Source organism: Nakamurella lactea DSM 19367, assembly GCF_000426645.1.
Lineage (GTDB): Bacteria > Actinomycetota > Actinomycetes > Mycobacteriales > Nakamurellaceae > Nakamurella > Nakamurella lactea.
This window is the reverse complement of sequence record NZ_AUFT01000008.1, coordinates 402,112-454,695: the sequence shown is the minus strand read 5'-3', so window position 1 is coordinate 454,695 and position 52,584 is coordinate 402,112. Positions and strand designations below refer to the sequence as shown.

41 protein-coding genes and 1 pseudogene are annotated in these 52,584 nt (G+C 70.2%); 16 read left to right on the top strand and 26 right to left on the bottom strand.

The genetic code is table 11. The features are described 5' to 3' along the window. Positions 1–314 (top strand): annotated as a pseudogene (locus K340_RS29535) (IS110 family transposase); the annotation flags it as partial. Between the two features lie 11 nt (positions 315–325). On the opposite strand, the gene K340_RS0111945 reads toward K340_RS29535, so the two are convergent. Beyond that, complete coding sequence (locus K340_RS0111945; protein WP_029136876.1) at positions 326–601, bottom strand: DUF6457 domain-containing protein; 276 nt, start codon at positions 599–601, stop codon at positions 326–328. A gap of 322 nt (positions 602–923) precedes the next feature. Between K340_RS0111945 and K340_RS37010 the strand changes: the two genes are divergently transcribed. Together K340_RS37010 and K340_RS37005 are read left to right on the top strand one after the other, a co-directional pair. Beyond that, positions 924–1,472 (top strand): hypothetical protein, encoded by a 549-nt coding sequence (locus K340_RS37010; RefSeq protein WP_029136875.1) that lies wholly within the window; start codon positions 924–926, stop codon positions 1,470–1,472. Next, complete coding sequence (locus tag K340_RS37005; RefSeq protein WP_245599535.1) at positions 1,412–1,672, top strand: endonuclease domain-containing protein; 261 nt, start codon at positions 1,412–1,414, stop codon at positions 1,670–1,672. The genes K340_RS37010 and K340_RS37005 overlap by 61 nt, the downstream gene beginning before the upstream one ends. Positions 1,673–1,748: 76 nt before the next feature. On the opposite strand, the gene K340_RS0111930 is transcribed toward K340_RS37005, so the two are convergent. The 11 genes from K340_RS0111930 to K340_RS36640 all read right to left on the bottom strand — a co-directional run bounded on the left by K340_RS0111930 (position 1,749) and on the right by K340_RS36640 (position 16,161). Beyond that, complete coding sequence (locus K340_RS0111930; RefSeq protein ID WP_029136873.1) at positions 1,749–2,618, bottom strand: SRPBCC family protein; 870 nt, start codon at positions 2,616–2,618, stop codon at positions 1,749–1,751. Continuing rightward, positions 2,618–3,478 carry an FAD binding domain-containing protein gene (locus K340_RS0111925; RefSeq protein ID WP_029136872.1) on the bottom strand — a complete coding sequence of 287 codons (861 nt, stop codon included), beginning with the start codon at positions 3,476–3,478 and terminating at the stop codon, positions 2,618–2,620. Before K340_RS0111925 ends, K340_RS0111930 begins: the two co-directional genes overlap by 1 nt. After that, positions 3,475–6,006, bottom strand: coding sequence for a xanthine dehydrogenase family protein molybdopterin-binding subunit (locus K340_RS29525; protein ID WP_084614294.1), 2,532 nt, complete (start codon positions 6,004–6,006; stop codon positions 3,475–3,477). Before K340_RS29525 ends, K340_RS0111925 begins: the two co-directional genes overlap by 4 nt. Continuing rightward, positions 6,003–6,488: a (2Fe-2S)-binding protein gene (locus K340_RS0111915; protein ID WP_029136871.1), complete on the bottom strand. Its 486-nt coding sequence runs from the start codon at positions 6,486–6,488 to the stop codon at positions 6,003–6,005. The genes K340_RS29525 and K340_RS0111915 overlap by 4 nt, the downstream gene beginning before the upstream one ends. A gap of 165 nt (positions 6,489–6,653) precedes the next feature. After that, on the bottom strand, positions 6,654–7,730 hold the full coding sequence (locus K340_RS34230) for a DUF6802 family protein (protein WP_029136870.1): 1,077 nt from the start codon (positions 7,728–7,730) through the stop codon (positions 6,654–6,656). A gap of 99 nt (positions 7,731–7,829) precedes the next feature. Continuing rightward, positions 7,830–8,093, bottom strand: coding sequence for a hypothetical protein (locus tag K340_RS0111905; protein ID WP_029136869.1), 264 nt, complete (start codon positions 8,091–8,093; stop codon positions 7,830–7,832). Further along, a complete protein-coding gene (locus tag K340_RS34225) occupies positions 8,093–9,682 on the bottom strand; it encodes a DUF6802 family protein (RefSeq protein WP_051265951.1) in 1,590 nt (529 codons plus the stop codon). Before K340_RS34225 ends, K340_RS0111905 begins: the two co-directional genes overlap by 1 nt. A gap of 140 nt (positions 9,683–9,822) precedes the next feature. Next, positions 9,823–12,135 carry a dynamin family protein gene (locus tag K340_RS29510; RefSeq protein WP_051265947.1) on the bottom strand — a complete coding sequence of 771 codons (2,313 nt, stop codon included), beginning with the start codon at positions 12,133–12,135 and terminating at the stop codon, positions 9,823–9,825. A 52-nt stretch (positions 12,136–12,187) separates the two neighbouring features. Further along, positions 12,188–12,529, bottom strand: a complete 342-nt coding sequence (grpE, locus tag K340_RS0111890) for a nucleotide exchange factor GrpE (protein WP_029136868.1) — start codon at positions 12,527–12,529, stop codon at positions 12,188–12,190. After that, a complete protein-coding gene (locus tag K340_RS29505) occupies positions 12,526–14,106 on the bottom strand; it encodes a dynamin family protein (RefSeq protein ID WP_051265944.1) in 1,581 nt (526 codons plus the stop codon). Before K340_RS29505 ends, grpE begins: the two co-directional genes overlap by 4 nt. Positions 14,107–14,115: 9 nt before the next feature. Beyond that, entirely contained in the window at positions 14,116–16,161 is a 2,046-nt protein-coding gene (locus K340_RS36640) for an Hsp70 family protein (protein WP_051265941.1), read from the bottom strand. Between the two features lie 329 nt (positions 16,162–16,490). Between K340_RS36640 and K340_RS29495 the strand changes: the two genes are divergently transcribed. Both K340_RS29495 and K340_RS0111870 read left to right on the top strand, forming a co-directional pair. Continuing rightward, positions 16,491–17,615 carry an ABC transporter ATP-binding protein gene (locus K340_RS29495; RefSeq protein ID WP_084614293.1) on the top strand — a complete coding sequence of 375 codons (1,125 nt, stop codon included), beginning with the start codon at positions 16,491–16,493 and terminating at the stop codon, positions 17,613–17,615. Between the two features lie 5 nt (positions 17,616–17,620). Continuing rightward, the gene (locus tag K340_RS0111870) at positions 17,621–18,379 is read left to right on the top strand and encodes an ABC transporter permease (RefSeq protein ID WP_037364348.1); all 759 of its coding nucleotides are present in this window, start codon (positions 17,621–17,623) and stop codon (positions 18,377–18,379) included. A 67-nt stretch (positions 18,380–18,446) separates the two neighbouring features. On the opposite strand, the gene K340_RS0111865 is transcribed toward K340_RS0111870, so the two are convergent. Next, positions 18,447–19,286, bottom strand: a complete 840-nt coding sequence (locus tag K340_RS0111865; RefSeq protein ID WP_211229392.1) for a class F sortase — start codon at positions 19,284–19,286, stop codon at positions 18,447–18,449. Continuing rightward, a complete protein-coding gene (locus K340_RS29490) occupies positions 19,286–20,062 on the bottom strand; it encodes a CHRD domain-containing protein (protein WP_037364067.1) in 777 nt (258 codons plus the stop codon). The genes K340_RS0111865 and K340_RS29490 overlap by 1 nt, the downstream gene beginning before the upstream one ends. A gap of 274 nt (positions 20,063–20,336) precedes the next feature. Here K340_RS29490 and K340_RS0111855 point away from each other — a divergent pair, with 274 nt between their 5' ends. The 7 genes from K340_RS0111855 to K340_RS29470 all read left to right on the top strand — a co-directional run bounded on the left by K340_RS0111855 (position 20,337) and on the right by K340_RS29470 (position 32,056). Continuing rightward, positions 20,337–20,924, top strand: coding sequence for a TetR/AcrR family transcriptional regulator (locus tag K340_RS0111855; protein WP_029136865.1), 588 nt, complete (start codon positions 20,337–20,339; stop codon positions 20,922–20,924). Continuing rightward, complete coding sequence (locus K340_RS29485; protein ID WP_051265935.1) at positions 20,921–21,883, top strand: NAD-dependent epimerase/dehydratase family protein; 963 nt, start codon at positions 20,921–20,923, stop codon at positions 21,881–21,883. The genes K340_RS0111855 and K340_RS29485 overlap by 4 nt, the downstream gene beginning before the upstream one ends. Positions 21,884–22,048: 165 nt before the next feature. Beyond that, positions 22,049–25,984 (top strand): family 78 glycoside hydrolase catalytic domain, encoded by a 3,936-nt coding sequence (locus K340_RS29480; protein WP_051265932.1) that lies wholly within the window; start codon positions 22,049–22,051, stop codon positions 25,982–25,984. A 201-nt stretch (positions 25,985–26,185) separates the two neighbouring features. Beyond that, the gene (locus K340_RS29475; RefSeq protein ID WP_051265929.1) at positions 26,186–27,583 is read left to right on the top strand and encodes an FAD-binding oxidoreductase; all 1,398 of its coding nucleotides are present in this window, start codon (positions 26,186–26,188) and stop codon (positions 27,581–27,583) included. Between the two features lie 126 nt (positions 27,584–27,709). Further along, on the top strand, positions 27,710–28,453 hold the full coding sequence (gene trmB, locus K340_RS0111835) for a tRNA (guanosine(46)-N7)-methyltransferase TrmB (protein ID WP_084614289.1): 744 nt from the start codon (positions 27,710–27,712) through the stop codon (positions 28,451–28,453). An 87-nt stretch (positions 28,454–28,540) separates the two neighbouring features. Then, entirely contained in the window at positions 28,541–30,682 is a 2,142-nt protein-coding gene (locus tag K340_RS0111830; RefSeq protein ID WP_029136863.1) for a S9 family peptidase, read from the top strand. 279 nt (positions 30,683–30,961) lie between these two features. Then, positions 30,962–32,056, top strand: a complete 1,095-nt coding sequence (locus tag K340_RS29470; protein ID WP_037364063.1) for a sensor domain-containing diguanylate cyclase — start codon at positions 30,962–30,964, stop codon at positions 32,054–32,056. Positions 32,057–32,086: 30 nt separating this feature from the next. Here the strand turns inward: K340_RS29470 and bar are convergent, their stop codons facing one another. From bar to K340_RS0111810, 3 genes are all read right to left on the bottom strand, one after another. Further along, entirely contained in the window at positions 32,087–33,229 is a 1,143-nt protein-coding gene (gene bar / locus K340_RS0111820) for a barbiturase (RefSeq protein ID WP_029136862.1), read from the bottom strand. 84 nt (positions 33,230–33,313) lie between these two features. Continuing rightward, positions 33,314–34,327 carry a carbamate kinase gene (locus K340_RS0111815; protein WP_084614287.1) on the bottom strand — a complete coding sequence of 338 codons (1,014 nt, stop codon included), beginning with the start codon at positions 34,325–34,327 and terminating at the stop codon, positions 33,314–33,316. A gap of 150 nt (positions 34,328–34,477) precedes the next feature. Further along, positions 34,478–36,109 carry an acyl-CoA dehydrogenase family protein gene (locus tag K340_RS0111810; protein ID WP_029136860.1) on the bottom strand — a complete coding sequence of 544 codons (1,632 nt, stop codon included), beginning with the start codon at positions 36,107–36,109 and terminating at the stop codon, positions 34,478–34,480. Positions 36,110–36,472: 363 nt separating this feature from the next. On the opposite strand from K340_RS0111810, the gene K340_RS29465 reads away from it, so the two are divergent. Then, the gene (locus K340_RS29465) at positions 36,473–37,888 is read left to right on the top strand and encodes a glycosyltransferase 87 family protein (protein WP_051265926.1); all 1,416 of its coding nucleotides are present in this window, start codon (positions 36,473–36,475) and stop codon (positions 37,886–37,888) included. Positions 37,889–37,942: 54 nt separating this feature from the next. Continuing rightward, positions 37,943–38,125, top strand: coding sequence for a hypothetical protein (locus K340_RS36415; protein ID WP_029136859.1), 183 nt, complete (start codon positions 37,943–37,945; stop codon positions 38,123–38,125). A 139-nt stretch (positions 38,126–38,264) separates the two neighbouring features. On the opposite strand, the gene K340_RS0111795 is transcribed toward K340_RS36415, so the two are convergent. From K340_RS0111795 to K340_RS0111750, 9 genes are all read right to left on the bottom strand, one after another. Further along, positions 38,265–39,827 (bottom strand): carboxyl transferase domain-containing protein, encoded by a 1,563-nt coding sequence (locus K340_RS0111795; protein WP_051265922.1) that lies wholly within the window; start codon positions 39,825–39,827, stop codon positions 38,265–38,267. Further along, complete coding sequence (locus K340_RS29460; RefSeq protein WP_037364059.1) at positions 39,808–41,097, bottom strand: CaiB/BaiF CoA transferase family protein; 1,290 nt, start codon at positions 41,095–41,097, stop codon at positions 39,808–39,810. The genes K340_RS0111795 and K340_RS29460 overlap by 20 nt, the downstream gene beginning before the upstream one ends. A gap of 216 nt (positions 41,098–41,313) precedes the next feature. Continuing rightward, complete coding sequence (locus K340_RS0111785) at positions 41,314–42,141, bottom strand: NmrA family NAD(P)-binding protein (protein WP_029136857.1); 828 nt, start codon at positions 42,139–42,141, stop codon at positions 41,314–41,316. 20 nt (positions 42,142–42,161) lie between these two features. Then, positions 42,162–43,040 carry an ABC transporter permease gene (locus K340_RS0111780; protein WP_029136856.1) on the bottom strand — a complete coding sequence of 293 codons (879 nt, stop codon included), beginning with the start codon at positions 43,038–43,040 and terminating at the stop codon, positions 42,162–42,164. Further along, positions 43,037–44,164 carry an ABC transporter permease gene (locus K340_RS29455; RefSeq protein WP_211229391.1) on the bottom strand — a complete coding sequence of 376 codons (1,128 nt, stop codon included), beginning with the start codon at positions 44,162–44,164 and terminating at the stop codon, positions 43,037–43,039. Before K340_RS29455 ends, K340_RS0111780 begins: the two co-directional genes overlap by 4 nt. Continuing rightward, on the bottom strand, positions 44,161–45,744 hold the full coding sequence (locus tag K340_RS29450) for an ABC transporter ATP-binding protein (RefSeq protein ID WP_051265919.1): 1,584 nt from the start codon (positions 45,742–45,744) through the stop codon (positions 44,161–44,163). Before K340_RS29450 ends, K340_RS29455 begins: the two co-directional genes overlap by 4 nt. 40 nt (positions 45,745–45,784) lie before the next feature. Then, entirely contained in the window at positions 45,785–46,915 is a 1,131-nt protein-coding gene (locus K340_RS29445; RefSeq protein WP_037364056.1) for a BMP family protein, read from the bottom strand. Between the two features lie 241 nt (positions 46,916–47,156). Then, positions 47,157–49,049 carry a hydantoinase B/oxoprolinase family protein gene (locus tag K340_RS0111755; RefSeq protein ID WP_029136855.1) on the bottom strand — a complete coding sequence of 631 codons (1,893 nt, stop codon included), beginning with the start codon at positions 49,047–49,049 and terminating at the stop codon, positions 47,157–47,159. Then, positions 49,046–51,250 carry a hydantoinase/oxoprolinase family protein gene (locus K340_RS0111750; RefSeq protein ID WP_084614286.1) on the bottom strand — a complete coding sequence of 735 codons (2,205 nt, stop codon included), beginning with the start codon at positions 51,248–51,250 and terminating at the stop codon, positions 49,046–49,048. The genes K340_RS0111755 and K340_RS0111750 overlap by 4 nt, the downstream gene beginning before the upstream one ends. 194 nt (positions 51,251–51,444) lie before the next feature. On the opposite strand from K340_RS0111750, the gene K340_RS0111745 reads away from it, so the two are divergent. Next, on the top strand, positions 51,445–52,179 hold the full coding sequence (locus tag K340_RS0111745) for an alanyl-tRNA editing protein (RefSeq protein ID WP_029136853.1): 735 nt from the start codon (positions 51,445–51,447) through the stop codon (positions 52,177–52,179). 134 nt (positions 52,180–52,313) lie between these two features. Further along, positions 52,314–52,538 carry a hypothetical protein gene (locus K340_RS0111740; RefSeq protein ID WP_029136852.1) on the top strand — a complete coding sequence of 75 codons (225 nt, stop codon included), beginning with the start codon at positions 52,314–52,316 and terminating at the stop codon, positions 52,536–52,538. Positions 52,539–52,584 lie beyond the last annotated feature (46 nt).

Here is a 52,584-nt window from a genome sequence, read left to right as displayed (position 1 = left end):
TCGCACCCTCCACCCGCCAATCCGGCAAGATCCGCGCCGTCGGCTTCCGCTGGGCCTGCGACAAACAACTCCGCGACGCCGTCACCGACTTCGCCGGCGACTCCCGCCACGCCAACCCCTGGGCCGCCGACCTCTACAACCGAGCCCGAGACCGAGGCCACGACCACCCCCACGCCGTCCGCATCCTGGCCCGCGCCTGGCTGTTCGTCATCTGGCACTGCTGGCAAGACAACCTCGCCTACAGCCCCGAAAAACACCACACCCTGCAACGCCTCCTGACCAACCAAAACACGACCAACAACACGGCGGCTTGACACAGGGCATCTCATGACGCTCCCTTACCTTCGGCGCCGGCTTCGTCCGTAGCGTCCCAACCGCCGGCCAACTCCGCGACCGCGGTGACGCTCGCTGCGCGGTCGGCGCCGGCGCCAACGGCCAACCCGAGCAGGTAGGTGCTCAGCGGTCCGGCGATCCGGGTGACGCCGTGCGCAACGTCACGGGTCAGGTCGAGCAGGTCGTTGCGCAGCTCGGGCGGCAGGCTTCCCGCCGGCAACTGCAGGACCCGCTCGGTCTGCTCGATGAATTCGTCCAGGGTGCTCATCTGTTCACGGTAACCGCAGGGGGTGACCCGATCCGGCCCCAACTTTCGAACAGCCGCAGGTCGACCTGCGGGTCTCCGGAAGTTGGGGCCGGATCGGGTCACGCTCGCGATTGTCCACCCGCTGCTGCTTGTCCACATTCTCCGCACCGGGACCGCCGGCCCCGCGTGATTCCGGCGATCGTCGCGGGATGGATCGACTGGACGAACTGCTGGCCGCCCATGGCGGAGTACTGCTCCTGCGCGAACATCCCAGCCTGCGCTCAACCCTGGTCCGGGCGTGCGCCGGTCACGGCGGTTGGCGACCGTATTCCCCGGAGTCCACGTGGAGTCCGCGCACGCCGGCAACCCCGACGTCCTGGCCCTGGCAGCACTGCGCCGGTTCCCGGACGGCGTCCTGCATCTGCACACCGCTGCCAAGATGACGTTCTGGCCACAGCTCGTCGCACCGTCCGTCCAACTGGCCGGTGTCCGCCCCTGGCACCAAACTCCCGGCTTCGAGTTCACCGGGCGACCCGTCCCACCGGATTGGGTGCTCCGGCAGGGACCAGTGCGACTGAGCGATCCCGAATACACAGCCATGGAACTGGCACCGGCGACCGAGGGCGAATCCATCGACCGGATCCTGCGGAAGCGGATGGGCACGATCCGGGGCCTGTGGGCAGCCCACGCAGCCATGGCCGGCAGCAACGGACAGCAGCGCCGGGCTCGGTTCCTGCTCGACTCCCGGGACAAAGCCTGGTCGGCGGCCGAGCGGCTCGCGCACCGGATCCTGCGGGCGGCCGGAATCACCGATGGTATGGCAACTACAAGATCCGCCGGCGGGGACGGACGCTCTACCTCGACATCGCATTCCTGGATCTCAAGCTGGTGATCGAGATCGACGGTCGCGCGTTCCACACGTCGCCGGGGGCGTTCGAGGACGACCGCGAGCGGCAGAACCTGATGATCCTGGAGCGGTGGATCGTCATCAGGTTCACCTGGAAGATGTTGTCCAAGGATCCCGACTACGTAGTTCGGACAACACTCGAGGCGATCGAGCTGGCGGCCGAGACGATCTCCTGGCGCCGGTGATCCGATCGGGCCTCAACTTTTGAATACCTGCAGGTCGACCTGCGGGTTTCCGAAAGTTGAGGCCCGATCGGACCAGTCAGTCCGCCGAACCGCCGAACAGCCTGCGCAGCACCAGGATCAGGCCGAGCACGGCGAGAACGCCGACCACCGGCTTGGCGTACCGCTTGATCAGCACCGGACCCACCGTGGACATCAGGTCGATCTCGGCGGCCGGCGGGCCGGACACCGGCCCGGACGTTGCTCCGCTGGACGGAGCAGCGCCGGACCCGGCCGTCGCCGCAGCCGGGCCGGCACCGCCGTCGGTCTCGGCCGGTTCCGTTCGCTCGGCCGACGGCGCCTTCGCCGTCGGCAATTCGGAGGGCGCCAGCGTGTCGGTGGCCGCCGGCGGCAACGGCGAGTCGTCCAGCGGGAACGCAGCTCCCGACCCAGCAACTCCCGATCCAGCAGCTCCCGATCCAGCAGCTCCCGACCCAGCAGCCGCCGATTCAGCAGCCGCGGCCGGTGCGGGAGTCAGCTTGTCCTTGATGCAATCGACGAATTGGCCGAGCAACTGGTCGGAGACATCCTGGATCACCCCGCGACCGAACTGGGCCGGTTTGCCCGTGATCGACAGGTCGGTGTCAACATCCACCGCGGTACCGGAGCCGTCGGCGACCAGCTTCGCGGTGATGGTGGCCGAGGCGGTTCCGTTGCCGCGTTTATCCTTGCCCTTGGCCACGATCACCACCCGCCGGGCGGCCTCGTCCCGCTCGGTGTAGCTGCCGGTCCCGTTGTACTGCAACGAGATCGGTCCGAGCTTCACCTTGACGGTTCCGGTGAAGTCGTCGCCGTCCACCGAGGTGATGGTCGCCCCCGGCAGGCAACCGCCGATCCGCTGCAGGTCGTTGAAGGCCGCCCAGGTGTCCTCGATCGTGGCCGGCACGGTGAAGTGGTGCTGCAGATCCATCAGGAGACTCCGGCCGCCGCCAGTACGGCCCGCCGGGCCAGCACCACCGCCAACTGCCGCCGATAGTCGGCGTCGCCGTTCAGGTCCGCCGGCGGCGAGGTGCCCTCGGCCACGCCGGCGACGGCCGCTCCGACGGCCTCCGCCGTCGCCGCGCAACCGGCCAGCGCCTGTTCCACCGAACTCGCCCGGATCGGCGTCGATCCCATGTTCGTCAGCGCCACCACGGCCTCCGCGATGGCCCCGCCGTCCATCCGCACGCTCGCCGCCACCGACACCACCGACCACTGCTGGACGACCCGGGTGAACTTCTCGTAGCGCGCGCCCCAGCCGGTGTGCCGGGGAAAGCGGATCTCGGTGAGGATCTCGTCCTCGCCGACCGCCGTGGTGAACAGACCCTGGAAGAACTCCGCGGCCGGCACGGTCCTACGTCCGGCCGCTCCGGAAATCACCAGTTCGGCATCCAGCGCCAACACCGGCGCCAGCAGGTCGCCGGCCGGATCGGCATGCACCAGCGCGCCGCCCAGCGTCCCGCGGTGCCGGACCTGCGGATCGGCGACCGTCTTCGCGGCCTCCTGCAACAGCAGCAGGTGTTCGGCCACCAGTGGATCGTTCGCCACCTCGTGATGCGTGGTCATCGCGCCGACGACAATCCGGTCGCCGTCCTCGCGGATGCCCGTCAGCCCCGGGATCTTTGCCAGGTCGACCACCAGATCCGGTGCAGCCAACCGCATTTTGAGCACCGGCAGCAGCGACTGACCGCCGGCCAGCACCTTGATCTCGGTGTCGCCGCCGCCACTCAACAGCTGCAGTGCCTCTTCCACCGACGCCGGCGCCTGGTAGTCGAAAGCCGCGGGGATCATGCCCGGTCTCCTTCGGTCTTGTCGCTAGCGCTGTCTCTGCCGTCGGCGACACCACCGGCGCCCATCCGTGCAGACTCGGTTCCGCCGGGATCATTGCCGCCCAGTCCGGTGCCGGCGGCCGCCGCCGAGCCGGACGCCGGCGTCGCACCCTGCAACGCCCGCCAGACCGCCCACGGCGACAGCGGCATCGGCAGGTCGGCAACCCCGAGATGCCGGACCGCGTCGATCGCGCCGTTGACGATCGCCGGGGTGGAGGCGATGGTGCCCGCCTCGCCGACCCCCTTGACCCCCAACGTGTTCGTGGTCGACGGAGTAGTGGTCATCGCGGTGTCGAAGTGCGGCAGGTCGGCGGCGCTGGGTACCAGGTAGTCGACGAACGACCCGGACACCAGGGTGCCCTGCTCGTCGAACACGGCATCCTCGAACATCGCCTGGGCGATGCCCTGCGCCAGCCCACCGTGCACCTGCCCCTCGGCGATCAGCGGGTTCACCACGTTGCCGATGTCGTCGACGCAGACGTACTTGCGCAGCTTCACCATTCCGGTCTCGGTGTCCACTTCCATCGCCGCCAAATGCGTGCCGTGCGGGAACGAGAAGGTGACCGGGTCGAAGGTGGCCTCCGAGTCCAGCGACGGTTCCATCCCGTCCGGCAGGTTGTGCGCCGCGAACGCCGCGAACGCCAGCTCCGGCATGCTGATCGAGGTATCGGTGCCCTTCACGGTGAACTTCCCGCCGGCAAATTCCAGGTCGTCGGCCGAGGCCTCGAGCAGGTGCGCGGCAAGAGGTTTCGCCTTCTCGATCACCTTCTGCGCGGCATTGATGACGGCCTGCCCGCCGACCACCAGCGACCGGGATCCGTAGGTGTCCATGCCCTTCGGGGCGATCTGGGTGTCGCCGTGCAGCACCTCGATGTCCTCGAAGGGCACGCCGAGCTGATCGGCGACGATCTGGCTCCAGGCGGTCTCGTGACCCTGCCCGTGTGGGGTGGATCCGGTCACCACCTCGACCTTGCCGGTCGGCAGCATCCGGATCGACGCGGCCTCCCAGCCGCCGGCGGCGTAGGCCAGCGCGCCGAGGATCCGCGACGGCGCCAGCCCGCACATCTCGGTGAAGGTGGAGATACCGATGCCCAGCTGTACCGGATCGCCGGACTCCCGGCGCCGCTGCTGCTCGGCCCGCAGTTCGTCATACCCGAAGAGTTCCTTGGCCTTTGCCGTCGCCGCTTCGTAGTTACCGGAGTCGTACTGCAGCCCGGAGACGGTGGTGAACGGGAACTCCTCGTGTTTGATCCAGTTGAGCTGACGCAGTTCCAGCGGCTCCATGGCCAGCTCGGCCGCCAGCTCGTCCAGCATCCGCTCGACCCCGAAGGTGGCCTCCGGCCGGCCGGCACCCCGGTAGGCGTCGGTCCAGGTCTTGTTGGTGAACACCGTTGTCAGGTCGAACTGGTAGGCCGGGATCTTGTAGATGGCGTTGAACATGAAGGCGCCCAAGGCCGGCACGCCGCCGCCGAGCACCGCAAGGTAGGCGCCCATATCGGCCAGCAGCTGCACCTTGAAGCCGGTGATCTTGCCGTCGCGGGTGGCCGACATCGTCAGCTTCTGGATCTGGTCGCGGCCGTGGTGGGCGGCGACCATCGACTCGGATCGGGTCTCGGTGTACTTCACCGGCTTGCCAAGCCGGGTGGCGGCAAGCAGGGTGATCACCTCCTCCGGGTTCACCTGCAGCTTGCCGCCGAATCCGCCGCCGACATCCGGCGCGATGATCCGCAGCTTCGACTCCGAGATGCCCAGCGTCAGCGCCAGCAGTACCCGCAGCACGTGCGGGATCTGGGTGGCCGCGTACAGCACGATCTGGTCGCCGGTCGGGTCACAGACCCAGCTCCGCGGCTCCATGAACGCCGGGATCAGCCGATTCTGCCGCAGCGTCCGCTCGACCACGACGCCGCCGTCGGCGCGGGTCTGTTCGATGGCGGCATCCACGTCGCCGCCGGTGCCGGCCTGTGCCGAGTCGAAGACGAAATGCGCGGAGACGTTGGTGCCAAGATCCGGGTGGATGACGGTGGCATCGGTGGCCGCCTCCGCCAGGTCGAGCACCGGCGCCAGCTCGTCGTAGTCGACGTCGACCAGTTCGGCGGCATCGCGGGCGGCCTGCGGGGTGCGGGCGACGACCGCGGCCACCACCTCGCCGGCGAAATTGACGGTGTCCACCGCAATGGACGGATGTGCTGGTGCCTTCTGCTCGGGGACGATCGGCCAGGCGTTGGGCAGCGAGCCCTGGGTGTCGGCCAGGTCGGCGCCGGTGAGCACCGCGATCACCCCGTCGGCCGCCTTCGCCGCACCGACGTCGATGCCGGTGATCCTGGCGTGCGCGAACGGCGAGCGGACCATCGCCAAGTGCAGCATGCCGGTCAGTGAGATCGAGTCGGTGTACCGCGAACGGCCGGTGATCAGCCGCTGGTCCTCCTTGCGGGTGCGAGCCTTGCCGACCTCCTTCTCCGGAGTCGACGGGCGGGCCTCGGTGGTGGTCATTCCGCCGCCCCCGTTCCCGCCGCGACCGACCCGGCAGCCTGCTGGACCGCCTTCACGATATTCTGATACCCGGTGCAGCGGCACAGGTTTCCTTCGAGCCCGTTGCGGATCTCGTCCTCGGTCGGGTTCGGATTCTCCTGCAGCAGGGCGATGCTCTGCATGATCATTCCCGGGGTGCAATAGCCGCACTGCAGGGCGTGCGATTCGTGGAAGGCCCGCTGCACCGGGTGCAGCTCACCGCCATCGGCCAGCCCCTCGACGGTCAGCACCTCGTGCCCGTCCGCCTGCACGGCCAGCACCGTGCACGACTTCACGCTCACCCCATCCAGGTGCACCGTGCAGGCACCACAATTGGTGGTGTCGCACCCGACCAGCGTCCCGGTCTTGCCGATCGCCTGCCGAAGGTGCTGGACCAGGAGGGTCCTTGGTTCGACGTCGTCGGTGTATTTCGTCCCGTCGACCGTGATGCTGACCTGTGTCATCGACAATCCGCCTTCCAGCGTCGTTGCTGTGGCCCGGGCTCCCGGTGCGCGGGGGCAGGGGCGGGATAGCCACAAGCTACGCGAGAGCGGACAAGCCCGCTACGCCTCCAGACGGGACAACCCCGCTACGCCTGGCGTAGCGGGGTTGTCCCGGTTCAGTTCCGCTCAGACGGTGACGGTGGTGCTGGGCACGAACTCGCCGTCCGGGCCCAGGGTCCCGGTCGCGGCCTGTTCCCAGCCACCGTTGCCGTCCGGCACCCCGATGGTCACGGTGCCGTCCGGGTCGATCTGGGTGACCTGGTCCGTCAGCCCGTCGCCGTCGGTGTCGGAGTAGCCGACCACGGTGCCGTTCTCCAGGGTGGTGACCACGGTGTCCGGCCGGCCGTCGTTGTCGAAATCGGCGGTCGGCGCGCCCAATTGGTACGACTGGCCGTTGGCATCGGTGTAGCTGATGTCGACCGGGGCCGCGTCCGCTGCCGGCGCATCGTCAGCGAAGTTGTCCGATCCGCCGTCGGCGCCGGCAGTGGCCGACCCCGACGATCCCGCTGAGTTGTCTTCGACGAACTCGCCGTTGTCGTCCAGGTGCCCGCGGGCCGCCACGTCCCAGCCACCGTTGCCGTCCGAGACCAGAATGGTGACCTCCCGATCGGCGGTGATCCGGGTGATCTGGTCGGCGGCGCCGTCCCCGTCACGGTCGGTGTAGCCGATCGTCGAGCCGTCGTCCCCCTTCACCACCGCGGTGTCCGGCGTGCCGTTGTTGTCCATGTCGACGGTGGCCGGGCCGACCTCGACGGTGTTGCCGTGGTCGTCGACAACGGTGATGGTGCCGTCGGCCGCGTCGGTGCCGGTGTCGGCGCCGTCGGTGTCGGAGCCGGTATCGGAGCCGTCGGTGTCGGAGCCGTCATCCGTGCCGGTCGAGGCGCTGGTGTCGGTGCCGGTGTCCGGCTCCGTGTCGGTGCCGCTACCGGAATCGGCGCCGGGATCGTCGGAGCCGTCACCGACGCCGCCGCCGGACGACTGCGACTCGACCTCGTTGCCGTGCGAGTCGTAGGTGGTGACCTCGTCCGCCCGGCCGTCACCGTCGTGGTCGGTGACCACCACGGTGTACTCGTCCTGGCCGACGATCACCGAGTCGGCGACCCCGTCGCCGTCCGAGTCGTAGGTGGCGCTGCCGAGGTCCTGGTGACCTGCGGTGATGCTCTCGCCGGGCTCAACGGTCTCGGATCCGTCGCTGTACTCCATGGTGTGCTCCTTGATCGGCCCGGGTGACGGGAGATGTCTGCTGGTGGTGTGACGCTCGGCCGGTGCGGTTCGGTTCCCGTTCCGCCGGATCGCGCGCGGTCAGTGCCCTGGTGCCTCGTTCGGCCGAGCTTGCGGGTCCGCTGGTTGCCGGCTGGACACTCCGAGCAAGGCGGACAGGTTGGCCGGCACGATCGGCCCCGGCCGGACCGGGTCCGTTCGCCGCACCGTCGTCGATCCGGCCCGGGTCTGACGCTCCCGCGCGTCCCTGACCGCTGCGGCCACCACGGCCGGCACCTCGCGCCGCAGCGCCGGGTGCGCCGCGCGGGTGATCAGCGGCGCTGCCTGCGGATATTGCTCCGACATCAACGATCACGTCCCCAGGGTGTGACTTCCTGCTCCGGTGGGTGTCCGTGCGCCGACGGCGTCGCCGCCGGTGCCGCGGGTTGCTCGGTTCCAGCCTGCACCCATTCGCCGCCGCCGTCGATGGTGTACTCGGCTCCCCTGCTGCCGTCGGCGTTCACCGTCCAGGCCCGATCGGCGATGCCGTCACCATCGGTGTCCTGGTAGTACTGCGTGCTGCCGCCGACGCCGGGCACCGCGACGGTGTCCGGGACCCCGTCGTGATCGGAGTCGATGGTGGCCGGCCCGGCCGGGAAGTTGCGCCCGTCGACGGACACCGTCACCTGTTCCTCTGTTGCCTGATCAGGCTCCGTTGCGTGATCCGGTTCCGTGGTGCGGTCCGGTTCGCCGGCACCGTCGCCGTCGATGGCCAACGACCCGTCGTCGGTCACGTGCCCGTGGGCGGTCACCGTCCAGCCGCCGTCGTCGTGGACGGCCAGCCAGCTCACCGCACCGGTGGCCGGGTCGACGTCGATCAGTTGGTCGGCGGTGCCGTCGGCGTCGGTGTCGCTGACGATCAGCAGGTGCCCGTCATCGGTGCGGACCGCCACCGACTCGGCGACCCCGTCGCCGTCCAGATCCTGGTCGGGCGCGCCGATCTCGACGCGCTGCCCGTCGGGCGTGGTCAGCTCGATGCCGGCCGTCGACTGCTGCGCGGGGTGGGCGATCGGCTCCTGGCCGCCGGCCGGTTCCTGCTGGCCGACCGGTTCGCCGTGCCCGGCCGGCTCGTTGTGCCCGGCCGGCTGGTCCGGGACGAAGTCGCCGTCCGCCGCGATGTGACCGGTGGTGGCCACCGTCCAACCGTCGCCGTTGTCGACCATGATGGTGGCGCTCCGGTCGGCGATGGTGATCTGCAGCAGCTGGTCGGCCCGGCCGTCGCCATCGGTGTCGGAGTACTGGTACATCACTCCGTCCCGTTCGACCACCGCGGTCTCCGGCCGGCCATCGCCGTTCATGTCGTACTGCGGCTCGCCGGCGTCGACGTCGCCGTGTTCGCCGGACGCCGCGAGGTGACCTGCCGGGACGGTCCCCGATTCTTCGGGGTCGTGCTGGTCGGCGCCGGGCTGGTCAGCGCCGGGCTGGTCGGTCGCTGGCTGGTCGGTCCCGGGCTGGTTCGGGTGCTGATCGCCATCGGCCACCGCCACCCAGTTGCCGTGGTCGTCGAGCTCGCTGACCGTCACCGTGCCGTCGGTGCGGGCCACCACCAGCCGGTCGGCAACGCCGTCGCCATCGGCGTCGGTGGCGCTGATCACCGAGCCGTCGGCGTTGCGGACCACGATCGTGTCGGCGACCCCGTCGCCGTCGGAGTCGTAAGTGGCCGGACCGGTGAACTCGGTACCGTCGGCCCCCGGCACGGTGACCTCGGGTGCCGATCCGTCGTCGGCGGCCGGCGACTCCGCTCCGGGGGCCGCATCGTGCGGCCACAGCTCCAGTCCGGCGAAGGTGTCGGCGCCGGCATCGTCGTGTAGCGGGGGTTCGAGTTCCTCAGCGGGCCCGGCGACGTCGTCCACCGACGACGGGTCGGCCGTGTACGGGTCGTGATGCTCGAACATGCATTCCCCCTGTCGGTGGCCGGGGTGGTCGGGTGGCCTCGGTGAGCCGCTGGCCGTCGGTCAGCAACCGGTTCGACGCCGCGGTCCGGAGCTCGGTTCCGCTGGTGACGACGACCGGCCGCCACCGGCAGCGGGCGGCGTCACCGCGGATCCCCACGGCCGAACGGCACCGGCGGCACCTGCCGCGAGGGACGCGGCCGGGTGCGTTCCAGCTCGTCGGCCCCGTCGTCAGCGTTCCCGTTCTCCGACGGTACCGACTCGACCGGCGCGCTGTCCCGTCCGAACAGTGCTCCGAGCGCGGTTCCGGGCGGGATCACCGGAGGGCGAGCCGGCGGCCGCGGCACGCCGACCGCCGGCGGCCCCACATCGAACGGGGCTGACGGGGCCGACGGGGCTGACGGGGCTGACGGGGCCGTTTCGATCGACTGGGGTGCAGTGACCTCCGACGACACGTCACCCCCGACCGACGACGGAACCCGTTGTGGCGCTCCGCCAGCCGGTTGCGGCGGCTGGCCCGGCGGCGGACCCGGCGGTGGCGCCGGCAACCCGGGCGGCAGGGCGATGGTCCGCGCGACCCCGGCCTTCGTCATCCCGGGCAGGATCACCGAACCGGCCGCGCGGGTTCCGCGGATCCGATCGAGCAGCGCCTCGCCGGAGGTGATGAGCGCCGATCCGGAGGTCCGCCGCTGGTCGAGCGTGCGCAGCCGGCCGGCCCGCTCGGTGGCGTCCAGTTTCAGCGCACCGTCGACCTGTTTGATCTCGTTCTCGACGGCCGTCACCTGCTTGGTCAGGGCGTCGTCCAGCGCCAGCGTCAGCTGCTCGTCGGCCTCGATGAACTGCTCGGCGATGTTCTGGTCGATCTGCGCCTTCGCCTCGCCGAGTACCTCCATCAGCCACGACTTGAGGTGCTGCTTGTCCTGCATCCGGCGCCGGGAGCGGACCATGAAGAAGGCAGCGGCCCCGCCCAACGCGATCGAGGCCGGCAGCAGCACCACCCCCATCGCCGCCGGCAGTACCGCCGCGGACGCCATCCGGACCAGGCTGCCAAGGGTCAGCCCGATGCCGCCACCGGCCAGCGACATGATCGTGTCGTCTGCGCTCTTGGCCCGTTCCGGGCCGCGGGTCACCAGCGGCGCGTACGGCCGGGTGGCCAGCGAGGACGCCAGCTGCGCCAACTCTTCGGCGGTGAACAGCTCCACCAGAACGGCATTCACGATGCGCCCCATGGCTTCCAGCAGCCGGCCGTGGGCGCGGGCGGTCATCGCCTGGGCGTAGGCATCGATGTGGAACGGTAGCTGTTTGAGCGCATCGGCGTCGGCCGCATCGATGGCGCCGCGGAACATCTGCGAGGCCTCGCGCACCTCGCGCGCGGTCTCGTGTACCAGGTCGACCCTGGCCCGTTGGATCTCGGCGCGGAGCATCACCTGCCACGACCGGCCGCCGCCGCTGCGCCGCTGGTTCAGCAACTCCTCGCGGCGAACCTTGAGCGCCTCGGACTGCTCGGCGCCGCTGGTCAACGCCCGGCGCTGCTGGTCGAGGCCGACCACCTCGCCGGTCAGCACCGTCACCGCCATCCGGATCAGGTTGGCGTCTGCCAACAGTGATGCCCTGGCCGCGACGTCCTCGGCCAGGATCCGGCGCAGCGGGGCGATGCTGGACTGGGTGCGGATCACCTCGGCGATCCGCGGATCGGCCTGCCCGTCGGCGGCCGCGGCCAGGGTGCTGGATACCGGATGGAACGGCGCATTGGTGAACCGCGGCACGTGCCGGGCCAGCAGCTGCTGGTCGGCGGCCACGATCTCCCGCCAGCCGCGGAACACATCGGTCTTGGTGACGGCGAAGTGCACCGCATCGACCCGGTCGGCCACCTTCTCCAGGAATTCGAGCTCGCCGCGGGTGAAGGGGGCCGATGCGTCCACCACGAACAGCAACGCGGTCGCGGCCGCTGCCGCCTCTGCGGCCAGATCGGCGTGCCCGGCGACCAGGCCGCCGACGCCGGGGGTGTCCACCAGGGTGACGGTCTGCAGCAGCGGCGCCGGGACCGTCACCTCGATCCAGCGCGGCGGCGGCAGGTCGTGGTCGGGTTCGGAATCCATCGTCGCCCAGGCCGACAGCTCACGGGCCGGGAAGGTGATGTCGGCCATCCCGCCGCCGAAGTGCGCGACCGCGGTCGGTGACGTGCCGTGGGAGAACTGAAGGTAGGTGCAGGTGGCCAGGCCGGCATCAACCGGCGACAACCCTGGAGTCCCGAGCAGCGCGTTGACCAGCGACGACTTGCCCCTGTTGGTCTCGCCGACCACCACCACCCGCGGCACTGCGCGGGTGGTCTTACGGGCGGCCAGCCGGGCCGCGGTGTCGGCGTCGGTGCTGCGCACCCAGCCGACCGCTTGCTCGCGCCACTGCCGGATGGCCTGGGGCAGCGCAACCTGGGCGCGCGCCACCGGTGTGGTCATCCGTCATCCCCTCGCGACTGGACAGTATTTCTCGACGGTACCGGGACCCGCGTCACTTGCGGCGGTAGACGACCACTACCGGTTCCCGGATCAGCACGCCGCGATCGGCGAACCCGGCGACCTCGGTCTCGGCCACGGTGTCGATCTTCGAAACGTCATCGGTGGGCTCGGTGCCGCCGACCTCGTGGGCATTGGGGTCGAACGGCTCGCCGTCGGGCCGCAACACCTGCACGCCGACCTCGGCCAGCCCGGCGGCCAGTCGCTCCCAGACCCCGGGGCTGCGGGCCCGGTCCCAGGCGTAGATCAGCAGCTCGATCAGCTGCCGGCGTTCGTCCGCGGCGGCCGAGTTGGCCGGGTTGGCCGGGTTGGGCTCATTCTGTCGCCGCCACTTCATCGCGAGGCCAAGCCGGGCGGGCCGGGTGGGACCTGTCCCTTCAGTTCCTGCCAGAGCAGGAAGTAGGCGCGGTGCACCACGTGTGCCACCCGGCTCTGCCCCGGGGTGGCGCCGAACGAGGCGAACGAGCGCCACCAGCCGGCCCGTTCCAGCGCCGCCGCCTGCAGCTCTGCGGCGGCGCGGCCGGGCAGCCCGAGCTGCTCGTCCGGCCGGGTGGATCCGCCGAGCCGCAGGATCTCCGCGGTCAGCTCCGGATCCATCGCCACCGCTCCGCCGGACACCAGGGTCAGCGCCTCCAGCAGCCGCAGCTGGTGCGCCTCCGGCCGCTGCAGCAACATCTCGATGCCGTCGTGGATCCGTTGCCGCTCATGCGGATCGCCGGTGGCGGCCGCCAACGCCCCCAACGAGGCCAGCGCCGCCGACGCCTTGATCCCGTCCGCCCGCAGCCGGAACACCTCACCCAGCCGGCGGCGGAACTCACCGAGCCCGGAGCTGGCCAGCAGCCGGCGGCGCAGTTCGCCGGCCGACACCGCGGGTTCGGCGCGCAGGATCTGCACCGCCGCGTTGATGCCGTACAGGTCCAGCAGTTGCAAAAGCCTGACCCTGGCGGGTGAATCGACCGGCGCCTCCAGCGAGGTGAACAGATCGGCGGCCATCATCATGGCGCCGAAGAGCGCCGGGTCAACGCCGGCCAGCGCCCGTAGCGCCTCGGCGTCGGCGGCGGTGAACGCGCCGGTCTCCGCGGTCTCGGCCAGCAACCCGTTCATCGGCAGCACGTCGGCCACCCGTGGCCGCAGCACCGCGGCCTGCGAGGCGGCGAGCAGCTCTGCGGCATGCCAGATGTCGCCGCCGGAGCCGTCGACGCTGTCCGGCTGCACGGTGTCGGCCTTGTTCAGCACTGCGAGTGCATTCACCGGTCCGGCATCCCGGGAAGCCGTTGCGGCGGTGAACGCGGCGAGCACCTTGGTGTCGTCGGCCCGGATCGACTGGGTGAACACGTAGACGACCGCCTCGGCGCCGGCCACCGCGAACTCCGAAACCTGGTCCAGGTCACCGGGTCCGGTGTCCGGATCCGCTTCCGGGTCGGGGGTGTCCTCGCTCCGGGCGGCCCCCAGCAACGCCTCGGTGCGGGACACCGACGCTGAGTCCATCGACCCGAGGCCGGGGGTATCGATCACCGTGACGTCGGACAGCAGCGCGCTGGTCAGGTAGGCCTCCAGGTGCGAGACCTGCTCCAACGGGATACCGAGGTCTGCCGGGATGCCGCCGTCGGCGGCGAAGGGGATGGTGTTGCGCCCGCCGTCCCGCATCACCACCTCGATCCGGTCGACGGTGCCGTACTGGAACCTGGTCACCAACCGGGTGCACTCGCCGACGTCGGTCGGTGCCACCCGGCGCCCGATCAACGCGTTGACCAGCGTCGACTTCCCGGCCTTGATCCGCCCGGCGACCGCCAACTGCAATGGGGTGTCCAACCGCCGCAACACCTCTCGCAGGCCGCCAGCGGTGCGCGGCGACACCTGGGGGAGCAGCGCGGTGCACAGTCCGCCGACCGACAGCGACAATGGCCCTTGCATGTCAGCGCGCTACCGGGGTTGGAAGTTGATGGTGAAGTAGTCGAGCAGGTCACTGGCCGAGGACGACTTCACGCCGGCCATCACCCCGACATACGGCTTGCCGTCAACGGACCAGCTGACCGTCGGCACGCCGTCCCCGTCCGAGGCGCTCCCCAGTTCCGCCAGGTGATCCGAGACCACCACCCGCAGGGTGCCCTGCCCGGTCTTGACGTCACCGCCCTTGTCCTGCACCGAGTAGTCCTGGTCCGCCACCCGGTCCTTGGTGATCTGCGCCTGCATCGCAGTGGCGGCCGCCGCGTCGTCCTTGGTGAACACGTACAGCAGGGTCCGGCCGTAGAGACCGCTGTCGTCCGACTCGGGGATGTCGCAGCGCAGCACCCTGGTGCCCCGATAGCTCTCCGGCACCTGCCGGTTGATGGAGTCGGTGTTGTCGCCGCAGTTGATCAACTTGTTCGCGGCCGGCCCGAGGAAGTCCAGCTCGCCTTGGGTGAGCGCCTGCTGCGGGCCGACTCCGGTCGCGTTCGGGTCACCGGTCGGCGACGGGCCGCTCGACACCGGGTTGCTCGGGTCGGTCGATCCGGTGGTGACGGTGCCGGAACTGGTCACCCCGGTGGTCGGCGGATCGGTGGGCTGGTCGGCATTTCCGGTGGAGAACGGCTTGACGATCACCAGCACCAGGGTGGCGGCGACCAGCAGCCCGACCACGCTCGCCGCGATCCATACCCAGCTCCTGGAGCGACCGGCCGGTCCGCTCGAACTGCCGGCACCCGGCCCGGCTCCCGTCAGCGGCACGGAGTGCGGCCCGGTGCCCGGCGGGGGCCCGGCCACCGGACGCTGCCCGCCACCGGACGGGACGCCCGTCATCGGCCCCGAACGCGGGCCGACCGGTGGCCCGCCGGCGGCCGGCTGCCCGGCACTAACCGGGTTCTGCCCACCGGGGGTGTCGCCGAACGCCACCGTCCGGTTCCCCTCCCGGTGCACCGGAACCAGCAGCGCGCCGAGGGCGACCGCGGTCTCCGGCTGGTCGAGGGCGACAGGGGTGACGCCGAGTTGCTCGGTGATCAGCTTGGCCACCAACGGGATCCGGCTCGAACCGCCGACCAGGAAGATGCCGGTGAGCCGATCAGGCCCGACGCCGGCGTTGCGCAGGGTGGTCTGCAACACCTCGATGGAGCGGACCAGATTCGGCCGGATCAGGCCCTCGAACTCGGGCCGGGTCAGGTGCACATCGCTGAACGGGTCCGGCAGCGCCACCTCGGTCTGCGGGTAACGGGACAGCGTCTCCTTGGAGGCCCTGACGTCCTCGGCCAGAGCGCGGGCGGCCCGCCGGGACGCCGAGTCGGCCGGCCGCAGGACCTGCTGCCAGCGGGCCGGGTCGGTGGAGCTGGCGGTCCGGCCGACGTGGTCCAGCACCGCCTGGTCGAAATCGAGGCCGCCGAGATCGCCCAGGCCGGCCTCGGCCAGCACGTGGAAGTCGCTGCGGGTGCGGCCGACCACCGCGATGTCGAAGGTGCCGCCGCCCAGGTCGTAGATGGCCACGGTGCCGCCCGGCGGCAGGGTGCGACCGGGCAGCTGGGTGTACTGCGCGGCCGCGGCCACCGGCTCCGGGATGAGCACCAGGTTGGTACCCAGCCCGGCGGCCCGGGCGGCGGACAGCAGGGTGTTCTGCCGGGTGGCACCCCACTGGGCGGGGTGGGTCAGCCGTACCTCGTCGGCGGCGGCGCCGCCCAGCTGACGCCGCACCTCGGTGGCCACCGAACGCAGGACGGCGGCGATCAGCTCGACCACGCCGACCACCCGGTCGCCGAGCAGCACCTCGCCGTCGTCGATCCGGCGCTTCGGGTTCGGCTCGTAGCGGGTCGGGTCCAGCCTGGCCTGCCGCTGCGCCTCCCGGCCGACCGTGACACTGCCGTCGGCCGCCAGATAGACGGCGGAGGGCAGCAGCGGCGATGCGTCGAAGGTCACGGTCCGGGCCGCCTGGCCGTCGACAGCCAGCGCCACCACGGTGTTCGACGTGCCGAAGTCGATGGACAGCAGTCGCATCCTGTCGGACATTCCCCTCTGTCTTCGATGTGTCTGTGCACCCGCGCGGGTCATCGGTGCCGGCCCTGGGTCGGCCCGGCGCGGGCGCGATTCGCGGCCCCGAAGATGCATCGTGCCATGTCGAGCCGATCGCAGGGGTTGGGTTCGGTGTTTCCGCCCGGGGTCGCCGGGGTGGCCGGCCGGGTGACATTTCAGGGTTGACACCGTTCCGACCGACCGGGCATTACCGGAAAGTTCGGTCCGGACCGCACAGGTAAGGCAGCATTGGACGCGCGCGGCAGGTGCTGCGCCGGAAGGGGACACGTGAACGCGACAACGGAAGCGCGCAGGGGCGGGGTCCGATGATCGAGGCGTCGGGGCTCACCAAGACCTACGGCCGCACGGTGGCCGTCAACCAGCTGTCCTTCCTGGTACGGCCGGGCCAGGTGACCGGATTTCTCGGGCCCAACGGTTCCGGCAAGTCGACCACCATGCGGATGGTGCTCGGGCTGGACAGCCCTGACCGTGGCCAGGCGTTGATCGACGGGCAGCGGTACCTCGATCTCAAGCACCCGCTGCGCAAGGTGGGGTCGCTCCTGGACGCGAACTGGGTGCACCCGAACCGGACGGCGCGGGCCCACCTGCGCTGGATGGCCAGGGCCAACGGTCTCGGCGTCAAGCGGGTGGACGAGGTGCTGGACACCGTCGGGCTGACCAGCGTCGCCGGGAAGGCGGCCGGCAAGTTCTCCCTCGGGATGAAGCAGCGGCTCGGCATCGCCGGCGCGCTGCTCGGCGATCCGGAGGTGCTGCTGTTCGACGAACCGGTGAACGGCCTCGATCCGGAGGGCATCCATTGGATCCGGACCTTCATGAAGGGACTGGCGGAGCAGGGCCGGACGGTCTTCGTCTCGTCGCACCTGTTGAGCGAGATGGCGCTGACCGCCGATCATCTGGTGGTGATCGGCCGCGGCCAACTGATCTCCGACGCCTCCACCGCCGACTTCATCTCGCACTCCACCGAATCCAGCGTCAGGGTGCGTAGCCCGCAACTGCCGGCGCTGCGCGCGGCGCTGGACGAGTTGATCCGCGCCCAGGGCGCGGGCGGCGGAGCACCCGGGGGCGGAGTTCCCGGCGGCGCGGTTCCCGGCGGCGCGGTTCCCGGCGGTGCGGTTCCCGGCGGCGCGGTTCGGGTCAACGAGGTGGCCGATGGGCTGACGGTGATCGGCCTGCCGATCGAACAGATCGGCGAACTGGCTGCGGCCAAGGGCATCCCACTGCACGAGCTGAGCCCGCAGACCGGTTCACTGGAGGAGGCGTTCATCCAGCTCACCAATTCCTCGGTGGAGTACGTCGCGCACGATGCGCCCGGCGGACGGGGCCCGTCAGCCCCGCAGTACACGCCAGGGCCGGGCGGACAGCAACAGTTCGGCAACCCACTCGGGTCGCAACCTCCCTTCGGTCCCCCTTCGACCCCGCAAGGGCGGTGACGACGATGGTGGCAGCACTCGCGGTCGAACGGATCAAGCTGTTCTCGACGAAGTCGCCGTACTGGTGCCTTGGCGTCATCCTGCTCGCGGTCTGGGGCCTGGGTCTGGCCGTAGCACTGGTGGACAATGGCCGGGAGGCAACGGTTTTCGTTTCACAGACCGGCAGTCCGATGGGCATGATGACCTTCATGGTGATGGCCGCGTTGACCATCACCACCGAGTACCGGTTCGGCACCATCCGCAACAGCTTCCTGGCGGTGCCGCAGCGAGCGCTGGTGCTGGCCGCGAAGACGGTGCTGATGGCCTTCATCGGCGCGGTGACCGGCGCGGTCGCCAGCCTCGGAGGGTTCTTCCTGGTGAAGGCGCTGGCCACGGATCCGGACGTGCCGCTGCAGCTGAGCTCCGCCGCGGACTACCGCATGGTGCTCGGCTACTCGGCGCTGTACGCGATCGGCGCGGTGCTGGCCATCGGCGTCGGCACCCTGGTCCGGCAGTCGGCCGGCGCTATCACCGCATTGTTGCTGTGGCCGTTGCTGGTGGAGACCTTGTTGATGTTGATCTCCGGTCTGCGCGACATGACCCCGTACCTGCCGTTCAACGCCGGGTTCAACTTCGTGGCGGCCGGCGGACACGGCGGGATGTTCGGCCGGACCGCGTTCATCGCCGAAGGGCCGAGCGCCCAGCAGGGTCTGGTGATCTTCCTGGTGACCGCGCTGGTGATCTGGCTGCTGGCGCTGCTCTCGCTGTACCAGCGCGACGCCTGACACAGCACCCGGAATGCACCAGGAATGGCGCTGAGCACCCGTTCTGGTGCATTCCGCGGAGAGCCGGTCAGCTCAGTCGGGCGAAGGCGACGGTGTTGGCCAGGTAGTGCCCGCTGCCGCTGTCGAAGGATCCGCCGCAGGTGATCAGCCGGAGTTCCGGCCCTGCCGTGTTGCCGTACACGTCCAGGGTGGGGAAGGCGTCCTTGGGATACGACCGGACGGCGTAGACCCGAAAGCTGAGCACCGATCCGTCGGACCGGGTGACCCGGATCGGGTCGCCGATGGCGATCTCGCCCAGCCGGTAGAAGACCGACGGGCCGTTCGCGGAGCTGTCCACATGGCCTTCGATCACCGCCGGCCCGGGCGAGCCCGGGGCCGGCGACCCGGTGAACCAGGCGGCCTTGTCGTAGTCCGGTCCCGGCGTCGGCACGGCCAGCGAGCCGTCTGCCGCCAGCCCGAGCCCGAGGAGATCGGATGAGACACCGATCGACGGGATGCGGATGCTTTCGGGCGGAACGACTTCCGGCGGCGCGGCCGGCGATGAGGTCGACGCCGACGGTGACGAAACCGGTGACGTTGGCGGCGCCGACGGGGCCGGCGCCACCGAGACAGGTGGTGACGCCGGGGCCGACGAGGGCGCCGCGGGAAGTGTCCGCATCGACGAAGCCGCAGGGTCGATTGCCGAAGCGCCGGTGACCGAGCGGCCGGCGGATGGCGGATCCGGCAAGGCGTCGAGTTGCCCGGCCGCCGCCGGAGCCGGAGCCGGGGGGGCTTCCTGTTGCCGGAACAGCCCGACCGCGACCGCGATGGTCCCGGCGACCAGGAGCAACAGCGCCGCGGCCGGCATGACGGTGCGCAGGCCGCGGCGCCGGGCACGGGAGTTCCCGTGGCCGGCGCCGGGCGTCATCAGCTCGCCCGACCCGCGAGCTTGCGACGGCCGATCAACGCGCCGCCGAACAGTGCCGCACCGAACAACACCGCGGCGCCGCCGCCGATCAGCAGACCGGGATCCTCGACACCGGCGGTGGATCCGCCACCGGTCTGCACGCCACCGGCGGGCATGCCGGACATCTGCGACGCGGTGAGCACGCCGCACAGGGCCGGGTCGGTCGCCTCGGTCGGCAGGCTCGGGTCGAGCTCCGACTTCTTGCTGCCGCCGTAGGCGCCGTCGTGGTCGTAGTCGACGCCGTGGATCACCACCACCGATTTGCCGGCGGCGATGGCCGCGGCCACCTCGTCGGAGACCTGGATGGATCCGCGCTCGTACTGCAGGTCGCCACCCGGCGCGGTGTCGTACCGGTCGATGGCCAGCACCGACTTCGCCGAGGTGTCACCGGTTTTCGTCAGCGAGACGACGACCGGGCCGTAGGCCGGGCCGCCCTCGGTGGTGGTCAGGTGCCCGTCCTTGTCGGTGTCGTCACCCAGGTTCGGGCATTCGTGGCGCGCCTCGGCCCCGAAGTGGATGTGTGCGGCATGCGGGTTGTCCGGCAACAACCCGGTGGCCGCCATGGTGACGGTGAGGGTGTTGCCGGTGATCTGTACCATCGCCTTGCCACTGCCCTGAACGCCGTTGCCGGCAACGGGTTTCAGATCCGCTTGGACCGTGCTATCGGCGGCGGCCGCGGGCAACGCCCATCCCAGCATCGCCAACACGCCGATGGCCGATCCGATCGTCAATCGCATTCTTGTTCTGCCCATGGGAGTTCCACCATTTCTGTTCGGGCCGGGCGACGACGGCGCCGGATGCGCCGCCGAGACGGGCGCTTGGGCGCGCTCTGGCTTGCTCGACACAACGGATTCGGACCCGCCGCCGGTTCGGACGGGTCCGCGGCCGATTTCCGCCGACAACACCCGACGGATCCCACCGCCGGGCCAGGAATTGTCTTGCCGCGGCGACCGCGCCGGGCTACCGTCGTAAGTAAGTACTTACTGATGGAGCAACGCCCGAGGGAGGACCGTGAGCAGCGGAACACGCGACCGCATCGTCACCGAGGCCATGCGCCTGTTCGGCGAGAACGGGTTTGCCGGCACCTCGATCGCGCAGATCGAGGCGGCGGCCGGCCTGACTCCGGGCTCGGGCGGCCTGTACCGGCACTTCCCGTCCAAGGAGGCGCTGCTGTCCACCGGCATCCGGGAGCGGATCGAATCCCGCAACGAACTGCTGCCCAGCATGAGTCCGAGCTCCGACGCCCCGACGGAGGCGGTCCTGCTCAAGGTCGCTCAACTCGGACTGCAGCGCCTGGACGACGAACGCGACGTGAACCGGATCCTGGTCAGGGACCTGGCTTCGGCGCCCGAACTCCTGGGGTTCATCCGGGACGCGGAGATCCGGACGAACCATCAGGCATTGGTCACGCTGCTGCGCGCGCTCGGCGGACCACAGCTCGATGCGGAGGCGCTGGCCGCCATTCTCATCGACGCAATCTCGCACTACTGGCTGCTGCGGGATGTCTTCGGCGGCGAGCATCCGCTGGCCGTCCCGCAGCAGCGATACCTGACAACCCTCGTCGACATGGCGGCACATCTGATGGGAGACAAACAATGAAGGTTCTGGTGGCGGGTGCGACCGGCACCCTGGGCGGACGACTGCTGCCCGCACTCACCGAAGCCGGGCACGAAGTGATCGGCCTGGCCCGGTCCGTGCAGGGCGCCGACGTGGTCCGGGCGCGCGGCGGACGGCCGATCGTCGCCGACGTGATGGACCGGGACGCCCTGCTGTCCGCGGTGTCCGGGGTCCGCGCCGATGCGGTGCTGCACGAGCTGACCGCACTGAAGAAGGCGCCGGCCAGGTTCAGGGACATGGACGCCACCAATCGGCTGCGCACCGAAGGCAGCGCCAACCTGCTGGCGGCGGCCGGCGCCATCGGCGCCACCAGGTTCGTCACCCAGTCGATCGTCTTCGGCTACGGCTACCGCGATGTCGGCGCCGTTGACGAGAACACCCCGTTCGGCACGCTCGCCGGCGATCCGACCGACGCGCCGATCCGGGCGATGGTCGCGGCCGAGCAGCAGGCCTTCCACACGCCGGGGATCGACGGCATCGCGCTGCGCTACGGCCTGTTCTACGGCGACGACACCCCGACGATGGTCACGATGCTGAACCACCGGAAACTGCCCGTCCCGACGCGTTGGCGCGGAACCCTCGGCCTGATCCACCACCAGGACGCCGCCACCGCCACCGTCGCCGCCCTCACTCGCGGAACCCCGGGCCGCGCCTACAACATCGTCGACGACACCCCGGCGAGCTGGCGCGACTACGTCGACACCATTGCCAGCGTGCATTCGACGCGGCCGCCGATGGCCCTGCCCGGCTGGCTGCTACGAGCAGCCGCGCCGTATGCGGGTGTCCTGATGACCAGGGTGAACATGCAGGTGTCCAATCGGCTGGCGCGTCGGGAACTGGGCTGGGCGCCGCAGTTCCCCGGTCTCGCCGAAGGCCTGGCGGCTGCCGGGCAGGCCCGGCCCCATCGCCAGGACGGCGCGGCCGACCAGGACCAGGGATGACGGACACCCGATGACGAACACCGGATGACGGATCCCGGCGGCGGATCCCGGCGGCGATGCCGGGTTGCGCAGGGAAACCGTCCGGGTTTCATTGCTCGCCGAACCATTGATCGGTCGGCTGCGACGTGCCATGTTCGAGGCTCACCGGTCGCAAAGGAGCCCCAGGTGGCACATCGTCAGAGCCCACGCACGCCCGATCAGGTCAACGTTGTCGGCGAACCCGTTGACGCCGGCGCCGACGGACCGCCCGACGGTTCATCCGTCAGCCGGCGGTTGTTCCTGGGTGCCGGCGCCGCCACCGCGGCCGGCCTGGCGCTGGGCACCGGTACCGCGGCGGCATCCGCCGGGTCCGCATCCGGCCCTGCGGCCGGGTCGGCCGGCGCAGAGCCGGCGATCGCCGGGGTCGCGGCCGGGGGTGCCGGCGGCGGCTTGCGCCCGGTGACCACCACCACCGGGTATGCGGTGAACCCGCTGGGCACCGACGTCGCCCGCCCGCGGTTCGGGTGGGAGTTCCCCGCCGGTGCCCGCGGCACCCAGGCCGGTTATCAGCTGCAGGTGTCGAGCTCGGAACACCTGCTGCGCAAGGGAACGGCCGATGTCTGGGACTCCGGGCGGGTCGCCTCGGCCGCCACCGGCAACGTCGCGTACGCCGGTCCGAGCCTCGCACCCCGCACCCGTTACTTCTGGCGGGTGCGCAGCTGGGACGGCAGCGGCCGGGCCGGCAGTTGGTCGGATCCGGGGTGGTTCGAGACCGCGCTGCTGGGCGAGGGTTGGGGCGGCGCCTCCTGGATCGGCAATGCACCGTCCGGGCAGGTCGAGCGCACACTCACCGGCGCGAAGTGGATCTGGACGCCGGGATCCACGGCCAACGGTGGACCCACCGGCACCCGACGGTTGCGCGGCCGACTGGCCATCCCGGCGGGCACGGACGTGGCCGGCGCCTACCTGGTGATGACCGCCGACGACTACTACACCGGCTATCTCGGCGGTCAGCAGATCCTGTCGTCCGCGCCGGTCACCGACGGTTGGCGGACCGGTGAGGCAGCGGACGTCACCGAGCAGGCCACCGCCGCGGTAGGCGGCGAGCTGGTGCTGGCCGCCGAAGTGACCAACGCCGGCACCGTCTCGATCAATCCGGGTGGGCTGTTGGCGCGCCTGGTCGTGGTCACCGGTGCCGGCCAGCAGTTGGAACTGGCCACCGATTCGTCCTGGAAGGTCACCGATACCGAGCCGGCCGGTTGGCAACAGCCGGAGTTCGACGACTCCGGCTGGGAGGCCGCCGCCGAGCTCGCGAGCTACGGGCAGGGCCCGTGGGGCTCGGGCGTATCGATCCCACAGCCGGACGAGCCCGACCTGGTCGGCACCTCCTGGGTCTGGGCACCGGGCAGCACCGCGAATGACGGCGCGGTGGGAACCCGTTACCTGCGAGCCCACCTGCCGATCCCGGCCGGCACCCAGGTGCGCGCGGCCACCCTGGTCCTGACCGCGGACGACGACTTCACCGGCTGGTTGCAGGGTGAACAGGTGGCCTCGGTCCCGCAGCGGACGGACGCCTGGCGGCTGGCCCAACTGGTCGATGTGACCGACGCGGCGCAGGCGGCGGTGGCCGGCGAGCTGGTGGTCGCGGTACGGGCGACCAACCGGCCGGGGGCGTCGGTGAACCCCGGCGGTGTACTCGGCAAGCTGGTCGTGCACACCACCGGCGACGACCTGGTACTGGTCACCGGCGCGTCCTGGCTGATCACCGACACCGAGCAGACCGATTGGCAGCACACTGGTTTCGACGACTCCTCCTGGGACCCGGTCGCGGTGCTGGCGCCCTACGGTCAGGGTCCGTGGGGGTCGGGAGTCTCGATCGACGTGCCGATGCCGCCGGCACCGTTGCTGCGGCGTGAGTTCGCCGCCAACCGCCGGCCCAGTGCTGCGCGGCTGTACGTCAGCGCCGCCGCGTACGCAGTGGTGCAGCTGAACGGCCGCCGGGTGAGCGATGCGGTGCTGGAGCCAGGCTTCACCGACTACGACAAGACCATGCTGTACGTCACCCACGATGTCACCGACCTGATCCGCAAGGGCAGCAACGTGATCGGCGCCGAACTGGGCCGCGGCTTCTACGGAATGCTCACCTCCAACGCCTGGAACTGGAACACGGCCAGCTGGCACGGCGAGCCCCGGCTACTGGTGCGGCTGATCCTCGACTATCCCGACGGCAGCAGCCAGGAGGTGGTCAGCGACGCCGACTGGCGAATCTCCGACGGCCCGACGGTCTACGAGAACCTCTACGCCGGTGAGAGTTACGACGCGACCAAGGCCTTGACCGGCTGGGCAGCGCCCGGCTTCGACGCCTCCGGCTGGGCGGTCGCGCACGCCCTGCCGGCACCGAAGGGCGAGCTGCAGGCCCAGCAGAACGAGCCGATCCGGGTGGTCGAGACGGTCGCGCCGGTGACCATCACCAAGCCGGCCGACGGGGTCTGGGTGGCCGATTTCGGCCGGACCGTTGCCGGCTGGACCCGGTTGCGGGCAACACTTCCCGCCGGCACAACGGTCCGGTTGACCCACGGCGAGGTGCTGGCCGGCGACGGCACGGTGGTCGCCGGCAACGGCAACGCCCCCGGCCGCTGCCAGCAGGACGAGTACACCGCCGCCGGTACCGGGCGCATCGAGGAGTGGGAGCCGAGCTTCGTCTATCACGGCTTCCGCTACGTCCAGCTGGACGGGCTGCCGGCCGCGCCGACGAAGAGCACCGTGCAGATGCGGGTGGTGCACTCGGACATCGCCGATGCCGGCACCTTCCGCTGCAGCGAGCCGCTGTTCGAGAAGTTCGAGCAGATGATGCGCCGAACCGTGCACAACAATCTGCACGGCATCCCGACCGACACCCCGATGTACGAGAAGAACGGCTGGACCGGCGACGCCCAGGTGGCCGCGCCGACGATGGCGCAGTTGTTGGCCATGCAGCGGCTGTTCAGCAAGTGGCTCGGCGACCTGCGGGACAGCCAGGTGGAATCGGGCCAGATCCCGGTGATCGTGCCGAGCGGCAGCTGGGGCTACACGCAGCTCGCCCCGGCACCGGAGTGGACGACGGTGTACCCGTTCGTGCTGCGTGAGATGCACCGCTGGTACGGCGATACCGACGTCCTGCGTGAGCACTACCCGTACGTGGTCAAGTACCTGGACTGGGAGCTGCGCCGGCTGCAGAACGGTTTGGCCGTCACCGCCCTGGGCGACTACCTGTCTCCCGGAACCGGCGGCAACCCGCCGGAGGACACCCGGCTGACGGCCACCGCCTACCTGCGCCGCGGCCTGCTGGCCACCGCCGAGGTCGGCGAGCTGATCGGCGTCAGCGACGATGTGGAACGCTACCGGGCAGCGGCGGATGCCCTGCGGGACAGGTTGAACGCCGAATTCCTGGACACCACGACCGGCCACTACCGGACGGCCAGGGACCCGGAGTACCGGCAGACCTCGAACGTGATCCCGTTGGCGTTCGATCTGGTCCCCGACGAGTACGTGGCGAGGGTGTTCGACTCGCTGGTCGCCGACATCACCGCCCGCGGCAACCACCTGAACACCGGCTGCCTCGGCACCAGCGTGCTGTTGCCGACGCTCACCCGGTTCGGCCGCGCCGACCTGGCCGCCGCGGTCGCGCTGCAGCGCAGCTACCCGAGCTGGGGCTACTGGGTGGACAACGGCGCCGACACCATGTGGGAGTTCTGGCAGATCCCGGGCCGCTCCCGCGACCACTACTTCCAGGGCACCGTTGTGCAGTGGCTGCAGCAGAACGTCGCCGGGCTACGACCGGTGGCCGACGGCTGGCGGGAGCTCGAGGTACGTCCGGACGCCAGGGTGAGTCTGAGTTCGGCCGCGCACACCCTGCAGACCGTGCGCGGCGAGGCCGGCGCCTCGTGGCGCTCGCACCGCGGGCAGTTCAGCCTGAACGTCACGGTGCCGGCCGGTTCGACCGCGACCGTGTACGTCCCGGCCGCCGCCGCGGCCGACACCCGCTGCACGCCGACGACCGCGAAGCCGACCTACACCGACGGCTATGCCGTCTACACAGTGACCGGCGGCCGCTGGCGGTTCACCTCGAGTTCGGCCGACTGACCCACCGCGCAGGTTGCGGGACGTCCCGGCGATCCGCCACGTGGATTCCGCAACCTGCGCGCGGGGAGTCGATGCGACGTATCTGGGGTGACCCCCGCGCGCTCTTCTGACTGCGGTGGCAGCGGCCCACCGCCCGCGGCCGACCCGTCGGAGCGCGGCTATCCGGACGCGGGCCGCGTCTGAGCAGAAGGAAAAATTCACGTGAGCATCCACCTCGAACCCGGCACCGTCGTCGAGTCCCCGGCGGCATCGCTGCCCGTCCTGGCTAACCTGCTGCGCGGCCGGTTGGCCACCCACACCGACGCCGACTGGGACGCCGCGCGCACCGCCTGGAACCTGGCCGTCGACCAGCGGCCGGCCGCCGTCGCGTTCCCGGTCGACGCCGCCGACGTCGCCGTCGTGCTGGCCTTCGCGGCGGCCCACGGGCTGCGGGTGGCGCCGCAGAGCGGCGGCCACAATCCCGGCCCGCTGGGCGATCTATCCCGCACGATCCTGTTGCGCACCACCGAGATGCGGCGGATCGCGGTGGACGTCGCGAACCGCTCCGTCCGGGTCGGGGCCGGGGTGTTATGGGGCGAGGTGACGGCGGCGCTGGCTCCGCACGGACTGGTCGCGCTGTCCGGCTCGTCACCCGACGTCGGGGTGAGCGGCTACACGCTCAACGGGGGCTACAGCTGGCTGGGCCGCCGGCACGGACTGGCCGCGAACCAGGTGCGGTCGGCGGAAGTCGTCACCGGTGACGCCCGGGTGCTACGGGTGGACGCCGGCACCGAACCGGACCTGTTCTGGGCGGTGCGCGGCGGCGGCGGCAACGGCTTGGTGGTGACGGAGCTCGAGTTCGGCGTGCTGCCGCTGGACACGGTCTACGCGGGATCGCTGCTGTTCGGGATCGACCGGGCCGCCGAGATCTGCGCCGCCTTCGCCGACTGGACCCTTGACCTGGACGAGTCGGCCACCGTCTGCCTGCGGTTGTTGCACCTGCCACCGCTACCGGAGCTGCCGGAGTTCCTGCGCGGCAAGGCCTTCGTCGGCGTCGACGGCGCGATCGACGCCGATCCGGAACGGGCGGCCGCGCTGCTCGCGCCGATCCGCGACCTCGGTCCGGCGGTGGACACCTTCGGCCCGATGCCGGCCGCCGAGCTCGGCACGATCCATATGGATCCGCCGGTTCCGGTGCCGGCCGCCGGACACGGCTTCATCCTCGACGAGCTGGGCCCGGAGACGATCGATGCATTGCTCTCGGTGGCCGGCCCGCAGGCCCGGACGGCACTGCTCGCGGTCGACCTGCGGCTGCTCGGCGGCGCGCTCGGCCGGAGGGTCGACGGTGGCGGCGTGGTCGACCACCTGCCCGGCAGGTATCTGGCGTTCGCGGTCGGGATCACCCCGGTACCGCCGGCGAAGGAGGCGGTCGAGCGCGACCTCCGGGCGCTGACCTCGGCGTTGGCGCCCTGGACGAATGCCCGCAGCTACGCCAACTTCGACGAGTCGGCGGGGGGACCCGACCGGTTCCACACAGCAGAGGTCCTGCAGCGACTACGCGCCGTGGTGCGGCACGTCGATCCGGCCGGCGTGATCCAGCCGAACCATCCCCTCGACTGACCGGCGTTCCGGCGTCTCTTCGACAGTGTCGGCAGGTCCGGCCGGCGCACCTTGACCGGTGGCCCAGGTGATCGAGCCGGTGACGGTGGCGACGCGGGATCGCGGCAGACCGTAGAGTCGGGAGCCATGTCGTCACCCAGGATCCCGACCTCCGGTGCCGCCCGACCGGGCGACACCCCACCCGACGGCCTGCCGGACAACTTCCGGCGGGTGGTCAGCTTCACCTCGCGCGGCGGTCGGGTGAACCAGGTGCAGCGACGGGCACTGGAGGCGCACGCCGACAAGTGGTTCCTGACCGTCGACGACATCGGTGAATCGATGGACGGTGCGGCGATCTTCGGGCGCGACGCCCCACTGGTGATCGAGATCGGTTCCGGGATGGGCGAGTCGACGGTCGCGATGGCCGCCGACCGGCCGGAGATCAACCTGCTCGCTGTCGAGGTCTACAAGCCCGGAATCGCCCAGACCTTCCATCACATGGCGAAATCCGACGTGGACAACGTCCGGGTACTGCGCGCCGACGCGGTGCCGGTGCTGACCGATCTGGTGCAGCCGGACAGCATCGACGAGGTGTGGCTGTTCTTCCCGGACCCGTGGCCCAAGGCCCGGCACCACAAGCGGCGGATCGTCACCCCCGACTTCGTCGAGCTGGTCGCTTCCCGGCTGCGCAAGGGCGGCACCTTCCGGCTCGCCACCGACTGGGAGCACTACGCCGAACAGATGCTGGCCGCCTGCACCGGCGTGAAGACGCTGCGGAACCCGCACGGCGGGTGGGCACCGCGCCCGGACTTCCGGCCGCTCACCCGGTTCGAGCGTCGCGGCCTCGCGGAAGACCGGGAGATCTTCGACCTGGAGTTCGTCCGGCGGTAGGTGGCAGATCGCGGCGATCCTGAGGACCCTCGCACCCACGGGATATTCAGCCGCGATGAACGACGCGTGCGTGCCAGAATCGGCGGGGTGACCGATTCCCACGCATCCGCCGCCAGCCAAACTCCCCCAGCCACCCCGTTCCACGACCTGGATCACTTCATCGCCCTCCCCCGGCTCTCCGGGTTGGCCGTCAGCCGCGACGGAACTCGGGTGGTGACCAGCGTGTCCACCCTGAACCCGAAGCAGAACGCGTACCGCTCCGCGCTCTGGGAGCTGGATCCGGCCGGCGAGCAGCCGGCCCGGCGGATCACCCGCAGCGCCAAGGGTGAAACCGGGGCGGCGTTCGCGGCGAGCGGCGATCTGTACTTCACCTCGGCCCGCCCCGACCCGGACAGCGCCGACGAGGAGGAGCCGAAAGCCGCCCTCTGGCTGATCCCGGCCGCTGGCGGCGAGGCCCGGCCGGTGGCCGCCCGATCCGGCGGCATCGCCGGGCTGCTGACGGCCGAGGACGCCGATGTCGTGGTGGTGGCCGCCGAGCTGCTCCCGGGCGCGGCGGACGAGGCGGCGGACGCGAAGCTGCGGGCGCTGCGCAAGGACACCAAGGTGCAGGCCATCCTGCACAGCGGCTACCCGATCCGTTACTGGGACAGCGATCTGGGGCCGGGAACCCCGCACCTGCTGGCGGTCGAGCCGGGCGCCGCCGGGACCGACGACACCGCCGGGACCAACCAGATGCTCCCGAGTACGGTCGATGCCCGCCCGCCGGCGGCGCTGCGGGACCTCACCCCGGACATCGGCAGCGGACTGCGCGAGGCGCATCCGCAACTGGCACCGGACGGCAGCTTCCTGCTGACCGCGGTGAACACCCCGCTGCCGGCCGCGGACCTCACCAGCGTGCTGGCCAGGATCGACGTGGCGACCGGCGAGCGGACCGTATTGTTGCAGCACAACGCCTTCGAGTACGAACCTGGACCGATCTCGCCCGACGGCGGCCGCGCTGTGGTGGTCGTCCAGCGGCGATCGACGCCGCAGTTGGCGGTCCAGATGACCCTGGGCGTGCTGGACCTGGCAGCCGGCGAACTCACCCCGCTGGCCGCGGGCTGGGACCGCTGGGCGCGGCCGTTGGCCTGGTTCCCGGACGGCACCTCGATCCTGGGGGTCGCCGATTCCGACGGCCGGGCGCCGCTGTTCCGGATCGACGTCGGGACCGGTGAGGTCACCCAGCTCACCCACGACGATGCCGCCTACTCGGACGCGGTGCCCCACCCGGACGGTAGCGCCGTCTTCGCCGTGCGCAGCTCGTACGAATACCCCGCCGAGGTGGTGCGCATCGATCTGGCCTCGGGCGATGTCACCCGGTTGCCCAACCCGGCAGAGCGGCCGACGCTGCCCGGCCGGTTGGAAGAGGTGCAGACCACCGCGGCCGACGGGTCCCGAGTCCGCGGTTGGTTGGCGTTGCCGTCCGGCGTGTCCACGGAATCGCCTGCGCCGCTGGCACTGTGGATCCACGGTGGGCCGCTCGGATCCTGGAACGCCTGGAGCTGGCGGTGGACCCCGTGGAACATGGTGGCGCAGGGCTACGCGGTGCTGCTGCCCGATCCCGCGCTGTCCACCGGCTACGGCCAGGAGTTCATCCAACGCGGCTGGGGACGGTGGGGCGCCGAGCCGTTCACCGACCTGATGTCGATCACCGACAGCGTGGAGGCCCGGGCCGACATCGATGGATCGAAGACGGTGGCGATGGGCGGCTCGTTCGGCGGCTACATGGCCAATTGGGTTGCCGGGCATACGGATCGATTCGCCGCGATCGTCACCCACGCCTCGCTGTGGGCATTGGACCAGTTCGGCGCCACCACCGACATGTCGATGTTCTGGGCGCAGGAGATGACTCCGGCGATGTCCACCGAGTTCTCGCCGCATCGCTCGGTCGACAAGATCGTCACCCCGATGCTGGTGGTGCACGGGGACCGGGATTACCGGGTGCCGATCGGCGAGGGGCTGCGGCTCTGGTACGACCTGCTGGCCCACTCCGGGCTGCCGGCCGAGGCCGACGGGTCGACGGTCCACCGGTTCCTGTACTTCCCCGACGAGAACCACTGGGTGCTCACCCCGCAGCACGCGAAGGTCTGGTATCAGGTGGTACTCGGCTTCGTGAACCAGCACGTCCGCGGCGATGCCCCGCCCCTGCCGGCCACCCTTGGACTGGTGGCGCCGCCGGAAGAGTCCTGACATCGGCGAGGCCGACCGGCAGCCGGACCCCTGGCCGCCGCTCCGGACGGCAGCCATGCGGCCCTGTCGCCGTGGATCATCGGGTTCTCCGGCCGGGCGTCCGCGCTGGCGGCGATGGCCCGGATGGGCTCCGCCCGCGCCACCACGCCGGCAGGCTGACTCCGGCGGATAACGACGTTGGTGGTCGGCCTTCGCCGACCACGATGCCGCCGTGCTCGCACGATGCCGCCGTGCTCGGGGCCGCGAGGCCGGTCGATCGCGGCTGCCTACAGTAGGACCATGGGGACCCGGGCGACACATTGGACAGTCCGGCTGAATGCCCGGAACCGCTCGGTCTTCTTCGCGGTGCTGTTCGTGGTGTTGGCCTTCTACCTCGCCGAACGGGGTGCCGCACCGCTGGAGTGGATCCTGCTCGGGGTCAACCTGCTGATCTACCCGTGGGTGGCTCTGTTCCGCGCCCGCGCTGCTCGGCATCAGGTGCGGGCCGAGTTGCAGAACCTGCTGTTCGACGGCTTCCTGTTCGGGATCTGGGTGGCGTACTGGGGGTTCCCGCTGTGGATCACCTTCAGCGTGTTCACTGCGGTTACCCTGAACCAGGTGGTTTTCGAGTCGCTGCGCGGTCTGTGGCATTCGCTGCTGGCACTGGCGGCCGGCGCCGCGATCGGCCTCGCCATCGCCGGAGCGCACTTCCGGCCGGACACCTCGTTGCCGGTGTCGATGCTGTGCATCGTCGGGCTGACCGCCTACCTGTGGAACTTCGCCTATGCAGCCTTCACCCGCGGGGTCGCCCTGCAGGACAGCCGGCGGCAGCTGGAGGCCCAACTGACCGAGATCACCACGCTGCAGGAGCAATTGCAGGATCAGGCCAGCCGTGACCCGCTGACCGGGCTGTACAACCGGCGCCACCTGGAGGACCGGCTGGCCGACGAGTTGAACTCCTGTCGCCGGGACGGACTCCCGTTGACCCTGGTGATGGTCGACATCGACCAGTTCAAGTTGGTCAACGACACCTACGGGCATCCGACGGGCGACGCGATCCTGCGGGAACTTGCCGGCCTGCTGGCCCGCCGGTCCGGTCCGCGGGATGTGGTATTCCGCTACGGCGGCGAGGAGTTCCTGATGATGCTCCCCGGGGTGTCATTGGCCGACGCCCAGGCCCGCGCCGAGGAGCTCCGGGTGGAGTGCGAGGCCACCCGCGTCGCGGTCGACGACGCGACGATCACCACCACCTTGTCGTTCGGCATCGCCAACTATCCCGAGCACGACCTGCGCTCCGACGCGCTGGTCGAGCTGGCCGACCGAGCCCTGTATGCGGCGAAGGTCAACGGCCGCAACCGGATCGAGTTTGCCGAGCCGGGACCGACGAGGGGCTGACGCCACCCGGGAACCCGCGGACCGGGATCGTCAGGGGAACTGGTATCCGGTGGGATCGTCGCCGGTGTCGATGATGGCGATCACCGGGCCGCCACCCTCCGGTCCCTGGTGATCGGCCGCGATGGAGACGAAGACCGCCGGGTCTCCGGTGACCGCGGCGGTGACGCCGCCGACGGTGGCCTTGATCTGCCGGTGCCAGCTGACGTCCGAGTCATCCATCATGGCGTTGCGCCTGCCGCGCACCATGCCGTCCTTCGATGCCTCGCACTTGAGGAACACGTTGACCAGCCGACCCTTCAGGTCGGTGTGGTGCGGACGCTCCGGCAGGTCGAGGCCGGCGCCCCGGATCGCGTCCCAGATGCCGTCGGCGTCCAGTGCGTCCGTCATCACCGAGTGCCCGATCCGGTACCGGCCACCGACGCCGCGGACGTTACCGACCACCACGATCTGCGCGCAGTCCAGTTCCACCCCGGACGAGCAGGACGCCACCGACGAGAACTTCTCGAAGTTGGTCAACACCTCCTCGTCGGTCGGCATCTCGATCTCACCGAGCGCAACGGCAATGCCAAGCGCGGCCGTGCCGTTGGACAGCTCCATCGACTTGAGGGTGTCGTTGGTCCGGACGGTCTTGCCGCGGGAATGCGCGTCGCGGATCGAGTCGATCGTCAGCAGCGGGGTCTTGGTCTGCACGTAGTGCACGTCGGCGACGTCGGTGATGCCGGCCCGCTCCATGGCGACCCGTACCCCGGCGGCCACCTTCTCGACCATGGCGACCCGGCCGATGTCCTCGGGCAGCAGCTGCTCGCTCATCGCGAAGCCGACGGACAGCCGCGGTTCTTCGGTCTGCACCGCCTGCTCGGCCGGAACGGTGGCGAAAATCGTTGCGTGCGGGGAGATCACCCCGTCGGTGCCGCCGGACCAGACGATCGGGATACCTTTGATCTCCTCGGCCGAGCGGGTGCCCTTGTCCGCGATCACCTCACGGAACGCACGGTCGGCGATGATCCGGGTGTAGTCGTTGACGCCGCCGTTGCCCTCGGTCTTGCCGATCACGGCGACCACCCGGTCGGCGTCCAGCACCCCGTCGTCGATCAACTTCGCCAGCTCGCTGGCGTCGGACACGTTGTGCAGCGGGACCTTCCGGACCTCGATCGCTTCGGGCTGGTTCGCCATGGTGTTGCGCTCCTTCGGTTCTCTCTCGGGATGATGCGGAAACGGTGCTCGGTTCGGTTCGGCCCGCACGGGATCGCGACGGGGTCAGGATCCCCCGCGGATGACGGTACCCACGCTGCCCGGCTCGCTGGTCAGCGCCTGCGTCAGCAGGTCCAGCCGGGTGATGATCGACGTCCGCCCGGCCGTTCCGGTCCGGCCCTGGCCGGCCGCGAAGCGGTGTGCGGCTTCAACTTTCGGCCCCATCGAGCCGGCGGCGAAGTGACCCTCGGCGAGGTAACCCGCCATCTCCGCGACCCCAACCAGCCCCAGCGGTCGGGCCTGCGGAGTGCCGTAGTGCAGCACCGCGTTGTCGATGTCGGTGGCGATCACCAGGGCGTCACAGTCCAGCAGGTCGGCCAGGATCGCGGCCGAGTGGTCCTTGTCGATCACTGCTTCGACGCCCGTCAGCCGGCCGGGTGCGTCGCCGGCGGAAGCCGTTCGGGCCACCGGGATGCCACCACCACCGGAGCAGATCACCACGGTGCCGGATTCGACCAGCGTCGCCGCGACCGGCGCGTCCAGGATCCGCAGTGGCCGGGGGGAGGCGACCACCCGGCGCCAGCCCTTGTCGCCGAAGTCGCGCCAGTGCTGCCCGAGGTCGATGAACGGCTGGGCGGCCGCCTTGTCCAGGTACCGGCCGACCGGCTTGGTCGGCGTCGCGAACGCCGGATCGGCACCGTCGACCAGCGTGCGGGTCACCAGGCTCGCCACCGGCCGGTCGATGCCTCGGGCGGCGAACTCGGATTCCAGCGCGTCGGCGAGCACGAAACCGATGGTGGCCTGGGTGGACGCGACGCACCAGTCCAGCGAGACCGGCGGCACCACCTGCGCGGTCAGTTCGTTCTTCACCAGCAGATTGCCCACCTGCGGCCCGTTGCCGTGCGTCACCGCTACCTGCACCCCGGCCGCCACCAGGTCGGCGATGTGGGTGGCCGCCCGGCCCAGCGCCTCAATCTGGTCGACCTCGGTCGCCGAGCCGTCGGGGGCGCTCATCGCGTTGCCGCCCAGGGCGACCAGCACCCGATTCGCCCAACTCCCCGTCGTACCCGCAGCGGTCATCCCGTCAGCGTAGGAAGCGGGAGCGCGGGTACCTTCGTCACGAACTGACGACCCCATCGTGGATCGCCGACGTTTTCTGCCGAACCCCCGCAGGTAGCGCTTCTTTCCAGGACACGCCGCCGCACTTTCCGGTCCCGCGACAGGTTTCCGCTACCTCGGGGCGGGGGTGACTGCGCTGGCGATCTCGGCCAGCGGGTAGCCGGCGGGCAGGTCGCCGAACACCCGGTCGCCGGCATCCCCCAGCCGGGTGGCGCAGTAGAGGTCCGCGACGGCGGCCGGCGCCAGCTTGATCAGCAGCGAGCCGGCGAGCAGTTTCGCCGTCAGCGAGGCGATCCGGCGCGCGGTGGCCGGAGCCGGGTCGGCCAGCGCGCTTTCCAGCCGGCGCAGGTCGGCGTCGAACAGCGGGTTGACGCCGGCCGCGCCGGCCAGCTCGTCCCGCAGTGCCGCGACGGCGGCGGGCGAACGGCCGACCGCGCGCAGCGCGTCCAACGCGGTGACGTTCCCCGACCCTTCCCATAGCCCGTTCAGCGGCGACTCCCGGAAGAGCCGCGGCAGCACCGACTCCTCTACATAGCCGTTGCCGCCCAAGCACTCCAGCGCCTCGGCGATCGCCGGCACGGCACGCTTGCAGACCCAGAACTTGCTCACCGGCAACGCCAAACGGAGCAGGTCCCGCTCGCCGGCGTCCACCGCTTGGGCAAGTCGCAGGCCGGTCAGGGTGGCCGCCCAGCTCTCCACCGCGAGGTCCGCCAGCACGGCCGTCATCGCCGGCTGGTCGATCAGCGGCCGGCCGAACGCGCTGCGATGCGCGGCGTGATGGGCGGCGTGCGTCACCGCGGCGCGCAACTGCCCGGCCGATCCCAGCACGCAGTCCAGCCGGGTCATGGTGACCATCTCGATGATGGTCGGGACCCCGCGACCCTCGTCACCGACCAGCCAGCCGAACGCGCCGTCGTACTCGATCTCGGCGGAGGCGTTCGATCGGTTGCCAAGTTTGTCCTTCAGCCGCTGCAGGGCGATCGCATTGCGACTGCCGTCCGGCAGCACCCTGGGCAGCAGGAAACAGCTCAGTCCGGCGGGGGTCCGGGCGAGGCTGAGGAACAGATCGTTCATCGGTGCCGAGGTGAACCATTTGTGCCCGGTCAGGCGATACCCGGCCGCACCGGCGTCGTCAGCCCCGCTGTCCGGCACCGCGGTGGTGGTGTTTGCCTGCACATCGGAGCCGCCCTGCTTCTCGGTCATCGACATGCCGGCCAGCAGACCGGCCTTGTCGGCCGGCGGCCGCAAGCCGAAGTCGTAGCTTCGGGCCTGCAGACTCGGCTCATACCGAGCGGCCAGCGCCGGGGCGTGCCGGAGCGCCGGGATCACGGCGTACGTCATCGAGATCGGACACAGGTGACCGGCCTCGGTGAAGTTCCACAGATAGAACCCGGCAGCGCGCCGCAGGTGCGGGTGCGCCCCGGCGCCCGGCGCCCAGGGCGCTGCATGCAGGCCGGCCCCGACGGCTGCCGTCATCAGCGTGTGCCAGGCCGGGTGGTACTCCACCTCGTCGATCCGGTGGCCGGTGCCATCGTGGGTGCGCAGCCGCGGCGGGTACTCGTTGGCCAGCCGCGCGGCCTGTTGCAGCTCGGCGGAGCCGGCAGCCGCGCCCAACTCGGTCAGCGACCCGTCGATACCGACCCCGACGGCGCCCAGGCCGGCCAGCAGCGCCGGATCGGCGCTGGTCGCGTTGTGGCCGATCAGCGGCGGGACCTGGTTGGTGACCTGGTGGGTTGGCGGCATGGCGGCGGCTCCTTCTCCACGACGATATCCGGTGCGGCCGTGAATCCGGCCGTACGCGGTATGCGGACTTCGTCGACGGCGCATCGGCCCTGACGATGCCCCGATCGGGTGAAGTCGCTCACGTTCCAGGGGCGGCGCGGACCGACAATTCGCCCGAGCCGGACGTCTTGGCGGACTTCGACATCCGATCAGAGCCCCGCTGGCGCCGCTCGACAAGCGGCTCACCGCAACGCATTTCACCGTCTGCGACAGAAGACTGCGCCGAACGTGGCTCGCCACTGGACTTTCCCGTGAGCATCGCCGCCGAACCGGCGAAGTTTTCAAATCGCGTTCATCTTCGATGGAACTTGGGACAATGACGCCATGTCAACGACCGCCCGGCCGGGTCTTCGCGCGCCCTCGTCGGTCGAGGCCACGTCACAGCCCTCGGCGGTTCACCACGCCGCAGCCACCGAGACCCTTCCCGACAGGGTGTCCGGTAGCACCGCAAGACGCTGGTGGCGGCTCGCCGGCTCTGTCGCACTGGTGGCTTTCGCCTTCTGGGTCACCTACCAGTTCGCCCACACCACCACCGGACCGCACCACAATCAGTTCGACCTGAAGATCTACTACCGGGCGGTCACCTTCTGGATCGACGGCAACAACATCTACGACTACTCCCAGCCCGATCCGGTCAACATCACCCTCGGCTTCACCTACCCACCGCTGGCCGCCGTGCTGATGGCGCCGATGGCCGGGCTCAGCCTGTCGCTGCTCACCACGATCTCGGTGCTGGCCATCATCGCGACCACCGCCTGGTGCGTATTCGTCTGCCTGCGGGAACGCGTCAGGATCACCCGGCAGAACGGGCTCATGGTGGTCGGCCTGGCCACCGCCGCCTCGTTCCTGCTGGAGCCGATCCGGCAGACCATGGGCTTCGGCCAGATCAACATGTACCTGATGGCGTTGGTGCTGTTGGACGTCCTGGTGCTCGGCCGTCGCGGCAGCCGCTGGACCGGCATCGGCATCGGGCTGGCGATGGCGATCAAGCTGACGCCGGGCATCTTCCTGCTCTACCTGTTGCTGTCCAAGCAATGGCGGGCCACCGTGGTGGCGATCTGCACCGCTATCGCCGCGACCCTGCTAGCCGCGGTGGTGACGCCGTCCGCGACCTGGCAGTACTACACCTCACTGCTCTGGGAGTCGGACCGGGTCGGCTTCCTCGGCGGCTCGGCGAACCAGTCGATGAACGGGCTGCTCGCCAGGATCGCGGCGCCACACGACCCGAGCAAGGTCATCTGGCTGCTGCTGGTAGTGGCGGTCGCCGCTGGAGCCGGGTGGCGGATCCGTCGCGCCGTGCAGGCCGGCGACCGGCTGGCCGCGCTCACGCTGACCGGGCTGCTCGGCATTCTGGTGAGCCCGGTCAGCTGGCCGCACCACATCGTCTGGGTGATTCCGGCCGGGGTGATCATCGCGCACCGGCTGATCCAGTTGTCGAACACTGCGACGCCCGACGGCCTGCCGCTGCGGACCGAGGTCTGGTCCCGACTGCGCACCTCCGGCTCGCTGTTGCTGCTGGTCGGGCTCGGCTCGCTCGCCTTCGGACAGGATCTGCGACTGGCCCTCGACCTGCCGGACGTCGACTACAGCGACCTGTCGGTGTTCTGGATGTGCGTCGCCAGCGTGCAGATGTTCTGGTGCCTGGCCGCCGTGTTCCTGTTGCCGATCCGTTCCGGCAACGAAGCCGCCGGCAGCCGGCGGTTCGGAGCTGAGGCCGCTGCGCCAGCCAGGCAGAACTGAGCCGGAGCCCAGGCAAGGTTGGGCTACCCTAACTTCAACCGTTACAGTGGCGCTGTGCCGGTGAAACCCAAGTCGTCCTGCTGCCAGGACAAGCCGCGGTGCCGGCGCTGCCCCATTCGGCTGCTCGCCGACGGCCGGCTGTCCGCGGCGGACGCCAAGGCCATCTTCGCCAGGTCGAAGAACAAGAAGGCCCTCAAGAAGGCCGGGATGACGAAGAAGCACCTTCCCGCGGCCTGACCGGCCGGCGCTTATCAACATCGCAGGCGCTTACCAACGTGCACGATTTGGTACGGGAGTGACGAGAGTCGATCACTTCGCAAGCGCCCGAGAGGGGCACCTCCCGTTTGCCGGGGACTGATCAGCGCGGGTGGGGCGGTCAGAAGACGTAGCGGCCGGCCCGCCGGGCCAACCGCTGCGAGGTCGGCAGCGAGCTGAGCACGGCGATCTCCTGGGCCAGCACCGACCCCATCCGGCGGCAGAAGGCCGGGACCTCGTCGGCGGCGTCCTCGTACTCGGCGACGATCCGATCCACCACCCCCTTGCGGCGCAGGTCGACCGACCTGACCAGCTGGGCGGCGGCCATCTCCGGGGCGTGCGAGGGGTCACCATGGTGCACGATCGCGCTCGCGCCCTCCGGCGGCAGCGGCGACAGCCAGGCATGCCGCGCCGCGATCACCCGATCGGCGGGCAGCAGCGCCAGCGCCCCGCCGCCGGAGCCCTGGCCGAGCAGCAGACAGACCGTCGAGGTCGGCAGCTGCATCAGGTCGGCCAGGCACCGGGCGATCTCGCCGGCCAACCCGCCCTCCTCGGCATCCTTGGACAACGCAGCGCCCGGGGTGTCGATCACCGAGACCAGCGGGAGCTCGAGTTCGGCGGCCAGCCGCATCCCGCGCCGGGCCACCCGCAGCTCGGCCGGCCCCAGCGGGCCATGGTTGGCCTGCGACGCCCGATCCTGGCCGAGCAGCACGCACGGCAGCCCGGAGAACCGGGCCAGCACCAACGTCATCGCCGACGACTCCGTCGGCCGCGCGTCCCGCGGCGCGTCACCCTCGCCGGTGCCGTTCAGCGGCACCACGTCCCTGGCCGCATACCGCAACAACTCACGCACTCCGGGCCGGTCGGCCCGCCGGGTCCGCTGGATCGAGTCCCAGGCGTCCAGCTCTGGCTGCTCGACCTCGGCGGCGGCGTCCTTCGGCGGTACCCCGCGACGCGGCGCAGTGAGCACCGACAACGCTCTGGAGGCGATCTCGGCCAACTGTTCGGGTGGCAGCACCGCATCGATCAGGCCGTGCGCTGCCAGGTTCTCGGCGGTCTGCACACCCTCCGGGAAGGGCTCGCCGTAGAGCGCCTGATACACCTTCGGGCCAAGGAAACCGATCAGCGCACCCGGCTCGCCGACCGCGACGTGACCGAGCGAACCCCAGGAGGCGAACACCCCGCCGGTGGTGGGATGACGCAGGTACACCAGGTACGGCAGGCCGGCCGCGCGGTGGGCGCCGATCGCGTCGGTAATCCGGACCATCTGGACGAACGCCAGAGTGCCCTCCTGCATCCGGGTGCCGCCGGACGCGGTGGCGGCCAGCAGCGGCAGACCCTCGGCGGTGGCCCGGCGGACGGCGCGCTCCAGCCGGTCGGCGGCGGCCAGCCCGATCGACCCGCCGAGGAAGCGGAACTCATTGGCCAGCACCGCGACCCGGCGACCGTCGATGGTTCCGCAGCCGGTGAGCACCGACTCGTCACAGCCCGATTTCTCTTGGGCCGCTTGCAGTTCGGCGGCGTAGGCCGGGTCGATGTCGACCGGCCGGACGATCGGGGAGTCCCAACTGACGAACGAGGAGTCGTCCAGCACGACGTCGATCAGCTGGTGGGCACCGAGCCGCTTCGGCCGGCCCGACGAGGGCCGGCCGCCCTGGCGCGGATCAGTCTGCGGTGCCGTCATCCGAGTCGCCTTTCGAACCGGTGTTGCCGTCGGTGCCCGCGCCGTCGGCGGCGGAGCCGTTCTGCAGCCAGGCCAGCACGGCGTCGGTGTGCTGGCCGAGCAGCGGCGGCGACTGATGCTCGCGGTGCCATTCCGCGCCGGCGCCGTCGAAGAAGCGCAGCGGCGGGCCGGGCAGCTGGATCGGGCCCAACGCCGGATGCTCGACGTCGATCAACAGCCCCTGGGACTTGGTTTGGTCCCACTCGTAGACCTGCTGCAGATTCTTCACTTCGCCGCTGGGCACGCCGATCTCGCTGAGCCTGGCCAGCAGGTCCGGGGTCGAATAGCTGCTGAACGCCTCCTCGACCGCGGCCCGGACGGCGGGGCCGTTGCGCACCCGGTCGGCATTACCGGCGAATCCCGCGCCGTCCACCGGCAGGCCGAAGGCGGGCGCGAACTTCCGCCACAGCCCCTCGGAGCCGACCGAGATCTGTACGACCCCGTCGGCGGAGTGGAACAGGCCGTACGGGCAGATCGACGGGTGGTGCGGTCCCTCAGCCTTCGGGATCTCCTTGGCCACCGTCCATCTGGTGCCCTGGAAGGCGTGCACGCCGACCACTCCGGCCAGCAGCGAAGTGCGGACCAGGCCGCCCTTGCCGGTGCGCTCCCGTTCCAGCAGCGCGGCCACCGTGCCGTAGGCGCCGTACATGCCGGACAGCAGATCGGCGATCGGCACCCCGACCTTCGTCGGCGTTTCCGGGTCCGGGCCGGTCATCGACATCAGTCCGGCCTCGCCCTGGGCGATCTGGTCGTAGCCGGCCCGGCCGCCCTCGGGGCCGTCGTGGCCGAACCCGGAGATGGACAGGATTACCAGCCGCGAGTTCAGCTCTGTCAGCACGTCCAGCGGGAATCCCAGCCGGTCCAACACCCCCGGCCGGAAGTTCTCCATCAGCACGTCGCTGCGCCGGATCAGCTCGGTGAGCGCGGCCTTGCCGTCCGCCGACTTGAGGTCAAGGACGATCGATTCCTTGTTCCGGTTGCAGGACAGGAAGTAGGTGGAGATCGGGCCGACCTCGGGGTGGATGTTGTCGGGATCGGCAGTGTCTGCGGTGACGGGCGGCTCGACGAACGGCGGACCCCAGCCACGGGTGTCGTCTCCGTGGCCGGGCGATTCGACCTTGATCACCCTGGCGCCGAGGTCGCCGAGCATCATCGCGGCGTGCGGGCCGGCCAGCGCTCGGGTGAGGTCGAGGACGACGATGTCGCCCAGTGGTCCGTCGTTGCTGCTCACTCAGTCACTCCTCGCTCGGGGATCTGCACCCACAGGTTACGAGGACGACGCCGGCCGGCAAGGTGGCAGGTTCCGCTACCGCTGTCCGGATCCGTTGGCGAGTTCTCCCGCCGCCGTCCTCTGGTTCGCCGGTCGTACCGCTGTCATGACGCCGGATCTCCCCCCGATAACCGCCTGCCAACCCGCGAGTCTCGGCGTTCGCGGTTCCCTCCGTGGTCATGCCCGGGCGACGAGCCACTGCCGCCAACTGGTCGGCGCGCGGCCCAGCAACAACGCCAGGATTCGCGGGTTGCCGCGGAAGCCGGACCGCGCGTAGTAGTCGAACATCGCCCGCAGCCGGGCGGGCGTGTCCGGCGCGGACTCGACCTGCCGGACCCTGATCGGCCGGCCCAGCACCGCCGCCGCCTGCTCGGCCATCTCATCGGTGCTCAGATCCTGCGGTCCGGCCAGTTCGTAGGTCGCATGGGTGTGGCCGAACTCGGTGAGCACCCTGGCCGCCGCCGCCGCGACATCGTCCAGCGCCACCGGGGTGAACCTGACCGATCCCGGATACGGCAGCGGCCAGTCGCCGGCCAGCAGGCCGTCCCAGACGCCGAGCGCGTTCTCCAGATACGAGGCCGGCTGCAGGATCGTCCAGTCCAGATCGCTGTCGTGCAGATAGCTCTCCACCTCGGCCTTGTCCAGGTGGTGCGGCATCGCGGGGGCGAACGGGTGCAGCACCGAGTGGTAGACCACCCGCGGGATCCGCTGCCGCACGCAACTGTCCACGATCGCCCGGATCACGCCCGGTTCGTCGTCGAACATGTTGGGCGCCATCAGGTACGCGCCGGCCGCGCCATCCAGCGCGGCTGCCGTCGCGGCCGGGTCATGCAGGTCGGCGACCGCGACTTCGTCGGCGCCGCCGACGGCGTCGGACCCCGGGCTGACGGGCGTCCGCACCACCGCCCGGACGTAGGCGCCGCGCCCGCGCAACGCCCGGATGACGGCGACGCCGGTCTTCCCGGCCGCGCCGAACACCACTACCGAACCTGCCTGCACGAGCATTCCTCCAGTCCGCCGGCCGGTCAGCCGACCAGCCGGGACTCCCGGTCGTAGTTCTTGCCGAGGAACTGCGGCACCCGCGCCCAGCGGAAGGCGAAGATCATCACCAGCAGGGTAGCGACGTAGGGCAGCATCGACACGAACTGATGCGGTATCCCGATCCCGTCGACCTGCGCCTTCAGCGCCAACACATCCATCGAGGCGAAGAAGGCGGCGCCGAGCAGGATGAACTGTGGCCGCCAGCCGCCGAAGAAGGCCAGCGCGATCGCCAACCACCCGCGGCCACCGACGATGCTGTCGTTGAAGGTGCCGGTGTAGACCATCGGCAGGTACGCCCCACCCAGCGCCATCAAGGCCGCGCCGGCGGTGCCGGCCCAGAGCCGGGTCGCGGCAACGTTGACGCCGAGGCTGTCGGCCGCCTTCGGATTCTCGCCGACCGAACGCAGCCGCATCCCCGAGTTCGTCCGGTACAGCCACCACCAGAGCCCGATCGATCCGAGAACCGCCACGTAGACCATCGCGTTCTGACCGAGGAAGACCTTGGGCAGCAACGGAATCAGCGGTGGGCTGGTGGTGACGCCGACCACCACCCGGTACAGCAGGTTGGCCACCCCGACGCAGGTGAAGAACAGCGCCAGGCCGACAACGAACTGATCCAGCCGCCAGTAGGTGGTGCACCAGGCCAGGATGAACCCGACCAGCGCGCCCGCCAGCGCAGCGACCAGTAGACCGAGGATGTTGGATCCGAACTGCATCGACACCAGGAACCCGACCGAGGCGCCGAGCAGCATCAGGCCCTCTTGGGCGACGTTGAAGATTCCGGCGCGGCCACTGATCATGGTCCCCTGCGCCACCAGGATGTAGGGCACCATGGCCGTGACGATCAGCGCGATCGTGTTCATCCGTTACTCCTCTTGCGGCGCAGCTTGATCCGGCCGGAGATCACGTCACTGGCGAGCAGGAACAGCAGGATCAGACCTTCGGTGATCAGCACGAGTTCGACCGGTACCTGCGCGGCCCGCTGCATCGACGATGCGCCGACCTCCAGCACCGCGATGCCGAAGGCGACGAACGGAACAGCGACCACCGAGCCCCGGGCGATCAGCCCGACAATGATGCCCAGCAGCAGGAAGTTGGACTGGATGCCCTCGAGCATCCGCTCGTGCACACCGGTCACCTCGATGGCGCCGGCCAGTCCGGCCAGCGCACCGGCCACCAGCATCGAGGTGACGGCGACCTTGCCCGCACGGATCCCGTGCACCTTGGCGGCCCGCTCGTTCGAGCCGACCGCCTTCAGCTCGAAACCGCCGACGCTGCGGCGCATCCAGACCGCTACCGCGATCGCCACCAGCAACGCCAGCAGTACGCCGTAGTGCATCGGCGGCTTGCCGATCGTCGGGAGTTCGGCGCCCTTGCCGATGTACTCGGTGGCCGGGAAGCCGGCACCGACGTTCGGCCAGACCTCCGAAGCCACGTAGTCCAGCAACTGGAACGAGACGAAGTTGAGCAGCACGGTCGACAGGATCTCGTTGACCTTGAACCGCTGCATCAGCCAGGCGGCGATTCCCGCCCAAAGGCTGCCGGCGACGGTGCCGGCGATCAACGTCAACGGCAGCAGGACGAAGGCCGGCAGGTCCGACAGGGTGATCCCGACGGCGACCGCTCCGGTGGCGCCGAGGATCAGCTGCCCCTCGCCGCCGATGTTGAACCGGCCGGCGGCCAGCGGGATGGCGAATGCCAGTGCCAGCAAGGTGATCGGGGTCCACTTGTGGAACGTCTCGACAATCCCGTTCGGCGTCTTGAACGAGGTGGTCAGCACCGCCTGGAATGCCTTGAACGGGTCGTGCCCGAGCAGCAGGATGATGACCGCGGTGACGGCGAATGCGGCGACCACCGCCAGTAGGTACGGAATCGCCGACCCGAGCAGGCGTCTCGTCTTCTGTGCCAACGAGTGCCGGCCATCGGGCATCGGTGCCGGCGCCGCCGGGGTGGGCGGTGAACCGGGAGTCGGTGCGGTGATCGTCATGCGGCCACCCCCATCATCAGCCGGCCGACCTCGTACGGGTCGATAGCACCGCGCGGACGTTCGGCGACCAGCGCACCTGAATAGATCACCGACAGCCGGTCGGCCAACGCGATCACCTCATCCAGGTCCTCCGAGATCACCACCACCGCGCAGCCCTCGGCCGCGGCCGCCCTGATCCGGTCGAAGACGAACGAGGTTGACGCGATGTCGAGCCCGCGGGTCGGATTGTGCAGCACCAACAGCTTCGGCCGGCGCGCGAACGCCCTGGCCAGAATCACCCGCTGGATGTTGCCGCCGGACAACTGACCGGCGGCGGTGGCCGCGCTCGGCGTCCGCACCGAATAGTCCGCGATCGCCTGCACGGCCTCCTGCCGGGCCCGGGCCCAATCGATCAGGCCGCCCCTGGCGCGCTCCCGTTGTCCTCCGAGCATCAGGTTCTCGGTGATCGACGCGTCCGGAAGGATGCCGTCGCGTTGCCGGTCCTCCGGCACGTAGACCACCCCTGCGGACAGCCACCCGGCGGTGGGCCGGCCGGCGAGTTGCACCCCGTCCAGCTCGAACGAACCAGCCACCAGTTCGCGGACCCCGGTCAGCGCCTCGGCCAGTTCCACCTGGCCGTTTCCCGCCACGCCGGCGATGCCGACGATCTCGCCGCGCCGGATCGCCAGCGAGCACGGGGCGATCGCCGCGGTACCACCTGCCATACCGGCGATCTCGATCCGCTCCGCGACCGCCCGCACCGACTGCTGGACGTCCGGGGTGTCCAGCACGGTCTGGCCGACCTCGGCGCCGCCCAGGATCACCGCCGCCTTCGACGAATTGCGCGGGTCGCCGACGGACGACGAGTCGCCGACCATGCTGGCCGCCAGTTCGTCCGCGGTGGTGGTGCCGCCCTGGAAGGTGGCGACCCTGCGCCCGTCCCGCATCACCGTCATGGCGCCGCAGACGGCCATCGTCTCGCGGATCTTGTGGGTGATGAGAATGACGGACATCCCTTCGTCCACAATCGCTTTCATCGACGAGAACAACGCGTCGACCTCTTGCGGGGTGAGGTTGGTCGTCGGCTCGTCCAGCACCAGGATCTTGGCACCGCGGTAGAGCGCCTTGAGGATCTCCACGCGTTGCCGCACCCCGACCGGCAGGTCCTCCACCTTCCGGTCAGGGTCGACGGCGAGTCCGAACCGCTGCGACAGTTCCACCACCCTGGCCTTGGCCGCGGCGTCGGCAGAGTTCTCGGTACCGAGAACGACGTTTTCGGTGACGGTGAAGGTGTCCACCTGCAGGAAGCTCTGGTGCACCATGCCGACACCGGCCTTGATCGCGTCCCTCGGCGAGCCGATGGTGACCGGGACACCGTCGATCTCGACGGTCCCACCGTCAGCGGCGTACAGCCCGTAGAGCACGTTCATCAAGGTCGTCTTGCCGGCCCCGTTGCCACCGAGCAGTCCATGGATCTCCCGGGCGCCGACCGTGAAGTCGACCCCGTCGAGCGCTACCACCGGCCCGAACTCCTTGCGAATTCCGGTCATCCGCAGCAACGGTGTCGGCGCCCGGTCGGCGCCGGCCTGAGGTTCACTCATCGACGGGAACTCCTGGTTCGGGTCCGGAGGGCGGGTCGGCTCACTTGATCGGTTCGGTGTTGCGGGCAACCTCGACCTCGCCGGACTTGACCTTGTCCATCGCCTCCGTGACGGCCGTCCGGACGTCCTGCGACACGCCGTCCGGCACCTGAACAGTGACGCCGGTGTCGAAGCCCAGCGGGTAGTAGCCGGTCCGCTCCCCGCCGACGGTCTTGGCCAGGATGTCGACGAGCGGTCCGGTGAAGTCGTAGATGACGCTGCCGGCGTAGTGCTCCTTGCCGAACGACGACTTGTCGGTGTACTTGGCCGTGACCCAGGCTTCACCGGCCGGCTTGCTCTGCGCGGCCTGGAACACGCCGACTGCACCCAGGTTCAGCGATCCGACCAAGACGTCGGCGCCACCGCCGAGCAGCTGGGTGGAGATCTGTTGGGCCTTCTGCGCATCGTTGAAGTCCCCGGTCCACACCGGCTTGATGGTGGTGGCGGCACCGAGATCCTTGATCGCCTGCTCCATCGCGTGCACCTCGGAGTAGGAGAACGGCAGCGACAGTCCGCCTACGTAGCCGACGGTGCCGGACTTGCTGAGCTTGGAGGCCAGCACACCGACGGCGTAGAAGCCGAGGTGGAAGTTCCGGTCGATCACCCAGAGGTTCGCCGGTTGGTTCTCGGGCTTGCCGTCGAACTCGCCGATGAAGGTGACGTCCGGGTTGTCCTGCGCGGCCTTGGCGGTGGCGTCGTAGAACTGGGAACCGTGGGTCCAGACCACCGTGTTGCCGTCGGCGACGTATTCGCCGAGCGCCCGCTCGACGTCGGCGACCGCGACGCTCTCTGAGTACGAGGTCTCGGCGCCTTCGGCCTTGGCCGCCTCCAGCGCCTGGAAACCGAGCGCGTTGTAGTCGGCGTCGGTGATCGGCCCGGAGAAGACAGCGGCGATCTTCTGTCCGGACAGATCGGCGCTGGCGCCCGCGGCCGAGGAACCGCCACCGGAAGTGGCTGCGGCAGCCGAGCTCTCCGAGCCGGCGGCCGAGCCGGCCGGCGAGGCGGCACTGGTCGCGGCGGTCGAAGCCCCGCCCGATCCGTCGGCTGCCGGATCACTGCTGCCGCAGGAGCTGACGAACAAGGCGGCGGTGGCGGCCAGCGCCGTGATGACGACCCGCGAAACTCGTGTCATGTGATGGCCTCTGCTGTTGTGCCGGCGTGTCGGGGTACCGGGCGGTTCCGAGAAGTGTGGAAGGCGGGCGTTGTCCCGCCATCGTCAGGTTCTGCCAAAGGCGGAGTGTCGTGTTTTCAAACGCGTGTACTGAGCGGTTCGACCGGAGCTTGTCCGGTAGACAGGGCCGCCGGCCGACGATTCGTCGGCCGGCGGCTGATCTGGGTGTGTCGTTCAGGAAACGATTGGATGACGCGCGGTGCTACACGTGGTCGACCTCGGCGAAGGTCCGCCCGCCGGACAAGGTCGCATAGCCTGGGCCGCGATCGAAGAACGGCGCGTCTTCGGGTTCCGCCGCCCGCAGTTGCTGCCGGAGCACGGCGGTCGCGGGTTCGTCGACGACGACCGCCCCGGACTCCGACCGGGCGAGCACGACGCCGTAGTCGGCGCGGGCGCCGGCCACCGAGACCTTGCCCCAGACAACATCTTTGACCACCTCGTCGACCGGCCGCTCCAGCGGGTCGCCCCATCCGCCGCCGCCGGTGGTGCGGACCCGGATCAGTTCGCCGGCCCGGACCGGGGCGGCGTCCTCCAGGCCCTCGATCTCCCGCTCGTTCGCACCGCCCGGGTCGATGGTCACGGCAAACGGCTTGCCTGCCTTGCCCCCTTTCACGCCCCAGCAAGAAAGGATGGACCGGTCGGCGATGCACATGAAGTCGGTGTCCAGCAGCATCCGGTAGTGCTTCTCGTAGCCGAGGCCGCCGCGGTACCGGCCGGCGCCGCCGGAGTCGACGGCCAGCCCGAGCCGCTCGATCCGGAACGGGAACCGGGACTCGGTCACCTCGGTCGGCACGTTCGAGCTGTCCGGGACCACGTGGATGGTGTCCTCACCGTCGGCGTAGTAGCGGCCGCCGGATCCGCCGCCGAGGATCTCCCGCATCAGGTAGGGGACACCGTCGGCGTCGACGCCGTGGAAGCCGACGTACCTGATCGTCTCCTGGTCCGCAGGCATCTTCCCGTCGACGGCCTTGGCGATCACCCCGGCCAGCACCCCGAGCAACCGCAGGATGACGAAGGTACGGGCATTCGTCGGCGCCGGGAAGATCGGCGTCAGCAGCGTTCCCGGCTCCGGGAATTTCATCTCGATCAACGGGACCACGCCCTCGTTGACGTCGAGTTCGGCCATCCGTTCCGGGGTGTCGGCCAGGTTCCGCAGGATCGGCGCCAGCCACTTGGCCAGGAAGACTCCGTCCGAGTAATTGGCCGCGTGGTTGATCGGGCCCTTGGCCTGCGGGCCGGTCCCGGTGAAGTCCAGCACGATCCGCCCGCCGGTAACCCCGTCACCGTCGGACAGTTTGGTGAGGGTGATCCGCTGGGTGTGCAGCTTCGGCTCGTCCACCCCGTCGTGCTCGGCGTAGTCCTCCCAGACGTACTCGCCGTCGGGGATCTTCGACAGGATCTCGGTGCGGTAGATCTCGGTGGTGTTCGACAGGATGGCGTCGAAGCACGCCTCGATCTGCTCGCGGCCGTACCGGGTGAACAGTTCGCCGAGCCGGCGGGAGCCCATCAGGCAGGCGCTGCACTCGGCATCAAGGTCGGCCGCCAGCGACTCCGGCATCCGCGAGTTGCGGGTCATGATCTTCAGCGCGGACTCGTTGGGCCGCCCGGCATCCCACAGTTTGATCGGTGGGACCATCAGTCCCTCCTCGAACACACTGGTCGCGTGGCTCGGCATGGAACCCGGCACGGCGCCGCCGATGTCGTCGTGGTGACCGAACGCCTGCACGAACGCGACCACCTCGCCCGGTCCCCCGTCAACGCTGTGGAAGACCGGCACGGTGACGCACAGGTCGGGCAGATGCCCGATGCCACCCTCGGAGAGGTAGACGTCGTTGTGGAAGAAGACGTCGCCCGGCTTCATCGTCTCGATCGGATAGTCCCTGACCACCGGCTGGACCAGTGCCGAATAGGAGCGCCCGGTGAGCTTGCGCAGCTTCAGGTCGTGGATGCCGGCCCGGAAGTCGTGCGCGTCCCGGATCATCGGCGATCGGGAGGTCCGGGCGATCGCCGTCTCGACCTCCATCTCGACGGAAGCCAGTGTGCCGGCAACGATCTCGACCAACACCGGGTCGGCGGCCGTGGTTGCTGCGGTCATTTCGAGCCCCTCTCGGATGCACCGGTGGAGCCGGCGTCCCGGGTCAGAATGATGTTGCCGTAGGTGTCGACCTCGGCGTCGAATCCCGGGTGCACCGGCACGGTGGAGCCGAACTCCTGGATCACCGCGGGGCCGGAGATCCGGTCGCCGGCACCGAGTTTCGTCCGGTCGTAGATAGTGGCATCGGCCCAGCCACCGTCATCGGCGGAGTAGTAGACCTGCCGGGTCGCCAGCACCGCACCGGCGGTGTCGCCGGTTCCGGCGGCGATCTCGGAGATCTCCGGCCGCGGGATCGGCCCGATCCCGGTGGCCCGCAGGTTCACCCACTCGACCGGCTGGTCGGCCCGGCCGCGGAAGTCGTAGCCGTAGAGCGCCGCGTGCGCGTCGTGGAAGGCGGCAGCTACGGCGTCGGCCCACTCCGGCGTGATCTCGCCGTCCGGGCAGGTCACCCGCACCTCATAGGCCTGGCCGAAATAGCGCAGGTCCGCGGTCCGTTCGAAGACCTGTTCCGCATCCGGGAAACCCTCGCGGGACAACGCTTCCCTGGCCTTGCCGGTGAGATCGGTGTAGATCCCGGTCAGAGCGGACAGGTCCAGCCCGTCGTGCTTGGCGACGAAGGTCTGCACGTAGTCGTTGCGGACGTCGACGGTCAGCAGCCCGTAGGCCGAGACGTTGCCCGGGTTCGGCGGCACCAGCACAGCCGGCAGCCCGAGGATGTCCATCAGCCGACAGGCCAGCAGCGACCCCGAGCCACCGAAGGTCACCATCGGGAAGTCGCGGACGTCCAGCCCACGTTTGACGGTGACCTGCCGGAGCGCGTTCGCCTGGTTCCAGGCCGAGATCTCCAGGATGCCGGTGGCGCAGGCCTCTGGCGTCAGCCCGAGTTCTTTGGCCAATTCGGCCACCCCGACGGCCGAAGCCGCTGCGTCCAAGGGGATCTCGCCGCCCAGCAGGTGCGGTGGGATCCGGCCGAGGACCAGGTGCGCGTCGGTGATCGTCGGTTCGGTGCCGCCCTTGCCGTAACACAGCGGACCCGGATCGGCGCCTGCGCTGCGCGGCCCGACCTTGAGCGTGCCCTCGGGCGAGAGCCAGGCGATCGAGCCGCCGCCGGCGCCGACCGTCACCACGTCGATCATCGGGATCTTCGACGGGTAGGCACCGACCGTTCCCTCGGTGGTCAGGGTGGGCTTGGAATCCTGGATGACGGTGACGTCGGTCGAGGTGCCGCCGCCGTCACAGGTGACCACGGACGGGAAGCCGGCCTTCGCGGCGATCACCGCGGCCCCCAGCGCCCCGGCCGCCGGGCCGGACAGCACGGTGGTGATCGGCTGGTGCACCACCTCTTCGGCCGACAGCACTCCGCCGTTGGAGCGCATCACCGAGAACGGGATCTTCCGGGAGGTGTCCAGCGCGGCAAGGCGCTGCGCGATCCCGGCGACGTACGCGCCGACCTTCGGCTTGACCGCGGCATCGACCAGCGTCGTCATACTGCGCTCGTACTCGCGGTACTCACGGAGCACCTGCGAGCTCAGCGAAACCACGGCCCCGGGGAATTCGTCGCGGATCACCTGCAGCAGCTGCTGCTCGTGGTCGTCGTTCGCGTAGGAGTGCAGCAGGCAGACGCCGATGGTGGCGATGCCGGCATCCTTGAAGAAGCGCACGGCCGTGACGGCCGATTCGCGGTCGAACGGCGCCACCTCTGCGCCGGTGAAGTCCAGCCGACCGCCGACCGTCTTCACCCGGTCGGCCGGCACGATCCGGTCCGGCTTGACCCAGAAGTAGGAGTTTCCGTAGCCGTCCGGCACCGACTGCCGGGCGATCTCCAGGACGAACTCGAAGCCCTCGGTGGTGATGAAACCCAGATCGCCGACCTTGCCCTCCAACAGCTGGTTGGTGGCGACGGTGGTGCCGTGCGCGATCGACTCGACATCACTCGGCTCGGCGCCGGCGAGTACGAGAATCTTGTCGATGCCTTCCAGGAAGCCGTCGGCCGGGTTGCTCGGCGTTGACGGGGTCTTGGTGGTCCGCACCTGCCCTGTGCGGGTGTCCACCGCGACGATGTCGGTGAAGGTGCCGCCGGTATCCACTCCGATCCGGATGTGCCCGACCCGGCCCTGGCCATCGCGGTCCCAGCCCGCCGCCCCCGAGACGGCGGAGTCCCTGCCGGGAGCCGTGGGAGCCGGGACGTTCTGAGGTGCCATGGGCCGATCCTTCCTGGTCGTGGTGTTGCCCCCGCATTCAATCGTGGAGGCGGCCTCCCGGCGTCGTCAGAAGCTGCCAACGGGCGGCAGCCCGGTCGGTAGGGGCGACCCGGCCCAGGTGGCAGGCGAGCAACGGGCGACAATGATCGGGTCGCCGAAGGACGGGAGCGTCGAACGATGAGCGGTACCGAACGATGAGCAGTGTCTACCTGTGCCACAGCGAGCCGGACCTGTACGACTTCGAGGCCGAGGTGCTCGAGGTCCGGCCCGGCGCGGTCCGGCTGTCCCGGTCCGCCCTGCATCCCGGCGGCGGCGGCCAGGTCGCCGATCTTGCGGGCCTGGAGCACGCCGGCGGGACGGCGCAGATCGTCGGGGTCCGGGTCGAAGGTGACGACGTCTGGCACCTGCTCGACGACCCCGGTGAGCCGACCGGGTTGACGGGCACCGTCCGGGTCCGGATCGATGCCGAGCACCGGCATCGGGTGGCGCAGCTGCACACCGATTCGCACATCCTCAACGCCCTGGTCTTCGATGCGTTCGACGGTGCGCTGGTCAGTGGCGCGCAGATCAACGGCGACGGCACCGGACGGATGGACTTCGACCTGCCGAACGTGGACAACGAGCGGCTGCGCTCCCTGGAGCCGGCGGTCAACGACATCATCGGAAACGGGCTGACGGTGCGCGCGCAGTACGTGCCGGTCGCCGAGGCCGACACCACTCCCGGTCTGATCCGCAGCCTGTCGGTGGCCCCGCCGCCTACCCCCGACGGACGGCTGCGGGTGATCGAGATCGCCGGGGTCGACCGGCAGGCCTGCGGCGGCACCCACCTGCGGGACACCGGCGAATCGGCCGGCTTCCGCATCCTGAAGGTGGAGAACAAGGGCAAGCACAATCGTCGGGTGCGCTTCGCCCTCGACCTCCCGGGCTGACCCGTCCCGCCACCGACCACCGTGGGGCACGACCGAGACGATCGCTGCCGGGCGATCTGTTGCGCGCGTCGGCAATCGGCCGGACGATGAGCGCCGAGTCCGGCACTGGGTCGGGCCGAGCAACGGAGGCAGCCATGGCAGTTCAGGTCAATCTCGCCAAGGGACTCGACAAGGCCTACGAGGACAAGTCGGTGAAGGACATCCTGGACGCTCCGCCGTCGGCGTTGGCCGGCCTCACCGAACGACACGACGAGTTGCTCAAGGACGCGCTCAACATCAAGACCGTCCGTGATCTCGGCTCCAACAAGTATTTCGCACTGGCCGGCGTGCTGGTGGCGCTGGAGGGCAAGGAGGGCTGAGCCCGCCATGACCGGGGCGATTTCGGCCGCGACTACGCGGCCGAAA

Coding starts and splice junctions, on each gene's coding strand:
- K340_RS0111755 (WP_029136855.1), bottom strand. CDS start 49,049: ATGACCGCAGCAACCACGGCCGCCGACCCGGTGTTGGTCGAGATCGTT.
- K340_RS0111810 (WP_029136860.1), bottom strand. CDS start 36,109: ATGCCGCCAACCCACCAGGTCACCAACCAGGTCCCGCCGCTGATCGGC.
- K340_RS29445 (WP_037364056.1), bottom strand. CDS start 46,915: ATGACACGAGTTTCGCGGGTCGTCATCACGGCGCTGGCCGCCACCGCC.
- K340_RS29485 (WP_051265935.1), top strand. CDS start 20,921: ATGAAGGTTCTGGTGGCGGGTGCGACCGGCACCCTGGGCGGACGACTG.
- K340_RS29450 (WP_051265919.1), bottom strand. CDS start 45,744: ATGAGTGAACCTCAGGCCGGCGCCGACCGGGCGCCGACACCGTTGCTG.
- K340_RS0111905 (WP_029136869.1), bottom strand. CDS start 8,093: ATGTCGGAGCAATATCCGCAGGCAGCGCCGCTGATCACCCGCGCGGCG.
- K340_RS34225 (WP_051265951.1), bottom strand. CDS start 9,682: ATGTTCGAGCATCACGACCCGTACACGGCCGACCCGTCGTCGGTGGAC.
- K340_RS0111740 (WP_029136852.1), top strand. CDS start 52,314: ATGGCAGTTCAGGTCAATCTCGCCAAGGGACTCGACAAGGCCTACGAG.
- K340_RS29490 (WP_037364067.1), bottom strand. CDS start 20,062: ATGCGATTGACGATCGGATCGGCCATCGGCGTGTTGGCGATGCTGGGA.
- K340_RS0111745 (WP_029136853.1), top strand. CDS start 51,445: ATGAGCAGTGTCTACCTGTGCCACAGCGAGCCGGACCTGTACGACTTC.
- K340_RS0111815 (WP_084614287.1), bottom strand. CDS start 34,327: ATGACCGCTGCGGGTACGACGGGGAGTTGGGCGAATCGGGTGCTGGTC.
- K340_RS29510 (WP_051265947.1), bottom strand. CDS start 12,135: ATGACCACACCGGTGGCGCGCGCCCAGGTTGCGCTGCCCCAGGCCATC.
- bar (WP_029136862.1), bottom strand. CDS start 33,229: ATGGCGAACCAGCCCGAAGCGATCGAGGTCCGGAAGGTCCCGCTGCAC.
- K340_RS29505 (WP_051265944.1), bottom strand. CDS start 14,106: ATGCAAGGGCCATTGTCGCTGTCGGTCGGCGGACTGTGCACCGCGCTG.
- trmB (WP_084614289.1), top strand. CDS start 27,710: ATGTCGTCACCCAGGATCCCGACCTCCGGTGCCGCCCGACCGGGCGAC.
- K340_RS0111795 (WP_051265922.1), bottom strand. CDS start 39,827: ATGACGGCACCGCAGACTGATCCGCGCCAGGGCGGCCGGCCCTCGTCG.
- K340_RS0111865 (WP_211229392.1), bottom strand. CDS start 19,286: ATGACGCCCGGCGCCGGCCACGGGAACTCCCGTGCCCGGCGCCGCGGC.
- K340_RS36640 (WP_051265941.1), bottom strand. CDS start 16,161: ATGTCCGACAGGATGCGACTGCTGTCCATCGACTTCGGCACGTCGAAC.
- K340_RS34230 (WP_029136870.1), bottom strand. CDS start 7,730: ATGGAGTACAGCGACGGATCCGAGACCGTTGAGCCCGGCGAGAGCATC.
- K340_RS0111915 (WP_029136871.1), bottom strand. CDS start 6,488: ATGACACAGGTCAGCATCACGGTCGACGGGACGAAATACACCGACGAC.
- K340_RS29465 (WP_051265926.1), top strand. CDS start 36,473: ATGTCAACGACCGCCCGGCCGGGTCTTCGCGCGCCCTCGTCGGTCGAG.
- K340_RS0111945 (WP_029136876.1), bottom strand. CDS start 601: ATGAGCACCCTGGACGAATTCATCGAGCAGACCGAGCGGGTCCTGCAG.
- K340_RS0111870 (WP_037364348.1), top strand. CDS start 17,621: ATGGTGGCAGCACTCGCGGTCGAACGGATCAAGCTGTTCTCGACGAAG.
- K340_RS29470 (WP_037364063.1), top strand. CDS start 30,962: ATGGGGACCCGGGCGACACATTGGACAGTCCGGCTGAATGCCCGGAAC.
- K340_RS0111785 (WP_029136857.1), bottom strand. CDS start 42,141: ATGCTCGTGCAGGCAGGTTCGGTAGTGGTGTTCGGCGCGGCCGGGAAG.
- K340_RS29495 (WP_084614293.1), top strand. CDS start 16,491: ATGATCGAGGCGTCGGGGCTCACCAAGACCTACGGCCGCACGGTGGCC.
- K340_RS0111780 (WP_029136856.1), bottom strand. CDS start 43,040: ATGAACACGATCGCGCTGATCGTCACGGCCATGGTGCCCTACATCCTG.
- K340_RS29455 (WP_211229391.1), bottom strand. CDS start 44,164: ATGACGATCACCGCACCGACTCCCGGTTCACCGCCCACCCCGGCGGCG.
- K340_RS0111930 (WP_029136873.1), bottom strand. CDS start 2,618: ATGGATCTGCAGCACCACTTCACCGTGCCGGCCACGATCGAGGACACC.
- grpE (WP_029136868.1), bottom strand. CDS start 12,529: ATGAAGTGGCGGCGACAGAATGAGCCCAACCCGGCCAACCCGGCCAAC.
- K340_RS0111750 (WP_084614286.1), bottom strand. CDS start 51,250: ATGGCACCTCAGAACGTCCCGGCTCCCACGGCTCCCGGCAGGGACTCC.
- K340_RS29525 (WP_084614294.1), bottom strand. CDS start 6,006: ATGACCACCACCGAGGCCCGCCCGTCGACTCCGGAGAAGGAGGTCGGC.
- K340_RS0111925 (WP_029136872.1), bottom strand. CDS start 3,478: ATGATCCCCGCGGCTTTCGACTACCAGGCGCCGGCGTCGGTGGAAGAG.